Origin of the sequence: Corynebacterium sp. HMSC066C02, from assembly GCF_001814945.1 — a bacterium.
Taxonomy (GTDB): Bacteria; Actinomycetota; Actinomycetes; order Mycobacteriales; family Mycobacteriaceae; genus Corynebacterium; species Corynebacterium aurimucosum.
Genome location: NZ_KV818463.1, coordinates 1 through 57671 on the forward strand (window position 1 = coordinate 1; position 57671 = coordinate 57671).

At 60.7% G+C, this 57671-nt stretch carries 49 protein-coding genes, 1 tRNA gene and 2 pseudogenes (1 of these 52 running past the window's edge); 19 read left to right on the plus strand and 33 right to left on the minus strand.

The genetic code is table 11. From position 1 onward, the window contains the following. Together HMPREF2996_RS12890 and HMPREF2996_RS08085 are read right to left on the minus strand one after the other, a co-directional pair. Window positions 1-5153: YPDG domain-containing protein (locus tag HMPREF2996_RS12890; RefSeq protein WP_070730894.1), on the minus strand; the 5153-nt coding region annotated here is incomplete at its 3' end. Window positions 5154-5534: 381 nt separating this feature from the next. Further along, window positions 5535-6311, minus strand: a complete 777-nt coding sequence (locus HMPREF2996_RS08085; RefSeq protein ID WP_070730896.1) for a hypothetical protein — start codon at window positions 6309-6311, stop codon at window positions 5535-5537. A 161-nt stretch (window positions 6312-6472) separates the two neighbouring features. Between HMPREF2996_RS08085 and HMPREF2996_RS08090 the strand changes: the two genes are divergently transcribed. Further along, the gene (locus tag HMPREF2996_RS08090) at window positions 6473-7612 is read left to right on the plus strand and encodes an Mrp/NBP35 family ATP-binding protein (protein ID WP_210398911.1); all 1140 of its coding nucleotides are present in this window, start codon (window positions 6473-6475) and stop codon (window positions 7610-7612) included. A 7-nt stretch (window positions 7613-7619) separates the two neighbouring features. Here HMPREF2996_RS08090 and HMPREF2996_RS08095 read toward each other — a convergent pair whose 3' ends face one another. From HMPREF2996_RS08095 to sigE, 3 genes are all read right to left on the minus strand, one after another. Further along, window positions 7620-8198 (minus strand): twin-arginine translocase TatA/TatE family subunit, encoded by a 579-nt coding sequence (locus HMPREF2996_RS08095; RefSeq protein WP_070730898.1) that lies wholly within the window; start codon window positions 8196-8198, stop codon window positions 7620-7622. Window positions 8199-8265: 67 nt separating this feature from the next. Next, entirely contained in the window at window positions 8266-8715 is a 450-nt protein-coding gene (locus tag HMPREF2996_RS12480) for an anti-sigma factor family protein (protein WP_070718750.1), read from the minus strand. A gap of 94 nt (window positions 8716-8809) precedes the next feature. Continuing rightward, entirely contained in the window at window positions 8810-9475 is a 666-nt protein-coding gene (sigE, locus tag HMPREF2996_RS08105) for an RNA polymerase sigma factor SigE (protein WP_070443151.1), read from the minus strand. A 162-nt stretch (window positions 9476-9637) separates the two neighbouring features. On the opposite strand from sigE, the gene HMPREF2996_RS08110 reads away from it, so the two are divergent. Further along, entirely contained in the window at window positions 9638-10285 is a 648-nt protein-coding gene (locus HMPREF2996_RS08110) for an O-methyltransferase (protein ID WP_070443206.1), read from the plus strand. A 395-nt stretch (window positions 10286-10680) separates the two neighbouring features. On the opposite strand, the gene glgC is transcribed toward HMPREF2996_RS08110, so the two are convergent. Further along, on the minus strand, window positions 10681-11898 hold the full coding sequence (glgC, locus tag HMPREF2996_RS08115) for a glucose-1-phosphate adenylyltransferase (protein WP_070443154.1): 1218 nt from the start codon (window positions 11896-11898) through the stop codon (window positions 10681-10683). Between the two features lie 165 nt (window positions 11899-12063). Here glgC and glgA point away from each other — a divergent pair, with 165 nt between their 5' ends. Further along, window positions 12064-13218 (plus strand): glycogen synthase, encoded by a 1155-nt coding sequence (gene glgA / locus HMPREF2996_RS08120; protein ID WP_070730902.1) that lies wholly within the window; start codon window positions 12064-12066, stop codon window positions 13216-13218. Between the two features lie 11 nt (window positions 13219-13229). Beyond that, complete coding sequence (locus tag HMPREF2996_RS08125) at window positions 13230-14687, plus strand: GH32 C-terminal domain-containing protein (protein ID WP_070730904.1); 1458 nt, start codon at window positions 13230-13232, stop codon at window positions 14685-14687. A gap of 185 nt (window positions 14688-14872) precedes the next feature. Here HMPREF2996_RS08125 and HMPREF2996_RS08130 read toward each other — a convergent pair whose 3' ends face one another. From HMPREF2996_RS08130 to dapE, 7 genes are all read right to left on the minus strand, one after another. Then, window positions 14873-15760 carry a methyltransferase domain-containing protein gene (locus HMPREF2996_RS08130; protein ID WP_070645263.1) on the minus strand — a complete coding sequence of 296 codons (888 nt, stop codon included), beginning with the start codon at window positions 15758-15760 and terminating at the stop codon, window positions 14873-14875. A gap of 9 nt (window positions 15761-15769) precedes the next feature. Next, window positions 15770-15937, minus strand: coding sequence for a DUF3117 domain-containing protein (locus tag HMPREF2996_RS08135; protein ID WP_010187237.1), 168 nt, complete (start codon window positions 15935-15937; stop codon window positions 15770-15772). A gap of 131 nt (window positions 15938-16068) precedes the next feature. Continuing rightward, window positions 16069-16365 (minus strand): DivIVA domain-containing protein, encoded by a 297-nt coding sequence (locus HMPREF2996_RS08140; protein ID WP_070443162.1) that lies wholly within the window; start codon window positions 16363-16365, stop codon window positions 16069-16071. A 3-nt stretch (window positions 16366-16368) separates the two neighbouring features. Further along, a complete protein-coding gene (locus tag HMPREF2996_RS08145; protein WP_070443164.1) occupies window positions 16369-17106 on the minus strand; it encodes a glucosyl-3-phosphoglycerate synthase in 738 nt (245 codons plus the stop codon). Window positions 17107-17109: 3 nt separating this feature from the next. Beyond that, entirely contained in the window at window positions 17110-17922 is an 813-nt protein-coding gene (gene folP / locus HMPREF2996_RS08150; RefSeq protein ID WP_168166683.1) for a dihydropteroate synthase, read from the minus strand. Window positions 17923-17948: 26 nt separating this feature from the next. Then, the gene (locus tag HMPREF2996_RS08155; RefSeq protein WP_070645270.1) at window positions 17949-18719 is read right to left on the minus strand and encodes an LOG family protein; all 771 of its coding nucleotides are present in this window, start codon (window positions 18717-18719) and stop codon (window positions 17949-17951) included. Between the two features lie 7 nt (window positions 18720-18726). Beyond that, window positions 18727-19815 carry a succinyl-diaminopimelate desuccinylase gene (dapE, locus tag HMPREF2996_RS08160; RefSeq protein ID WP_070730907.1) on the minus strand — a complete coding sequence of 363 codons (1089 nt, stop codon included), beginning with the start codon at window positions 19813-19815 and terminating at the stop codon, window positions 18727-18729. A gap of 91 nt (window positions 19816-19906) precedes the next feature. On the opposite strand from dapE, the gene HMPREF2996_RS08165 reads away from it, so the two are divergent. The 6 genes from HMPREF2996_RS08165 to HMPREF2996_RS08195 all read left to right on the plus strand — a co-directional run bounded on the left by HMPREF2996_RS08165 (window position 19907) and on the right by HMPREF2996_RS08195 (window position 25889). Beyond that, window positions 19907-21265, plus strand: coding sequence for an amino acid permease (locus tag HMPREF2996_RS08165; protein WP_070645274.1), 1359 nt, complete (start codon window positions 19907-19909; stop codon window positions 21263-21265). A gap of 18 nt (window positions 21266-21283) precedes the next feature. Next, entirely contained in the window at window positions 21284-22255 is a 972-nt protein-coding gene (dapD, locus tag HMPREF2996_RS08170) for a 2,3,4,5-tetrahydropyridine-2,6-dicarboxylate N-succinyltransferase (protein WP_070443173.1), read from the plus strand. Between the two features lie 123 nt (window positions 22256-22378). Continuing rightward, on the plus strand, window positions 22379-23809 hold the full coding sequence (locus HMPREF2996_RS08175; RefSeq protein WP_070730908.1) for an amino acid permease: 1431 nt from the start codon (window positions 22379-22381) through the stop codon (window positions 23807-23809). Window positions 23810-24289: 480 nt separating this feature from the next. Then, window positions 24290-25135: a type IV toxin-antitoxin system AbiEi family antitoxin domain-containing protein gene (locus tag HMPREF2996_RS08185; RefSeq protein ID WP_070730912.1), complete on the plus strand. Its 846-nt coding sequence runs from the start codon at window positions 24290-24292 to the stop codon at window positions 25133-25135. 69 nt (window positions 25136-25204) lie between these two features. Continuing rightward, the gene (locus HMPREF2996_RS12895) at window positions 25205-25414 is read left to right on the plus strand and encodes a helix-turn-helix transcriptional regulator (RefSeq protein WP_070730913.1); all 210 of its coding nucleotides are present in this window, start codon (window positions 25205-25207) and stop codon (window positions 25412-25414) included. Further along, window positions 25407-25889 (plus strand): hypothetical protein, encoded by a 483-nt coding sequence (locus tag HMPREF2996_RS08195; protein ID WP_070730915.1) that lies wholly within the window; start codon window positions 25407-25409, stop codon window positions 25887-25889. Before HMPREF2996_RS12895 ends, HMPREF2996_RS08195 begins: the two co-directional genes overlap by 8 nt. A 499-nt stretch (window positions 25890-26388) precedes the next feature. Here HMPREF2996_RS08195 and HMPREF2996_RS08200 read toward each other — a convergent pair whose 3' ends face one another. The 8 genes from HMPREF2996_RS08200 to typA all read right to left on the minus strand — a co-directional run bounded on the left by HMPREF2996_RS08200 (window position 26389) and on the right by typA (window position 34171). After that, complete coding sequence (locus HMPREF2996_RS08200) at window positions 26389-26952, minus strand: GtrA family protein (RefSeq protein ID WP_070730918.1); 564 nt, start codon at window positions 26950-26952, stop codon at window positions 26389-26391. 107 nt (window positions 26953-27059) lie between these two features. After that, window positions 27060-27866: a pseudouridine synthase gene (locus HMPREF2996_RS08205; protein WP_070730920.1), complete on the minus strand. Its 807-nt coding sequence runs from the start codon at window positions 27864-27866 to the stop codon at window positions 27060-27062. Then, entirely contained in the window at window positions 27867-28952 is a 1086-nt protein-coding gene (gene dapC, locus HMPREF2996_RS08210) for a succinyldiaminopimelate transaminase (protein ID WP_070730922.1), read from the minus strand. 3 nt (window positions 28953-28955) lie between these two features. After that, a complete protein-coding gene (gene fdxA, locus HMPREF2996_RS08215) occupies window positions 28956-29279 on the minus strand; it encodes a ferredoxin (RefSeq protein ID WP_070730924.1) in 324 nt (107 codons plus the stop codon). A 50-nt stretch (window positions 29280-29329) separates the two neighbouring features. After that, window positions 29330-29722, minus strand: coding sequence for a hypothetical protein (locus tag HMPREF2996_RS08220; RefSeq protein WP_070645286.1), 393 nt, complete (start codon window positions 29720-29722; stop codon window positions 29330-29332). Further along, the gene (locus HMPREF2996_RS08225; protein ID WP_070731146.1) at window positions 29719-30582 is read right to left on the minus strand and encodes a PIG-L family deacetylase; all 864 of its coding nucleotides are present in this window, start codon (window positions 30580-30582) and stop codon (window positions 29719-29721) included. Before HMPREF2996_RS08225 ends, HMPREF2996_RS08220 begins: the two co-directional genes overlap by 4 nt. Then, entirely contained in the window at window positions 30578-32179 is a 1602-nt protein-coding gene (locus HMPREF2996_RS08230) for an ABC transporter family substrate-binding protein (RefSeq protein ID WP_070443196.1), read from the minus strand. Before HMPREF2996_RS08230 ends, HMPREF2996_RS08225 begins: the two co-directional genes overlap by 5 nt. A gap of 81 nt (window positions 32180-32260) precedes the next feature. Next, on the minus strand, window positions 32261-34171 hold the full coding sequence (typA, locus tag HMPREF2996_RS08235; RefSeq protein WP_070711771.1) for a translational GTPase TypA: 1911 nt from the start codon (window positions 34169-34171) through the stop codon (window positions 32261-32263). Between the two features lie 269 nt (window positions 34172-34440). Between typA and HMPREF2996_RS08240 the strand changes: the two genes are divergently transcribed. The 3 genes from HMPREF2996_RS08240 to HMPREF2996_RS08250 are packed head-to-tail and all read left to right on the plus strand — an operon-like array spanning window position 34441 to window position 36660. Continuing rightward, window positions 34441-35160 (plus strand): Rv1157c family protein, encoded by a 720-nt coding sequence (locus HMPREF2996_RS08240; protein ID WP_070711768.1) that lies wholly within the window; start codon window positions 34441-34443, stop codon window positions 35158-35160. Beyond that, window positions 35160-35696, plus strand: a complete 537-nt coding sequence (locus tag HMPREF2996_RS08245; RefSeq protein ID WP_070645292.1) for a ribonuclease FAU-1 family protein — start codon at window positions 35160-35162, stop codon at window positions 35694-35696. Before HMPREF2996_RS08240 ends, HMPREF2996_RS08245 begins: the two co-directional genes overlap by 1 nt. Before the next feature lie 43 nt (window positions 35697-35739). Continuing rightward, a complete protein-coding gene (locus HMPREF2996_RS08250; protein ID WP_070730926.1) occupies window positions 35740-36660 on the plus strand; it encodes a DUF808 domain-containing protein in 921 nt (306 codons plus the stop codon). Between the two features lie 3 nt (window positions 36661-36663). On the opposite strand, the pseudogene zupT reads toward HMPREF2996_RS08250, so the two are convergent. Continuing rightward, window positions 36664-37460 (minus strand): annotated as a pseudogene (gene zupT / locus HMPREF2996_RS08255) (zinc transporter ZupT). Window positions 37461-37539: 79 nt separating this feature from the next. Between zupT and HMPREF2996_RS08260 the strand changes: the two are divergent. After that, window positions 37540-38406 (plus strand): hypothetical protein, encoded by an 867-nt coding sequence (locus tag HMPREF2996_RS08260; RefSeq protein WP_246815664.1) that lies wholly within the window; start codon window positions 37540-37542, stop codon window positions 38404-38406. Between the two features lie 71 nt (window positions 38407-38477). Here HMPREF2996_RS08260 and selB read toward each other — a convergent pair whose 3' ends face one another. From selB to HMPREF2996_RS08275, 3 genes are all read right to left on the minus strand, one after another. Next, window positions 38478-40268 carry a selenocysteine-specific translation elongation factor gene (gene selB, locus HMPREF2996_RS08265; protein WP_070446976.1) on the minus strand — a complete coding sequence of 597 codons (1791 nt, stop codon included), beginning with the start codon at window positions 40266-40268 and terminating at the stop codon, window positions 38478-38480. Continuing rightward, the gene (gene selA, locus HMPREF2996_RS08270; protein WP_210384592.1) at window positions 40269-41552 is read right to left on the minus strand and encodes an L-seryl-tRNA(Sec) selenium transferase; all 1284 of its coding nucleotides are present in this window, start codon (window positions 41550-41552) and stop codon (window positions 40269-40271) included. 24 nt (window positions 41553-41576) lie between these two features. Then, a tRNA-Sec gene (locus HMPREF2996_RS08275) sits at window positions 41577-41671 on the minus strand. Window positions 41672-41706: 35 nt separating this feature from the next. Here HMPREF2996_RS08275 and selD point away from each other — a divergent pair. Beyond that, the gene (gene selD, locus HMPREF2996_RS08280) at window positions 41707-42687 is read left to right on the plus strand and encodes a selenide, water dikinase SelD (RefSeq protein ID WP_070446981.1); all 981 of its coding nucleotides are present in this window, start codon (window positions 41707-41709) and stop codon (window positions 42685-42687) included. Here selD and HMPREF2996_RS08285 read toward each other — a convergent pair. From HMPREF2996_RS08285 to HMPREF2996_RS08310, 5 genes are all read right to left on the minus strand, one after another. Continuing rightward, window positions 42684-43586, minus strand: coding sequence for a GDSL-type esterase/lipase family protein (locus HMPREF2996_RS08285; RefSeq protein ID WP_070446983.1), 903 nt, complete (start codon window positions 43584-43586; stop codon window positions 42684-42686). The two genes, selD and HMPREF2996_RS08285, sit on opposite strands and share 4 nt — an antisense overlap. Window positions 43587-43714: 128 nt before the next feature. Then, window positions 43715-44800 carry an NrfD/PsrC family molybdoenzyme membrane anchor subunit gene (gene nrfD, locus HMPREF2996_RS08290; protein WP_070446985.1) on the minus strand — a complete coding sequence of 362 codons (1086 nt, stop codon included), beginning with the start codon at window positions 44798-44800 and terminating at the stop codon, window positions 43715-43717. Next, window positions 44797-45840, minus strand: a complete 1044-nt coding sequence (locus tag HMPREF2996_RS08295; RefSeq protein WP_070446987.1) for a 4Fe-4S dicluster domain-containing protein — start codon at window positions 45838-45840, stop codon at window positions 44797-44799. Before HMPREF2996_RS08295 ends, nrfD begins: the two co-directional genes overlap by 4 nt. A gap of 9 nt (window positions 45841-45849) precedes the next feature. Further along, window positions 45850-49122, minus strand: coding sequence for a formate dehydrogenase-N subunit alpha (gene fdnG / locus HMPREF2996_RS08300; protein ID WP_246823014.1), 3273 nt, complete (start codon window positions 49120-49122; stop codon window positions 45850-45852). Window positions 49123-49245: 123 nt separating this feature from the next. Then, window positions 49246-50112, minus strand: a complete 867-nt coding sequence (locus tag HMPREF2996_RS08310) for a PRC and DUF2382 domain-containing protein (protein WP_070446992.1) — start codon at window positions 50110-50112, stop codon at window positions 49246-49248. A gap of 471 nt (window positions 50113-50583) precedes the next feature. On the opposite strand from HMPREF2996_RS08310, the gene HMPREF2996_RS08315 reads away from it, so the two are divergent. From HMPREF2996_RS08315 to HMPREF2996_RS12990, 4 genes and pseudogenes are all read left to right on the plus strand, one after another. After that, window positions 50584-51654, plus strand: coding sequence for a lipoate--protein ligase family protein (locus HMPREF2996_RS08315; protein ID WP_070446993.1), 1071 nt, complete (start codon window positions 50584-50586; stop codon window positions 51652-51654). Window positions 51655-51771: 117 nt separating this feature from the next. After that, window positions 51772-53124 carry a dicarboxylate/amino acid:cation symporter gene (locus HMPREF2996_RS08320; RefSeq protein WP_070446994.1) on the plus strand — a complete coding sequence of 451 codons (1353 nt, stop codon included), beginning with the start codon at window positions 51772-51774 and terminating at the stop codon, window positions 53122-53124. Window positions 53125-53171: 47 nt separating this feature from the next. Further along, window positions 53172-54458 carry an MFS transporter gene (locus HMPREF2996_RS08325; protein ID WP_070446995.1) on the plus strand — a complete coding sequence of 429 codons (1287 nt, stop codon included), beginning with the start codon at window positions 53172-53174 and terminating at the stop codon, window positions 54456-54458. 202 nt (window positions 54459-54660) lie between these two features. Then, window positions 54661-55041 (plus strand): annotated as a pseudogene (locus HMPREF2996_RS12990) (transposase); the annotation flags it as partial. Between the two features lie 202 nt (window positions 55042-55243). Here HMPREF2996_RS12990 and HMPREF2996_RS08335 read toward each other — a convergent pair. From HMPREF2996_RS08335 to HMPREF2996_RS08345, 3 genes are all read right to left on the minus strand, one after another. After that, window positions 55244-56092, minus strand: a complete 849-nt coding sequence (locus HMPREF2996_RS08335; protein WP_246823015.1) for a type IIL restriction-modification enzyme MmeI — start codon at window positions 56090-56092, stop codon at window positions 55244-55246. A 416-nt stretch (window positions 56093-56508) separates the two neighbouring features. Then, window positions 56509-57465: a cytochrome c biogenesis CcdA family protein gene (locus HMPREF2996_RS08340; protein WP_070730931.1), complete on the minus strand. Its 957-nt coding sequence runs from the start codon at window positions 57463-57465 to the stop codon at window positions 56509-56511. Then, on the minus strand, window positions 57462-57671 hold the end of the coding sequence (locus HMPREF2996_RS08345; protein ID WP_070509594.1) for a TlpA family protein disulfide reductase. The gene runs 273 nt beyond the window's last position; 210 of the gene's 483 nt are visible here — the last part of the coding sequence; its start codon lies off the right edge, out of view — the gene reads right to left on this strand; it ends in the stop codon at window positions 57462-57464. The genes HMPREF2996_RS08340 and HMPREF2996_RS08345 overlap by 4 nt, the downstream gene beginning before the upstream one ends.

Here is a 57671-nt window from a genome sequence, read left to right on the forward strand (position 1 = left end):
GGTTCCTGGCTCGGGTCGTCACCGGGCTCTTCGCTCGGCTCCTGGCTCGGATCGTCCGTCGGTCCCTCGCACTTGCACTTGGTACCGACGCGCAGCTTGCGCGGCTGCGGGTCTTTGATGACTTCCTCAGAAGTCTCCGGATCGCCCTCCGGCACGCCGTCCTTGAGCTTCCAGGTCTTGGTTACTTCCTTCTCACCGAACTGGCCAGCCTGGTCTTCAACGACCTTGCCAACCTCCATGTCCGGGTCGTACTCAATGATGGTGTCGTAAGGAGTGTTCTCCTTGTACTTATCCGTCAGCTCAGTCTCGTGGTGGTCCGCAGGACCAACCTCGATGATGTGCGTGGTCGGATCACTGATCTTCTCAGTGGACTCGTCCTTTGTCGCCTCACCGTTCTCGGCATTCACCTTAACGGTGTGCTTAACCTCGCCTTGCTTGCCCTGCTGGACAACCTTGGTCTCGCCCGGCTTCAGCGCAGGGTTAACTCGCACCTCAACCTCGAACGGAGTGTGCTCATTCCATTCGATGACCGTGGATGCAGGCTTGCCCTTAGTGCCGACCTTGACGATCTTCTTGACTGGATCGGCAACACGCTCGATGTTGGTCTCCGAACCCGTGACCTTTGAATTCTCAATGGTCTTGGTCGTTGTAACCTTGTCTTTACCCAGCTTGCCCTCTTGGACGGTCTCCTGGGTACCGGCTTCCATCGTGTCATCGAAGATGACCTCGGTCTCAAACGGAACATCAACCTCGTGCTCGGAGGTGTCAGAGCCTTCGGTCTTGCCACCAACGCGGATGATCTGCTTGACCGGTTCCTTGGTGCGCTCGGTGGTGATTACAGGGTCGCCAGAAGGTTGACCGTCGACAAGCTTCTGCTTAGTCGTAACGGTCTCTTCGCCTTCTTCTCCCTCCTGGTCAATAACCTGCTTGCCAGCCTCCAGGTTCGGATCGTACTTAACCTCAGTCTCGAACGGGATGCGGTTCTTGTCAGTGAAAACCAGTTCCTGATCCTTAAGGCGCGGGCCGTACTCCACGATGCGTGGCTTCGGGTCCTTGGTCACGGTATCTGACGTGGTCTTTACCGTCGGGACACCGCCCGGCTCGAGCGTGGCGTCGAACTTCGCAGTAATCGTGCGCTCGCCAGCTTCGCCCTCCTGAACGACCTTTACCTCACCCGGCTTGAGTGCCGGGTTCGGACGCATGATGGTGTCGAAACCGGTAGACATCTTCCAGGTCATTTCATCGGTAGCCTTTGCGGGTTTGGTACCAATGACGACGACCTCATTGACCGGTGCCTTGGTTTGCGACCAGTTGCCCTTAGGGTCCTGTACCTCTGTACCCGGAACACCCTCGGTTTCGACCTTGTAGGTACCCTGCGGGACGGTGTCATCGAACTTGTACTCAACATCGAACGGCACCTCGCGAGTCGGGGCATCCTGGATGTTGATCGGTGCATAGATCCGATCAGTGGAACCATCAGAATATGTCACCGTGACCGGAACCTTGATAGAGTCACCCGGCTTCGCGGTCTTCGGTGCGGTAGCAATTACATTGCCCTTGTCATCCAAGCCTACGAGCCAGTCACCGTTGGCTGTCGTAACCGTGTACGTCGGGTTACCAAACTCGTTTTTATCCTCGGTTGCCGTGTAGCCATCAGCCGGAGTGATCTTGTATGGCTGTTCCTTCGCCACGGTAATACCGTCAGGCAGCTCAATGGTGAGCGGTGAAGTCACAGTCTCGCCTGGGAACGTAGTCTCTGGTGGATAGGTCGGATCAACCTCGAAGTTCTGAGTCAAGTTCACCACAGTGGTAACTGGAGTCTCGTCGGTCGAACCATCGGGGTACGTCACCGTGACGTTGTGTACGTGCTTGTCACCCGGCTTAGAGTCAGCGGGCGGGGTTACGGAAACCTCACCGGTCTTCGGATCGATCGTGTAGGTCCATCCGTCAACGGTGTCCTCAGTTTTCGGCTTGCCGCCGTCCATGCCGAAGGAGAAGGCCGTGCCGTCCGGTGCACCGTCCCGGTTAACGGAACGCTTCACCTCGATGCCTGGCTTGGTGGATTGAACCGGGTAGGTAGGCTCGCTGATGTCCTTCTGGTTCTCCTTCACATTGAACGGTGCGAAGACGGTGTCAGTGGAACCGTCGTAGTACGTGACGGTAACAGGGATATCCACACCGTCACCAGGTCGAGCGTCCTTCGGTGCGGTGGCGGTGACGACACCGTTTTCGTCGACGCTGACCTTCCATCCATTGAAGTCTGAGGGCACCTGGAAACGCTTCGAAGGATCCTTAGCGAGGTCGCGTTCAGGAATCCTCGTTACTTCCGTAATTTCGGACTTGACTGTTCCACCAGGCGTGGTGTTTTGCAGCAAGTACTGTGCCTCATAGACCTGCCGTACTTCCGCCTTAACGACGACTGTGGCGATGGTCTTATCAGTCGAACCGTCCTTGTATGTGACACGAACAGGGATATCTGCGGAAGTTCCAGGCAGAGCAAACTTGCTGATCGGAGTGGTGATGACGCCCGTAACCGGGTCAATCTTCACATCTTCCCATTTCAGGTTGCGGGGTGGATCAATATATTCCGGGTCATTCGGATCCGTGATGATGGAAAACTTCGGTTCAGCAGCATCGTACAGGTTAGTACGATCCACCTGGCTAACCACTAATGTACCGGGTTGACCACTAACCGTCGGATACAAGGGGTCATTCGTACGCGCGTAGGCATCGATGACCGTAAACTCAGCCGGAACAGTAGCCGTGGAACCATCCGGGTAGGTTACTTCTACATTGACGGTGACAGTCGTACCATTCTCCACTGTCACATTCGGGGTTGCGGTAACCGTACCCTTCTCATCAATGTCGAATTCCCAGTCCTGCGGCAAGTTATCAGGCAATTTGTACTTAGCAAGTGTCGGATCAGGCAACATCGTATCGATATCCGAACTCACCTTCTCCCCTGCCTTAGTCACCTGCGCAGGGTAGGAAGCGAAGTCCTTGCCGGTGCCATCACCAATAACGTTGATGGTGCCGGTCACCACCTGTGGGGTAGCGCCCGTAGCGTAGTAAGCCTTCACTGGGATGGTTAGTCGCGCGCCAGGTATAGCTGTTTCCGGAATCGTCGAAGTCAGCTCACCAGTATTCTCGTCGATAGTGACTGTCCAGTCACCATACTTGTACTCCAAAGAACCGTCGGGGAAGGTATAGCGATTAGGTTTCTCGTCATCGGCGCGACCGCCCAAGCCAAGCTCTGGCAAGGTTGGCTGAAGCGTAACCGTTTCATTTACGTGGCCAGACTCCGCGGTGTAGTCCGGCACCTTGATCGCATTGACGATCTGGAAGGGAACCTCAACGGTATCGGTCGTCCCATCTGGGTAGGTAGCGATAACCCTCGGCAAAATCTTGGTGTTGTTCGCAGCAGCTTCCGGGGACGTTGCCCTGACTTTGACGGTGCCATCATCATCGACCGTTACTTTCCATCCTTCCGGAACGGACGCAGGGTCAACATCAAAAGACTTGGGCCGGACTGGGTCGTATCCCTCAAAGCTGGGCTTTAAATCAAGCTCGGAAACAAGTTCCTTACCTGCTGGGCCCTCAACCGTTCCCCTGACAGCTAATTCCGTAACCTGAGTATCGTTCGGGTCGATGACAGCGAGCAGCGGAATAATATCTTGCGAGCCATTGGAATAGGTGACGATAACACGAGGCTGAGCGAACGTGCCCGGCATCGGATTAGCAGGTGTTGTGACGGTGACATCGTAAGTGTTTGGATCTAGTTTGGCGTCCCAACCTTTATAAACGTAGCGCTTATCAAGCTTCACCTCGGCTTCGACGCCGCCATCCTCACGCCTCCTCACCAGATCAGCGATCTTGTCACCAACCTGCTTATAGGTAAGAGTTTGGGGCCCAGTGACAACTGTATTCGAAGTCTTATCAACGCCAGAGGTCACTGATTGCTGGACCGGCGAATACTCCGGATCGTGGAACTGAGTGTCGTCGAAACTCCACTGATTGTTACTCACTACGTTGGCCTTATTGTAGCGAGAAAGCGAATTAGAGCTATCAAAAGCACTGCCTTCGCCGTCATTATTCGTCTCAGCGGCAGCTTGAAGCTGCTCCACAGAACGCGGCTTTGCCAACACGCTAAACCGCATGCCCTGCTGTTGACTCAGCTTCGTACCCTTGTACTCCGGCATGGTGTAGAAAATCTCGCCGGTGGTCTGGTCAATACGCACGCTCGACGTGCCACCACCGGAAGCAGCGGTGTCGCTCGTACCGATGAAGCTACCCTGGGCGTCGTAGGCTTCCACAACCATGCGGGACAGGGAATCATCCACGCCCTCGCCTTTAATCGCTGGAACGTTAATCTTGCCGACCTTGAGCTCTTCATCCGGCCTGATCACCAGCTTTTCTTGGTTCTCCCACGATACCGAGATCGGGTTACATTCGATGTTCTCGCTCGGCCACGGATTCACGACGGCCGTAAAGGCTGCAGATTCTCCCCGGGTGGCCCTAGTCTTTGGGTCGGGATTTTCCTGCTTATAGTTGCCCTGCCAGGCGTAACGTACCGGGTTAGCGGAAGTGGCCTCAGCGAACTGCTTGACTTTCTGGTCAGTCAGTTCCGCGTTGAGATTTAGGTTTCGTTGTTGCCTAGAAGCAGTAATATCGAGGATTTCGTCGGCTTTGTGAGTGACAATCTTGTCGACAAATGTCCGGCCCGCATCCATAGCGGGAAGTTGCGCTGCATCGAGATAGGCACCCATAAGGCCTGAATTGGAAAAGCTCCAATCAGCGAACGTGCGGTCCTTCGAGTTATCAAAGGAAACACTCAAGCCCCAGGCTTTCTTGTCGGGGCTGGATGCAGACGGCTCAGAAGTATACCAGCTGAAACCAGCCTGGCTGCCCTTCGGAGTGCTTTCTGAGACAACACACGAGCCAGCCGGCAGATCCGAGGCCTTCTGGGCATCCTGCTCCACCGCTCCCGACTTGTCGCGGATACCCCCAGAGAACTCCGCGGCAGTAGCGTCAGGGACCACCGTATTAAAAGAGGTGATACTGAGGCCGCTCAGTGCGAGCGTAATAGCAGAAAGAGCTGCCACCCCTTTACGGGAGGAGCGCAGCCGGGTGGAGCGATTTTTTGGCGCATTCATTACTAAAAGTCCTTTCAAATGCAGCACTCTGCCTCGCCCTCTGAGCGCGGAATACCCAAAACCCCTGTGGATTATCAAGTTATTTCCCCACGGCTACCCCAGAGAATAGACAGGGAACAAGCAGACTATCCCTATAAAGAGTACCTCTCACTTCAGACATAAGCAAGGAAAAACTTGTCTAACCTGTAGTTTTAAAAAGCCAGTGCACGTTTCATGTGAAGGATGAACTTCACAGAATCTCCCGGTTTGCTAAGTTTTAGAGATTTTCCTCCCATTTCCGGGCGTTAGCGGTGCAGGCAGTCGGCGCCAAGCAAGGCCGTTTCAACAGCCCCCACCCCGCCACGCGCGTCCACTAGAACTGAATCTCTGAAGGTGAATTTTCTAGGATTCCTCATGGACCAAATCCGACCCACCAGAGGAATTGGAGTCACCCTCCTCGTTGAGGTTCTGCATGAGGTTGGCCTCCATCCAGGCACGCACGGCCGCCTCAAAGTCCTCGGCATCTTCCACTTCCTGCACGACTTCATCAAGATCCTGCGTGGTGAGGAACTTGGTGAAGGAGGCTATCTCCAGCTTCTCATCGCGGTTGAATAGCCCGTCTTGGTAGACCACGACGTAGTTCTGTGGAAGCTCCGGCTTTGAATTGGGGCAGCCTTCGGCACCGGCAGGCTCCACCACGGAGACCTCCGGTGGCAGCGAGGCCATGAGCGCGACGTGGGTGCGCTCCAAAAAGTCCACGTCCTTGGTGTCCTCATCCTGTGCGGCCACGTAGTCCTTGGAAATCGCGCGCGCTTCTGCCGGGTTATAAACGTTGAGGAATTCGCCGGTACAGCCAACGAAGAAATTGCCGTTGGTGCTGACCCCGCTGACATGCTCCCCTCCCTGGCGCACCAGCATGTGGTCCTGGGATACGGTGGCCGCGCGCCCCTCATCGCGCAGGGTCTGGCGGTAGATCTCCGCCAGCACGCGCTGCTCATGGGAAGTCGGATCAATCATGATGGTAATCGGCGCCGAGTTCACTGGGTTCGGTTCCGGCTTGGGTTCATACCCAGAGCAGGCGCTTAACGACGCCCCCACAACCCCCACCAAGGCCACCCCAACAATGCGGGCGAAGGTGCGGGAATGTGCAATAAGGCGGGGCATCAGAATCAGGCGCATTCTTTCTATTCGACCGGACATGTCGAGCACACATGTCGCTGTTCTTCAGGGTCCAAAGTCCGCAGCGCTGGGCCGCAGCATCTGGCTGAATTTTACACGCCCCGCTGGCCAGACGGCGGGGTGGCTCTCCCCGATAGCACGTGACTAGACTAATGCCCGTTATGACTAGCGCTATTACTGAATCTTCCGTTCGCGACGCGCTCACCCGCGTCGATGACCCAGAAATCGGCCGCCCCATCACGGAGCTCGGCATGGTGAAGTCCGTGACTGTTAACGGTTCGGACGTGGATATCGAGCTTTATCTCACCATCGCCGGCTGCCCAATGAAGGGCACCATCGAGTCCAATACCCGCGCGGCCGTCGCAGAGCTCGACGGTGTCGGCGACATCAGCATCTCCATGACGCCGATGAGCGACGAGCAGCGTAAAGAACTCAAGCAGAAGCTGCGCGGCGGCCAAGCCGAGCCGGAGATCCCCTTTGCCAAGCCGGAATCCACCACCCGAGTCTTTGCGGTGGCCTCCGGCAAGGGTGGCGTGGGCAAGTCTTCCGTTACGGTGAACCTTGCCGCGGCCTTGGTCAAGAAGGGCCTCAAGGTAGGAATCGTGGACGCCGATATTTACGGCCACTCCGTCCCCAGCCTGCTGGGTTCCACGGCGGGCCCCACAGTGCTTGACGACGAAATGCTGCTTCCCCCCATCTCCCACGGCATCAAGCACATTTCGATTGGCCAGTTTGTGGAGGGCAACGCGCCCGTCGTCTGGCGCGGGCCGATGCTCCACCGCGCCCTCCAGCAGTTCCTCGCGGACGTCTTCTGGGGCGACCTGGACGTGCTCCTGTTGGACCTGCCGCCGGGTACTGGCGACGTTGCCCTGTCGGTGGCCCAGCTCATCCCGAATGCTGAACTGCTGATTGTGACCACCCCGCAGGCTGCTGCGGCCGAGGTGGCTGAGCGCGCCGGTTCCATCTCGCAGCAAACGCGCCAGCGCGTGGCCGGCGTGATTGAGAACATGGGTGCGATGGTCATGCCGGATGGCTCCACCATGGATATCTTCGGCTCCGGCGGCGGCACAGTGGTGGCCGAGCGCCTCAGCGTGCTGCTGGGCCACGAGGTTCCTCTCCTATCCAGCATCCCGCTGGATCCGAGCCTGCGCGCGGCTGGCGATGCCGGAACCCCCATCGTCATTTCCGCGCCCGACTCCCCCGCTACCCAAGCCATCACCAAGGTGGCGGATTCCATTGCGGTGCGCTCCGATTCCCTCGTGGGTAAGAAGCTCGGCTTGGGTGTGACCCGCAAAGGCTAAATAGCCTTTAGGTGACATCCTCCCAGGAGGAGCTGCCCTCGCCGGTGGGCGCATTCCCACCGCGCGGGGGCTGTGTCGTTTTAGTCGCCTTCTCCCCCGTCGGCTGTTGTACTCCGGCGTTCAGGTCCGGGTAGACCTCCGAATAATCAAAAGTCGGCCGGCCAGGGGTCTGCTGCGGCGCTGGCTGCGCCAGACCCTGCTGCGTGTGCGCGGGTTGGTTGTTCATATCCGCATCGTGCTCATACGGGCTGGTGCTCTTCTTGATGTCCTCCGCCATCTTCTTGGGGTTGAAATCATCCCAGGCGGAGTCGTCGCCGTCGAAAAGCGCCTTGGTAATGACCCCGCGCGGTCCCATCCGCGTCCACTCCGCCGCCTGACTCAAAGGCACCCGGAGATCGTCGAACTCCGCGCCGAGCCCGCTCATCTCACCGTTGAGCTCCGCCTTGGCATTCGCAATGGCCTTGCGCGCCGCGTAGATAGCCGCACGGACATCCATGATCACGCCGGGCAGGCGCTCGGGACCGATGATCACCAGACCCAGCAGCACGATGACAAGGATCTCTACCCAACCAATTGAGGAAAACACGAAACTATCTTAACTACTTAGCTAGTGGTGACTGGGCGACGGGCGCGCGGGAGGCTTCGGTCTCTTGTTAGCCCCGCTGGTTATGCCGGATGGCGCGCACCACCATCTCCACCTTGTCCAGGAAATCCTGGCGTGGCTGGTGCGCGGGAGCTTCCGCATCCGGCCCGGGCCCTATGCCCTGATGGGCGATACCCGCGAGCTTTGTCATCAGGGAATCAGGAGCCTTGACATGGGATTCCACACTGCATTCACGAACCCACTCGGCGGCGTTGCGCTGGTGGTGAATCTCCGCCCGGCATTCCGGGCAGTGCACGAGGTGGATGCGTACGCGGTGGGCATATTTGGCCGGCATTTCGCCGTCGACAAAAGCGACGACCGCCTCGGGCCCCAAATGGCCGATAGTATCTGCCCGCTGGGCGCGGGACTTTGCCTTATCGCGGACTTTGGCTTGGGCCTCGGTGAAGAACCCGGACAGGCTCAGGGAATGCCCGTCGCTGCTATGTCCTTCTGCTTTCACCTCAACGTCACCTCACCTCAGTGCATGCTCTTCTGCAGTGGCCTAGTGCTTAGCTGCGGGAGTCTAGCCCTCTAAGATTCAAACGCGGCCCAGTCTAGCGGGTACGCAGCAGGCTGCGCGTGTCTGCGTTTGTCTGGGCTTCCTTTTCCAGCGCGGCACGCAGCTGGGAGCGGCCGCGGTGGATGCGCGAACGCACAGTACCCATCTTCACGCCGAGGGTTTCAGCGATTTCGTCGTAGCTCATGCCCACGACATCACAGAGAACCACTGCCACACGGAAGTCCGGCGCCAGGTTATCCAGGGCTGACTGCAACGCCGGATCCAGGTTGGCCACCGTATAGGCCTGCTCCGGGGTCATATCTGTACCTGGGACACGCTCATAATCCTCCGGCAGCGCCTCCATGCGGATCTTGGAGCGGTGGCGGACCATATCCAAAAAGAGATTGGTGGTAATCCGGTGCAGCCAGCCCCCAAAGGTTCCTGCTTGGTACTTATCCAAGGAGCGGAAGACGCGCATGAAGGTTTCCTGTGTGAGGTCTTCGGCATCGTGCTGGTTACCAGACAGGCGATACGCCAAGCGATAGACATCATCGGCGTGCTCAGCTACGAGCTCACTCCACGAAGGCATCTCGGCCTGGCCGGCGTCGAATGCAGCGGTTCCGGTCAACTCCTCAACTTCAGCACTGACAGCATGGCTGCCAGTGGCAGAGGAATCGGTGGAACGGTGAGCGTGCTCAAACTCGCGCTGCTGTGTGGTCATGGCGAATATCTTTCTATAGTGCGCGTCGAAACTCCAGCCACGGCCCTGTGAGCAGCCTGTGAATCCGTCACACCTCTTACATGCGCTTCTTGCGTCACAGCTGAGGAGAGTTGCGGGCGATTCTCGGCACGCAGCTGAGGCGATTTCACTATGGTTTTCTTTGTGACTACTACGGCTTATGACGCAATGCGTACCTATATCGAATCCACCAGCGAGGTCTCCGAGGTGCTCGCCGGCGCCCGCGCCCATGCGGAGGAGTACGGCCTGCCGGCCCCGGATGAAGCCACCGGCCAGCTGCTCAGCACGCTCGCGGCGGCTTCATCCGGCACCACCTCCCGCCCGCAAGCGGTAGCGATCACTCCCGCAGCATCCGTCGTGGGCCTCTACTTGCTCGCCGGCATGCCGGAGAACGGAATCCTTACCTGCATTGACCCGGAAGCCGAGCACCAGGCCAGCGCCAAGAGAACTTTCCGCGAGGCCGGCTATTCCCCTAGCCGTGGGCGCTTCTTGCCCTCGCGTCCCCTCGACATCATGGGCCGCCTAGCCAATGACACCTACCAGGTGATTTACGCCGAGGTCCCAGCGCTCGATATGCCCGCGCTGCTCAAGGCCGCTTGGCCTCTACTGCATCAGCACGGCACCTTGGTGTTGGCCAATGCGCTTCTCGACGGCACCGTCGCCGACCCCTCCCGCACCGACCGCGACACCGCCGCCGCCCGCGAGGCCGACGAATACGCTCGCTCTCTCGAGGGTGCTGCCGTCACTCGCCTGCCGTATGGGGCGGGCCTAACACTCATCACCAAGCTGTAGTCGCCTTCTGAAACTGCCCGATCTGCCAAAACCATCGCCCGTTTTTCGATCGGCACGGAGATTTTCGTCATCTAGGGCACCGTTGGTTTAGCCACTGATACGTCTCCGAGCTAAACCCCGCCCTGTGTCGTCGGTGTCCTTTTTGCGCCGACTTTTTATTCCTTCTCCGTTCCCCCCACCCTTCGCGCTCACCGTGGGGGCTTCGCTAGGCGGGCTGCGCGCTCTCGGTGAGCGCGAAGGGAGTGTACTGAAAGGTGCGGTGTTGCAGGGCGTTGTTGCGCAGGCTCCTGAAGCATTCCGAGACTCGTCGGCGCCACCAAAACCACGAAAGGCGGACGTGGAGTGGACTTCAATCCACCCACACGCCCGCTTAAGGCGCTGCGCTGTCTCGCGGCTTAGACCTTTACGTTCTTGCCCACGACAACCACGCCGCCCTCAGACACCTTGAATCGCTCCTCATCGCGCTCGCGGTCAACACCAATGATGGCCCCGTCGCTGACCACCACGTTCTTATCCAAGATGGCATGACGAACTACCGCGCCCCGGCCAATGCGCACGCCTGGCAGGATGACGGAGCCTTCCACCGTCGCGCCATCCGCCACGTGCACGTCTGAAGCCAACACGGAGTTGCGCACCGTACCACCGGAGACGATGCAGCCCGGAGCCACCATCGAAGACTGCGCAATACCGTTCTGCACGAACTTCGCCGGCGGGAAGTTGGAATCATCCGTGGAGTGAATGGGCCACGAACGGTTGTACAGGTTGAAAATCGGGTGCACCGAAATCATGTCCATGTGTGCCTCATAGAAGGAGTCGATGGTGCCAACGTCACGCCAATAGCCATGGTCACGCTCCGTGGCACCGGGCACCTCATTGGCCATGAAGTCATAAACATGCGCCTGCCCACGCTCCACAAAATAAGGAATGATGTTGCCGCCCATGTCATGTGCGGAGTCCTCATCCTTTTCGTCTTCCAGCAAAGCGTCGATAAGCGCCTGCGTGGTAAAAACGTAGTTGCCCATGGAGGCGTAGGTCATGTTCGGGTCGTCCGGGGTCGCCGGAGGATTGGCAGGCTTCTCGACGAACTCCGTAATCGTGCCCATCCCATCCGCCTGAATGCAGCCAAAGGCAGAAGCCTCAGAACGCGGGACGCGGATGCCCGCCACCGAGCAGTCCAGGCCAGTCGCGATGTGCTCTTCCACCATCTGCGCTGGGTCCATGCGGTAGACGTGGTCAGCACCGAAGACGATGACATAATCCGGCTTCTCGTCATAGATGAGGTTCAGCGACTGCAGGATCGCATCGGCCGAACCGTTGTACCAGCGCTTACCGCGGCGCTGCTGAGCGGGCACGGAAGCGATGTACTGCGGAGTCGGACCAGACAGGTTCCACGCTTGGGAGATATGGCGGTCCAGAGAGTGGGACTTGTACTGGGTCAGCACAGCAATTTTGAGGAATCCGGCGTTGACAAGGTTCGACAGCACGAAGTCGATCAGGCGATAGGAACCACCGAAAGGAACGGCGGGCTTAGCGCGGTCTTCCGTCAGCGGAAAGAGGCGCTTTCCCTCGCCGCCGGCAAGGACAATAGCAAGGACATTAGGAAGGCTTCTCACACCACCCAATTTATAGACGTTTTCTGGATCGCGCAGAAGAAGTGCGTTTGTTTCTACCCCCCATTGTCCACCTCACACCCCGCCCGCTGCTTTCCGACGAACCACCGCACCGACCTGTCCATCAAGGTTTAGCGCGAGCTGTGGATAATCCGTATTCTGGCGAGTATGAGAGCCGGAATATTTTCTAAGGAGTATCCGCCAGAGATTTATGGCGGAGCGGGCGTCCACGTTGCAGAGCTCACGCGCTTCATGCGCGAGATTATTGATGTCTCTGTGCACTGCATGGGTTCTGAACGCGATGAGAAGGACGTCTTTGTACATGGCATTGACCCTGCGTTGAAGGAGGCCAATGCCGCCGTGCAGACGCTTTCCACGGGTCTGCGTATGGCCAATGCCGCCTCCGATATCGATGTGGCTCACTCCCATACCTGGTACACCGGTCTAGGTGGCCACCTTGCCGGCCGCCTATACGGCATCCCCCACGTGGTCACCGCGCACTCGCTCGAACCGCACCGCCCATGGAAGCGCGAGCAACTCGGTGGTGGCTATGAGATCTCCTCGTGGTCCGAGAAGAACGCTATGGAATATGCCGATGCCGTCATCGCCGTGTCGGCCGGGATGAAAGATTCCATCTTGGATGCCTACCCCCGCATCGACGCCGACAAGGTCCATGTAGTCCTTAACGGCATTGATACTCAGGTCTGGCAGCCGGGTGAATCCACGGTGCTGGATGAGCTGGGCGTCGACAAGCAGCGTCCCATCGTTGCCTTCGTGGGCCGGATTACTCGGCAGAAAGGCGTCAAGCACCTGCTCAAGGCTGCCCAGAGCTTTGATGCAGACATTCAGCTTGTGTTGTGTGCTGGCGCGCCGGACACACCGGAGATTGCGGCAGAGACCGAAGCCCTCGTGGAGGAACTGCGCGCGCAACGTGACGGCGTGTACTGGGTCAAGGACATGCTCTCGCGCGAGCAGATCAAGCAGGTCTACTCCGGTGCGGACGTTTTCGTGTGCCCCTCTATTTATGAGCCGCTGGGGATTGTCAACCTTGAGGCAATGGCCTGTGGCACCGCGGTTGTGGCCTCCAATGTGGGTGGCATCCCTGAGGTCGTCGTGGACGGCGAAACCGGCGTTCTGGTCAACTATGACGTAAATGACGAAGCCACCTTTGAAGCTGATCTGGCTGCCGCTGTGAACCGTGTCGCCGCCGATAAAGAGCTGGCATTACGCTTCGGTTCCGCCGGCCGCCAGCGCGCCATCGAGGACTTCTCGTGGGCTACCATCGCGCAGCAGACCGTGGACATTTACCGCTCGTTAATGTAGGAAGGACTGCCGTGACGCATAAAAAAACGCACCATCGCCCAGAACTTCACTTCGTTCCCGATAGCGGGATCCTCGAGGCCCCCGCAGGAATCGTTCGGGACGGTCATACCTGGCACCTGTTCCACCAGTACCGTCCTGATGCCGGCCAGCCTGCGCGCTGGGGCCATTCCACCTCTGAGGAAACGGCCTTCGAGTGGCTGGAGTGCGACGACGTCCTCGCCACCGTCGGCGGCGAGCTATCGCTGCGTGCAGGATCCGTGGCGGAAGGAAAGGACGCTCTCAACCTGTACTTCACGTCGGTGACCTCGGTCGGCACTAGCGTGCGCTTGGCGCGCTACACCGACTACGCCGATGAATGCATCGTGTCAGATGACCCTTCGGCGCTCGACCCAGACGTTGTCCGCTTCGGGGAAGCCGTAGGCGCCCATACCAATTATGACCGCTTCCGCTCGCCCTCCGTGGTCCCGGACTGGGCTAAGGAAGACCGCGAAGAGGGACACGATGGCTGGCTTATGCTGGCGCTGACCGGGCATTCCGACGCACCAGTACCGGTAATCCTGGACAGCCCCAACGGCGAATCCTGGACGCTCCTCGGCCCCTTGAGCTTCGATGGTGATCCTGGCTTTAAGGAGGGCGAAGTTCCGGCCACCTCTCCCATCCCGCCGGTGGTTTCACCGCGTCTGGTACGCCTGCGCGACGAGGTGGATAGGGAAATTTACGACGTTCTCTTCGTGACCTTGGAACGCGAGGGCCGCGATGTCTCCGGATATATCGTGGGCCGCCTTGATGGCACTGTGTTCACCGTGGCGAAGGGCTTCCAGCGCGTGGACTTTGGCCATGATTTCTCCCGTCCGCGCAACACCAACACCACGACCGGAACAATTCCGCAGGATTGCCGCTACGACCGCGCAGTCATCCTCGGTCTGCTCAACGGCAACGGCCGCGGCGATGATGCCACCAAGCACCCCACGTGGGAGGCTGAGGGCTGGGCTAATAGCTTGTCCCTGCCGCGCGCGGTGACGCTGCAGGGCGGCGTGCTGTTCCAAACCCCGGCGGAGGGGCTGCCGGATGCTGTAAAGCTTTCGGATTACGCACAGTCTTGGACGGGTGTCCTCGAAGTACCTGCGGGTTCGAGCGTGACCGTGACGCTGAAGGACGGCTCTGGCGATACCGCTGCGGTCATTCGCCATACTGGTGAAGAAATCAGTCTGGACCGCTCCATGTCCAAGGCCTTCGATAACTACTTCAAGGACTCCGCTCCTGCGATAGCGCCGCTGGCTGAGGGGGATTCGGATACCCTCACCGTCATTCAGGATGGTGCCAGCGTTGAGGTCTTCGTCGACGGCGGTTTGGTGGCCATGAGCTCCCGTGTCTACTTCGATGGTGGTTGCTCCGCCATCGAGGTCAGCACCAATGGCGAAGCTGTCATTGAACAGTCCTGGAGCCGCAAGGGTACCAAGCGTTCCTAATCGCATCGACTGCGAGACGGCATATAGGAGGAGGACCGAGTTGTCTCGGTCCTCTTTTTAATGCGCCCCCTACCCTTCGCGCTCACCGGGGTTCTCAAACAACCACCGCGGGCGCTGCCGGTGAGCGCGAAGGGTGGTTTCGAAGAGAAGCAGCGAAGGAAGGCCCTAAAAAGGAGCGTCAGCAATTAGGCCGAGCGCAGGCGATCCAGGCGAGCGTGAGCCGTCACGGTCAGCGACTGCGGCAAGGAGGCCATGCGCTCTGCCAGCTCTTCCGGACTGATGTGGCGCGCCGACGGGCTCATGCCAACCTGTGCGGCGATGGAGGCCTTATCCAAGACGATGGGGAAGGAAATATCGACCGGGTCGGCCGCCTGCTCCAAGAAACCTTCCGCCTGCGCGTAAAGGCGTTCCACCTTGCCTTCTTCCACACCGAGGATGCCCAGAGGCTCCCGCAGCTCGTCCAGATGGCCCGCCTGTGGAGTCAGCACGATGACCTCCCCGCCCGGTGCGAGAACGCGCTGGAACTCCGCCGGATTGCGCGGGGCGAAGACCACCGAGATAGCGTGAATCGAATCATCCTTTAGCGGAAGGCGCTCCCATACATCCGCAACCACGGCGCCAACTCGCTCATGCGACTTGGCCAGGTGCTTAGCCGCGTGCGTAGAGATATCCAGGCCAACGCCGCGTGCGCCCTCAATCGAATCAAGGGTGTGCGCGAGGTAGTAGCCCGTACCCGCGCCGACCTCAAGGAGCGCAGGGGCGGTGTCCGCATTCAGGCCAGCCGCATGTTCAGCCGCATCCTGGGTCTCCAGAGAATCCTGCACCGCACCGGTGACTGCCTCCACGAAGGGAGCAAAGTGTCCCATGGCCAGGTAGGTTTCGCGGGCGTTGACCATCGCGGCATCATCGCCTTGGTGCTTCAAACCGGCACCAGCTGCCAGCGTGACGTAGCCCTGCTTGGCCACATCATAGGAATGGCCGGTCTCCGACACGAGGCGGGAAAAATCATCCGCACCCTGCAGGGCGCTGCCATCGGCGGGATCGGCCAGAATATCGACGATATGTGAAAGCATGCTCCTAGACTAGCTAGAAACTGCTACGAGGAGTGAACCCAGCTCCGCTGCTTCTTCTTTGCTGAGCTCAATCACAATGCGCCCACCCCCGTCAGAAGGAATGCGCATGACAATCTTGCGGGACTCCTCTACCGCTTCCATCTCTCCACCAGTGGTACGGGGCTTCATCGCTGCCATATTGAGTCTCCTTCGACTGAGTTTTGTACGTCCCTCTAGTCTAGCCCTTTTTCAGCCGACGGCGGCAGGCTCGTTCCCACAGGCTTCCCCGCAAGCTCCCTCAAGGCCTCGTCCAAGGACGAGTCAAAGGGTTAAGCCGAAGGTTCGGAAGAAGCGTCAGACGCTGTCGCCGGCGCTGCCTTTAAACGGCGCTCCACCGCAGCTAGGAGGGCATCCACCTGGTCCTGACGGTAGCCGCGCGCCACCACGTCGAAACGCAGGTCGTCGAAACGCCCCTCGTCGAGGGCACACAGATTTTCATAGTCGGTGTCCACAGCCTTGTCGGGGGCCTCCATAACAGGTCCCCGCCCCACCAGGCTTCCCCACGCCCACGTGCCAATGATCACGAGAGCGATGAGGACAACGAACAGCAGCATCCAGGACAACATGCGCTAAATCTTACCCAGCAGCGGCGGTCGTTGGGCAACGGGCCCAACCACGCCCGCGCGGGAGAGGATGGTGCGCGAAACTACATCGGCCATCGGGGATAGCTCATGGAGCGGGCGGTTGCGGTGGGCGCGAGTGCCCAGGTCCACTTCGGCGATGGCGTGGGGGCCGTGGCGCTTGGCGACGTCTATCAGTAACCCCGCTTCCACCCCATAGCCCGCGACGAAAGGCAACCCCACAGCCGCATCGCGGCGAATCGCATACTCCCCGCCCAAAGGCTGATCAATGTGCGCGAGCTCTGGGAAAAACATGCGCAGAAGCGGCTTGGCGCTCAGCTCCGTGACCCGCCCGCCACCTGTGGGCTGACCGTTCAGGCTGCGTGTATAGCGCGCCTTGACCAGCTGCACGTGGGGGTCCACAAAAGGCTCACTTAGCGCGGTCACCATGCCGGGGGCGGCGGATTCTAAATCCGCATCGATGAAGACGACGACCTCGCCCCGGGCCGCGGCCACCCCGCGCCACAAGGACTCGCCCTTGCCAGGCTGCGGCGGCTCCTCCACCACGTCGCGCCAATTGCACACCCGAGCCCCAGCCGCGGCTGCCTGTGCCGCGGTCCCATCGGTGGAGTCGGCGTCGACGACGATGACCTCTAACGGATCGTCAGCCAGGCAGGCGCGCACCACGTGGGCGACGGTGCGCTCCTCATTAAGCGCAGGGATAACTACGGAAACGCTGACAGACATGGCTTAGGCTAGCCCCCGGGTCGTCGCCAAGGGCGCCATCTGGCCCTGGATGGCGGCGGTCATCCGAATGACATCGAGTGTCGGGGCCACCTCATGGACCCGGAATGCCGCGACGCCCCGTGCCGCCGACCACGCCGTTGCCGCCAGTGTGCCCGCGACGCGCTGGTCCACGGCGCGGTCGAGGGTCTCACCCACAAAGTCCTTGTTCGACAAGGCCATGAGCACCGGCCAGCCCGTTGCCACGATCTCCTCTATGCGCCGCAACAACTCCAAACCGTGGAATGTGTTTTTGCCAAAATCGTGTGTGGGGTCGATGAACGTCAACTCCTCCGGACAGCCGAGGTCGGCGGCGCGCTCAGCTAGCCGCGTGGTCTCGGTGATGACATCGGCGACCACATCGTCGAAGTGCACACGATGCGGGCGGGTGCGTGGGGTCACGCCACCGGTGTGCGAGCACACGTAGCCCACCTTGTGGTGGCCAGCCACCTCGATGAGCTCAGGGTCCCAGCCGGCCCACGTGTCGTTGACCAGACCAGCACCGGCGGCGATAGCCGCTTCTGCTACCTCAGCGCGCCACGTATCCACGGAAATCAGCGCCTCCGGGCGGCGGCAGTGCAGCTCCGCGATGGTGGGCACGACGCGCTCGATCTCCTCGGCCGCGTCGACGTGCTCACCCGGGCCGGCCTTGACTCCGCCGATGTCGATGATGGAGGCGCCGTCGTCAAGCGCCTGCTCAGCGCGCTGGATGGCGGGGTCGAGCTCGAAGGTGGCGCCCTTGTCGTAGAAGGAGTCGGGTGTGCGGTTCACAATCGCCATGACCCGCGCGAGGTTGTGCGCTTGGGTCACTTGTTTTCTTGCTCCCGCAAGCGCTTGTCCGACATCACCTTGTGCGCGGCCAAGATGTGGGCGACGGCTTCGTCGATATCGTCGGTGATCAAGAAGAGATCAAGGTCTTCAGGGTTGATGAACCCGCCCTCGGCCAAGGTTTTCTTCATCCACTCCACCAAGCCGGACCAATATTCGGTGCCCATGAGCACGATGGGATAGTTGGTCACCTTACCGGTTTGGACCATGCACATGACTTCGAAGAACTCATCCATGGTGCCCATGCCACCCGGTAGGCAGATGAAGGCCTGGGAGTACTTGAGGAACATGGTCTTGCGCGCGAAGAAGTAGCGGAAGTTCAGGCCAAGATCGACGTAGGGGTTCAGGCCCTGCTCGTGCGGCAGCTCGATGCCTAAGCCCACAGACAGTCCGCCGGCCTCATGCGCGCCGCGGTTGGCCGCCTCCATGATGCCGGGGCCGCCGCCGGTGATAACGGCGTACTTGGCCTCTACTAGGCGGCGGCCCAAAGCCACGCCCAGCTGGTAATTCGGATCATCCTCCGGGGTGCGCGCAGAGCCGAAGACGGTCACGGCCTTGGGCAGCTTGGCCAGCGCGTCAAAGCCGTCCACGAACTCGCCCTGAATGCGCAGGACGCGCCAGGGATCGGCGTGCTGCCACTCATGATCCGCACCGGACTGCAGCAGGCGCTGGTCAAAGGTGGAGGACTGCTCTCCAGCAGTGCGCACGAGAAGAGGTCCGCGCAGAGTGCGCAGTTGCTCAGGCGTCATAGTGGTCTTATCCCTTCAGGTAATTCAAGAGTGCGGTCGAGACTTCGGTGATCTGAACGACGGGCACTTGCTCGTCCTTCTTGTGGGCAAAGCCCGGATCCCCGGCGCCGAAATTGACGGCTGGGGTCCCCATCTCGGAGAAACGGGCCACATCGGTCCAACCATACTTGGCGCGGACGTTGCCGCCGACGGCGTCGACAAGCGCGCGTGCCGCCGGCTGGCCCAAACCGGGCAAGGCCGCACCCGCGATGTCATCGACCTCCACGGTGATGTTCTCGTGCTCGCCGAGGACCTCCATCAGGTGCGCCAGCGCCTCCTCGGAGCTGCGGTCGGGGGCGAAACGGAAGTTGACGAACATCCAGGCCTCATCCGGGATGGTATTGGTGGCCACACCCGATTCGAGGTGGACGATGTTGAGGCCTTCCTTGTAGGTGCAGCCGTCAATCTCAACGTCGCGGGGCTGGTAGTTGGCCACGTTGAGCATCACCGGTGCCAAGGTGTGCGCGGCATTGGAGCCGAGCCAGGCGCGGGCTGAGTGCGCGCGGGTGCCGTGGGCGGTCACGCGCACGCGGATGGTGCCCTGGCAGCCGGCTTCGATCATGCCGCCGGAAGGCTCACCCAGCAGCGCTAGGTCTCCCTGCAGCCACTCCGGGTGATCCTTTTGCAGGTGGCCCAGACCGTTGAATTCGGTGGCGACCTCCTCGCCCTCATAGGCAATAACCGTGAGATCGTGCTTGAGCTCATCGGAATTGTACAGCTGCGCAAAAGCGTTGAGGTAGACAGCCATGCCGGACTTCATGTCAACGGTGCCGCAGCCATACATGATGCTGCCATCCTCCAACATGGTGTGGGGCACGTTATCGGCTAAGGGCACGGTATCGATGTGGCCGGCGAGGACCACGCGGCTTTTAAAGCCCCGATTCGTCCGGGCACAGACGGTGTTACCGTAGCGTTCCACCTCTACTTTGCTCTGGTCCAGACCACGCAGAGCTTCTTCGACCGCATCGGCGATCGCTTGCTCGTGGTGTGAAGGGCTGGGGATATCCACCAAGGCCTTGGTCAGCTCAATGGGATCGGAGAAGAGATTTAAAGTCACAACCCGCCATGCTAGCGCCCCCGGTTGCTTAGTGCATTGCGTAAAGTACTTCCCGTTGCAAACAATCAACAGCGTTGAAGGTGATTTCCCTATGGCTGCGGCCACTCAACTCAAAACCCGCCACCTCACCATGATGGGGCTCGGCTCCGCGGTGGGCGCGGGCCTCTTCCTGGGCGTCGGCTTGGGCATCCAGGTCTCCGGCACTTCCGTCCTTATTTCCTATGCGGTGGCTGGTGTGCTCATCGCCTTGGTGATGTGGATGCTCGGTGAGATGGCCGCCGCCCGCCCTTCGTTGGGTGCTTTCTCCACTTATGCGGGCCAGGCTTTCGGGCCGTGGGCGCGGTTCACGCTGGGCTGGATTTACTGGTTCATGCTGGTCATGGTGATGGGCGCAGAGATTACTGGTGCCGCGGCAATCGTCTCCAACTGGTTCGGGGTAGACCCCTGGATTCCAGCATTGGTGGCCGTAATCCTCTTCGCCATCGTCAACTTTGCCGCCGTGGGCGGCTTCGGCGAATTCGAGTTCTGGTTCGCCATCATCAAGGTTGCCACCATCGTGGCCTTCCTCGGCATCGGCGTGCTCATGGCACTGGGCATCCTGCCGGGCATGGACCTCTCGGTGGCGGGCCACAACTTCACGGAGAACTTCCTCCCCAACGGCGGCCCCGGCTTTGCTGCCGGCCTGCTCGCCGTGGCTTTCGCTTTCGGCGGCATCGAACTGGTCACCATTGCCGCAGCTGAGTCCGAAGACCCCGCACACAACGTGGCCACTGCCGTGCGCGCCATCATCGTGCGCATCATGGTCTTCTACATCGGCTCCATCCTGGTCATCACCATGGCCTTGCCTTTCAGCTCTATCCAGGACGCCGATGTGGCCGCGGACTCGCCCTTCACGTTGGTCCTTGCGGCCGCGAAAATCCCCTTCGCCGCGGGATTCATGGAGGCGATCATTGCCCTGGCGCTACTCTCCGCCTTCAACGCGCAGATCTACGCCACCTCCCGCTTGGTCTATGACATGGCTAAGGACCACAGCGCGCACCACGTCTTTTTGAAGACCAACGCCTCCGGCTCCCCCATTTATGCGGTGGTGCTCTCCATCGTCTTCGCCTTTGCATCGGTAGCTCTGCAGTACTGGAACCCGCCGGGACTTCTGGCCTTCCTCTTCAACGCGGTGGGCGGTTGTTTGCTGATCATCTGGTGCTTCATCGTGGCTTCCTACATCAAGCTGCACCCTCAGATGAAGGCCAATGGAGACCTCACTACGCTGCGTGTTCCGTGCTTCCCGTGGCTGCCATGGATCACCGCCCTGGCGCTGGTGGGTCTTACAATTCTCATGCTTTTCGATCCCTCCGCCCGCAACCAAGTCCTCGCCGTCCTCGTCCTGACCGTGGCCCTGGTTGTGATATTCCACCTACTCCCGGGTAACTCAAGGCGCGCGGCGGACGCGTAACTGCTAGGGTGTGAGCCTATGACTTCAGCATCCGCACGCGGCCTGGCAACCATTACCCACGACGGCACCGTCCTGGACGTCTGGTTCCCCGCAGTTCACACCGATATCTCTGTAGAAGCCAGCGGCACCGAGCGCTTGGAGGAGGTTCCGCAGCAATTCGCTGATCTGGTGGGCCCTGACGAAGAGCGCGGCGTCGCCCGCATCGCGGTGGAGACCTCCATCAAGGATCTGGACGAGGCTCCCGCCGACACCTACGACGCCTACCTGCGCCTGCACCTGCTCTCCCACCGCGCAGTCAAGCCTCACGGCCTGAACGTAGACGGGATCTTCGGCAAGCTGGCCAACGTCGTGTGGACCAACTACGGCCCCTGCGCGGTTGCCGATTTCCAGATGGTCCGCGGCCGCCTCGCTTCCCGCGGCCCGGTCGTCGTCTACTCCGTCGATAAGTTCCCGCGCATGGTGGACTACGTTGTCCCCTCCGGCGTGCGCATTGGTGACGCGGACCGCGTTCGCCTAGGCGCCCACTTGGCTGAGGGCACGACCGTGATGCACGAGGGCTTCGTCAACTTCAACGCCGGCACCCTGGGCGCCTCCATGGTCGAGGGCCGTATTTCCGCAGGCGTCGTCGTGGGCGATGGCTCCGATATCGGCGGCGGCGCCTCCATCATGGGCACCCTGTCCGGTGGCGGCAAGGAGGTCATCTCCATCGGTGAGCGCTGCCTGCTCGGCGCGAACTCCGGCGTGGGCATTTCGCTTGGCGACGACGCCGTCGTCGAAGCCGGCCTCTACGTCACCGCCGGCACCAAGATTGCCGTCTTTGGCAAGATCGCGGCGGCCCTAGGCCTGTCTGAGGGCGACACCATCAAGGGTTCCAAGCTCTCTGGTGTTTCCGGCGTGCTGCTGCGCCGCAACTCCGTGACCGGCGCCGTCGAGGCCGTCGATTGGAAGTCTGAGGCTGTGGCTCTCAACGAGGACCTGCACAAGAACTAAGCGCTGCTGCTTGAGGCCCCCGTTTCTGCGGGGGCCTTTCGTGATCCCAGATTCATTCCCTCGCCCACGTCCCTGCGCCACGGGCACCCCTCGATGCCCTACCGCCGACAGCCGCGGCCTAGAATGCTAAAGGTGACTGCTCAAAACGATTCCTCCTCTCGCTCACTCGGCAGCGGCTTGAAGGTCCGCCACCTGACCATGATGGGGCTGGGCTCCACCATTGGCGCTGGCCTTTTCTTAGGCACCGGTGTAGGCATTTCTGCCGCTGGCCCCGCGGTCCTTTTGGCCTACCTCATCGCTGGTTTCCTTGCCATCCTAGTCATGCAGATGCTCGGTGAGATGGGCACGGTCATCCCCGCATCCGGCTCCTTTTCCGAATACGCGGAGCACGGCATCGGCCGCTGGGCAGGCTTTACGCAGGGCTGGATTTACTGGCTCGCCACCGTCGCTGTCCTTGGCGCGGAAATCACCGGCGCCGCCGGATTCATCGGCGCGTGGTTTAACTGCCCGCCCTGGATCCCCGCTGCCATCTGCGTGGCACTCTTCGGAACCATCAACCTTTTGCGCGTGCGCTTGTTCGGCGAGTTCGAGTACTGGTTCGCCTTCATTAAGGTTGCCGTCATCATTGCTTTCCTCATTATCGGCGCACTATTGATTTTCGGACTGCTTCCCGGCCATACCTTCATCGGCACATCTGTCTTTCTTGCCGACGGCTTCATGCCCAACGGCCTCGGTGGTGTGGCCGCCGGCCTGCTCGCCGTAGCTTTCGCCTTCGGTGGCATCGAGGTCGTCGCCATCGCTGCGGCGGAATCCGAGGATCCCGAGAAATCCCTCGTCAACGCCGTGCGCACTACAATTACCCGCATTTCGGTGTTCTACCTGGGCTCTGTCCTCGTCATCACCTTTCTCCTGCCCTATTCCTCGCTCGGCTCCGCGCAGTCGGCCGCCGAGTCGCCGTTCACCATGGTCTTGGACCGCGCGGGAATCCCAGGCGCGGCAGCCATCATGGAAGTAGTCATCGTTCTCGCACTGCTTTCCGCTTTCAACGCGCAGATTTACGCTTCTTCGCGCATGATGCACTCGCTGGCCTCCCGCGGTGAGGCGCCCAAGCTCTTTGCCGCCACCGACCGCCGCGGCGTCCCGACTGCGGCCATCGCGTTGTCTGTCATTCTTTCCGCGGTGATGGTCATCCTGAACTATGCGGATACCGGGTGGCTGCTGTCCTTCATGCTCAATGCCGCTGGAGCCTCGCTGCTTATCGTGTGGGTGTTCATCGCGGTGAGCCAGCTGCGCTTGCGTCCGCAGCTCGAGGCCATCCACCCGCTGCCGGTGCGAATGTGGGCCTACCCGTACCTCACGTGGTTCGCGTTAGCTCTCTTCGCAGCCATCGCGGTGCTCATGTTTAGCGACGCCTCAGCCCGCATCCAACTCTTCTCCGCCGCCACCATGTTCGCGGTACTCGCAGTTGCAGGTGTCATCAACGCCAAGGTCCGCGGGATTGCCCCGACGTCTCGCCTACCCCTGCCCACGGCCGAGGAGCTCGAGGCCCGCTAGCCGGCCCACACCCTTCGCACCGCCCCTCTCCCCCTCGCGCTGCGCCTCACTACCGGCCCCTCCTTCCCTTCGCGCTCACCGGCGCACGACGTCGCGCTGCTTCCCCGCTCCCCCGTGGCCGCGAAGGGCATAGCGCGTGAATAATCCCCTAAGCACGCGCCTTCACACCGCAGCTCCACCCCTTCGCGCTCACCAACGATGGCTAGCACAACGGCCGAGGCCTCCTCGTGAGCGCGAAGGGTACGCGGCCCCGAAGCCATCATATCCAATGCCCCTCCCGATCCTTCGCGCTCACCGACATCGATCGGGCAGCCTGTCCAAGGCTGCCTGTGAGCGCGAAGAGGTTTTAAGGGAAGTAAAACTACCTAAATTGCGGACACGACAACCTTTACCGGCGAAATCAGCGTCTCGGGGCTGAGTTATCCACAGGCGGGAAATTGACCGTCGACACGTCGTTAAGCACTGCATACCTTGAGCTTCATGAAGGCATGGACGACCGCGGAGCTTCGCGCGCAAGGCTTGAGCAAGGAGGCAATCAGGCGGAAGCTTCGCGCGGGGACGCTCTTTCGCGTGCACCGTGGGATTTATAGCGACGAGTGGTCGCCGCTAGCTGTGGCGCGGGCTCTGGCGCACGGGCTCAGTCGAATACATTTCACGGGCAAGACCGCGCAGGAGATTCACTTGGGGAGGAAGCTGACCTTTCCACTGGAAGCCGAAGGTCCGCGCACGCTCAAGGGCAAGAATTTTCGGGTGACACATTCACGCCTGGCGGCTACTGCAAAGGTAAATGGCCTGCCTGTTGTTCAGGTGCTGTGGGCAGCTCGTCGTATGGCCGCTAACTGCAGACAACTGCTGGAAGAATATTATCGCGGCAAGACTGGCCCTGAGCGTTTGGACAATGACCGGCGGAGAATGCGTCGGGTCCCTCGGCGTTTGAAAGAGACGATATGCCGCACGCCCATCGGTACGGACAGCGTGCCGGAGCGCCAGCTCAGTCGAGGCCTTAGCGCAGACGGAATCTTTCCTGAGCACAACGCGCTCATTGCGGGCTACCGCTTTGACCTGAAGATTGGCAAACTCATCGTGGAGGTCGACGGCTGGGAGCACCACAAACATAGTCGTGCGTTTCAGGCAGATCGCTCGAAACAGAACGCAGCAGTAGCTCATGGGTATACGGTTTTGCGCTTTACTGCTGACGATATCCGCTACCACCTCGACGACGCCGTTCTACTCATCAAAACCATGCTTGAGCAGCTCAAAGGACGGAATCCGACGTTGCCGGCTGTGGTGACGAAACCCTATTGGACATGGCACTTGTGTATGTAACTCTTGAATTTATGACAAGAATTCTTTACACTTGGTCACGCAAGCACGACACACCGTAAAGGAGACCAGATGGCCGAGCATCACAATATGGTCCGCAAATGGCGGCGCTGGCTCGAGATGTCTCAAGCCGATCTTGCTGAAAGGGCCGGCGTTTCCCGCCAAACTATCGCCAATATCGAACGCGGCAACTACTCCCCCTCTGTGCACCTAGCACTCGACATTTGCCGCGAACTAGGAAAAACCGTCGAAGAAATCTTTGGAGATGAACAACATGATTAACGCCCTAGCCAACTACACCCTCAACGAGATCGAGCGCGCCTCCCACGATGAATTCGAGCGCGAGACTTTCTACAAGGCCTACGCCATCTCTGCGACGCCTGCACAGTTCCTCGAGCTCGTCACCGCAGCCATCCTCGCTTGGGTTCTACCTGGGAAGATGAGCATGCTGTGCTTCCTCGTCATCGTGCCTTCTGTCTTAGGAAATACCATCGGAACTACGTGGCTGCGCAAACGCGTTGCCGCTCCGCTTGTCGGCCGTAATTGGTCCGCGATGGCGATTTACTTCATACCGATAATCGCGATGATCGCGGGTACCACATTCAACGCCTATGCACCAGCTGACGGCCACATTCCCTCCGCTTATCTAGCCGGCGCCGCAGTTGGCGCTATCACCGTCCTCATCCTCGCACCCTTCATCCGCCGCTATCAACACCGTCGAGACCAAGCCCGCCTCGACGCCGAGCTCGACGATTAGACCGCACTGCGCGGCCTATCCCCTTCCCGCCCTTCGCGCTCACCGCGGACGGCGGGTTCTCGTTTTTACAGGCGCTGGTGAGCGCAAAGGGAGAATCAGGCGACTACCGCACTAACCCGCAGCTATGATCCTCCCACCTGCCGAAACATTAGTACCTGCTGCGCCGCTGGCACCGGTTCCGCTGCCATCTCCCTTCACGCTCACCGTGTGCGGGAACTAGCGATTCTTTTAGACGCTGGTGAGCGCGAAGGGCGGGCCTCCAGCTTCCATCCCTAAGCGCTCACCAGCGCGATGGCACGCCTCCACGCCAGGTTCCCGGTGAGCGCGAAGGGAGCATTGCTTGCCGACGCCCCCCTTCCCGCTCACCGCAGCATGTAAAAGTCCCCGGCGGCCAACGCTGGTGAGCGCGAAGGGCAGGCGCGGGGCAGGTGCACTGCGGAAGGGCAAGCGGGTTGGCGGAAGGGCAGGCAGGGCGGAAGGGCGGGGCGAAGGGCCGATATTAAGCCGGCTCGGTCTCGTGGACCACGACCGGTGCCTTGGGCTTCGAGCGGAAGGTCCACAGCTTATTGAAGATGAAGTTAATCGGCATCGCCACCACGATGGAAATGGCATTGGCCCAGTAGTACATCGTGCGGAAGCCCGTCGAGTCATCGAAAATATGCGGCGGCAACTGCAGCGGCGAGGTCGGATTCATCAGCAGGTACTGCACCGCGAGCGTGACCAGGTAGGCGCCGATACCCGTGATGAGGAACGGGAAAAAGCCACGTAGCCAGGACACCTTGTTGACGGACTTGAACGTCCACATGCGGTTGAGCTGGTAATTCCAGGTATTCGCCACGAGGAAGGCAATCGTGGAAAAGAGCATGAACCAACGCACGTGGAACTGTGTGCCGAAGAGATTGAACATCGCGTCATGCGGCGTAGCGCCAAACCAGGCCAAACCGCATTTCGCAGCCACGATAGAGGTCGCGATGTTGACCAACGCGCCCGAGCCGCCGACCAGACCAAACTTGATGAACTGGCCAAGATTCGAGGCAAAGCGAGCAAAGCTCAGATCCGCCATGGACACGCCCTTCGTACAAAATGCTCAATTATGATGAATAAAACTTCGTACAAGTTTAGTCCGTCGCTCAGCGCAAACTAAAATGCGCGCCGCAATAGCGCCCAATCTCACAGCTTAAACTCACGCTTCTCGCCCGAAAGCGGGTCCTTAAAGCTCATCGCAATGTGGGAAAGCTGCAGCGGCGTTGAAAAGTCATAGAGGGACAACCCGCGATCCACCGGATAGGTATCATCCCCCACGATCGGATGGCCCAGGTGATTGAGCACCACGCGAATCTGGTGGGTGTGCCCGGTCAGCGGCCAGACATCGACCACCGTTCCCCGAACGCGCACCCGAGTCACTGTAGGCGTGCCGGAAGGATCCACGCGGACCTGGCGCTCGCCCCGCACCCGCCGCATGCCCAGCCGCACCGTGCCGTCGAAGGAGAAGGGCGCGGCCACCCGAGCACGGTAGTGCTTCACCACCGCCCGCTCCTGAAAAAGCTGCTGGTACGCAGCGCGCGTGCGCGAATTACGCGAACACAGCACCAACCCCGATGTCAATCGGTCCAGCCGGTGCAGCGGCACAATAGAGTCCTCCCCATAGTCCACGCGCAGGCGGGTCTGGAGGGTCTCGCGCACGATGCGCCCATTCGACGTCGTAGGCAAAAAGTGCGGCTTGTCGACGACTATCAGGTCCCCATCCTCATACACCACGCGATAGTCAAAGGGAATAGGTTCTTCGGCAGGCGCCGGAGGGTGATACCACGCCAGCGTTGGACCGGGAAGCACAGTGCCAGGTTCTAAGCGGGCACCAGGCGAAAACGCGGAATCGCCCGCCTCACCTGCCCAATAGGTAGGAGTGGCGGGCACGATGCCGGTGAGCATCACCTTGCGCGGGCTAATCCCCTCCCGCGCCGGCGGGCGAAAGACCACTTACTCAGCCAAGCGCGCGACGGCTGCGGCAATCCGCTCATCGGTGCCGTTCAGGCCGATGCGTACGTACTGCTCGCCCGCTGGGCCGTAGAAATCACCCGGCGCCACGAGGATGCCGCGCTCGGCCAGCCAGTCAACGGTCTCGCGGCAGTTCTCACCACGGGTTGCCCACAGGTAGAGCCCAGCCTCGGAGTGCTCGATTCTAAAGCCCGCGCCGGTCAGTGCGCGCATGAGTTCTACACGGCGCGCGGCGTAGCGCTGGCGCTGGAGGGCTTCGGAGGGGTCTTCGTCAAGCGCGGCAACCATGGCCGCCTGAATGGGGCCCGGCACGATGAGCCCTGCGTGCTTGCGCAGCTCCAATAGCTCCGCGATGAGCTTGGCATCGCCCGCGAAGAAGCCCGCGCGGTAGGACGCCATGTTCGCGCTCTTGGACAGCGAATGCATGGCGATAAGCCCCGTATTGTCCCCATCGGTCACGCGCGGATCCAGGATGGACACCGGCGGGTTCTCATCATCCCAGCCCAAGCCCATGTAGCACTCATCTGAGGCCACGATGGCATTGTTCTCGCGCGCCCAAGCGACGATCTCACGCAGCTTCTCGACGCCCAACACCTTGCCCGTCGGGTTCGACGGCGAGTTGATGAACACCAGCGAGGCGTCTTCGAAGTCATCGTCCGCACGCAGGGGCTTAGCACCGGCCAAGAGCGCACCGACTTCATAGGTGGGATAGGCCACCGTCGGGAAAGCTACGGTCTCGCCACGCATGCCCAGCAAAGTGGGCAGCCAGGCGATGGCCTCCTTGGTGCCGATGACCGGCAGCACCGCGTCCACATTCATGTTGTAGCGGCGCTGCAGCGCCTTCGCGATGGCCTCCCGCAGCTCCGGGGTGCCCTGGGTCTGTGGGTAACCGGGAGCCTCGGCCGCTGCGGACAGTGCTAACTGCACGCCAGGGGCGACCGGATCAACGGGGTTGCCAATTGATAGGTCAACGATCCCGTCTGGGTGCGCCTGGGCCTTCTCCTTGGCGCCGGCGAGCGAGTTCCACGGAAAATCCGGGAGTGTGTGTCCAAGCGGCGTGCGGCTCATGTTCTACTCCTGGTTCTGGGGCGGGAGCGCAGAGATCATCGGCACGTCAAAGTCCTGCGGGCCGAGTGCAGCTGCACCGCCCGGGGAGCCGAGGTCATCGAAGAAGGCGGCGTTGGCGTCGTTGTAATCCAGCCACTCATCCGGGACATCATCCTCGTAGAAGATGGCCTCCACCGGGCAAGCCGGCTCGCAGGCGCCGCAATCCACGCACTCATCCGGGTGGATGTAGAGCATGCGCTTGCCCTCGTAGATGCAGTCAACAGGGCATTCCTCAACGCAGCCGCGGTCCATTATGTCGACGCAAGGCTGCGCGATGGTGTAAGTCATAAGGTGTTTAAACTCCTGTGCGTCACGGGTTTTCTACGACTAACAGTATGCTACTCCGAGGCGAAAAATGGCCAAACGCTACCCGCGATTCCCGCGGCGAACAGCAGCAGGCTGAGAATATTATTGGGCAGCAGGCTACCGTCACCGATGGCGGCTCCCAGCATGAACGCGAGAAATCCTCCCACCCACGCCAGCCCGGGCACACCGGCGATGTAGGGATTCTCACTCCACAGGCGGGCTGTGCGAGTCAACACTCCGTTGAACCAGAATGCAATGAGGATGGTGATGGGAAAGGCCATCCCGGACTCGCCGGGCCACGGCAGACGAGCAGTGAGATAAACCACCTCGAGAGTCAGCGAGCAGAGTGCGCCTAAGACGAGCCACACTAGGCCCCCTACCTGCTCGCCGCGGGAGAAATCAGTGCGAATGGCGCGCTCGGTCATTTCTCCCCCAGCAATGAATCCTGTGGTTCACCCTGTCCCAATTGGTAGAACTCTTGACGCAGCAGAGGCATGGTGAGCAAGTTTGACAAGGCATAGGCTGCGGGAACCTCCGCGGGATCCTTGAGCCCTGCCTGGGCGGCGTGCGGGTTGACGGTGGTGAGGGAGCCGTCGGCAAGCCAGATCTGCGTGGCGTGGGCCAGCATCGCCGCACGCTTGGCGCTGAGAGCCGCGTCAGTGAGCTCGTAAGTGATATCGCAGCCAGCGTTGGTGAAGTTGTCCAGGTACTCCTTGTCCGGCAGGCTCCAGCTCTCGGGAGGTGTGACAGCCTCGAGGCCGCGATAGTGCGCGGTGCGCTCGAAGACGGCCCACCAGATCCGCTGCTCCGGCTCGGCAGCCGCATGCACGGCCTTGTGTACGGCGATATGGTCGGGGTGCCCGTAGCCGCCGTCCGGACCATAAGTCAACACCGCGTGTGGTCGCAGCGCAGCAAGGTGGCTACGCAATAAATCTGCGGCCTCGTCCACACGGTTCACCAGGGCCCGCGGATTCTCGTGAGCGGGCGAGCCTTCCATCCCGGAATCACGGAAGTGCCCAAATCCGCCCAGCTGAATGCCCTCGACCCCTAACGCGTCGAGCGCGTGCTTGAGCTCCCAAGCACGGAAACCTCCCAGCTGATCGGTTTCTGCCAGGCCTTGGTAAGGCTCGCCGATGATCTCGCCTTCCTCACCCAGCGTTGCGGTAATCACGGTGACCTGCGCGCCGCGCGCGGACAAGTCCGCCAGCGTGCCGCCGGTAAAGAGCACCTCATCATCCGGGTGAGCGTGAACAGCCACGACGCGGTAGCCCGCGAGATCCTTAATCATCGTCTTTCCTCCACTGCGGTGCGCTAATCAGACCGGAATCCCAGTCCTTAATGCTTTGTCCGGGGCCAACAATACCCTTGCCCAAAGCGTGGACTCGCACCTCATTGAGCAGCGGGATGAAGAGCACTTCTTCCTTGTTGAGGTGCTCTACCCGCTCTTCGGCGGCCTCGGAATCCAGTTCGCCTGAAAGAATGTCAAGGGCTGACTCTGCGGAATTTTCTGGGCAGAATCCCGACAGCGTTGCCGCTGGGCGCGTCGGCGTTGCGCACACGAAGTAATTGGCCAAGGTTATCGCATCCCTGCCGTTCTCATCCCACGCCACCACGGCATCAACCTTGCCCGCCGGAAGCAGATCCGAGGTAATTGTAGTCAGGCGTTCGGTGACGACCTCCGCGTCAATAGCCTTGGCTTGCAGCACGTCCACAATGGTGGTGGCTGCCGCCAAGGCCGTGGGATTTTGAGGATCCACACCGATGCGCACGGGCTTGCGTCCCGCCCGCTCCCGCAGTGGGGCGAGCTCCGCGTTACTGTCAAAGGGGTTGTTCCCAGGCTCCAGCTCTGAGGCACGGCCGGTGGCCAAGCGAGCAATCTGGTCGGTATCGAGAAGCGAAGCCAATGCGCGGCGCTGGGGCTGCTCGTTGAGAGCGCCCTCCGCAGTGGACATTTCCAAGCGGAGCTGGCGTTGCCGTGTCACCACACCGGTATTGACATTGCTGAGCAGGCTCAGGCTCTCCAGGGTGGTCTGTTGCGGGGTGAAATCAGCAAAACCGATCTGCCGCGAGCGCAACATATTCACCGCTTGCGCGGTATCGCGAACCGCACGCAGCTGGATGACGTCGATGTTCGCGGGATTTTCTCCCCAGAAACGGTCATTGCGATTAAGCGTGATGATTCCTCGCCCGCGGTCCATGCTTTCCACGAGGTAACGCCCAGCAGAGGCGGGGATCCCGTCGGCCAGCACTGAGGCGAAATCCCTGTCTTCTAGAAGGTGGGAGGGCAAAAGATGGGCAAAAAGTTTGTGCCAGTCTTCGACGCGGTGGTCGAAGTCCACGGTCACCACCCGCCCATTGCCGGAGGTCCGCACAGCCGAGATCGCCCGATAGCCAGAAACATTCTTAGCCCCCGGGGTGCGAGTTATCTGGGACCACAAATAGTTAAAGTCGGAACCACTGATCGGCGTGCCATCAGACCATTGGGATGGCGCGGCGATGGTATAGCGCACACGCATCGCAACGCCTTCGGGGGCTTCGATCTCCTCGGCAGATTCCAGGACATCCGTGTCCATCTCGGTGCCGTGGAACGCAGAGGGCAGCACTAGCTCCGCAATCTGGTTGACCAGCTCAGAATTATTTGCCACGAGGTGCGGGTTGAGGCCGCCGCGCAGCGGGTCAACCCCGATGGCCACGGTGCTGCGCTTCGGCAGAAGGTCCTCTTCGGGCGCTGCCTCAGGTGGCGGGGCGGTGGTGCTGGAATTCGTTGGAGTGGCGCTGCGATCATCCTCGTCCACCACCGGCGGCGGGCCAGGGTTAGCCTGGCAGGCCGTCAGCAGGGCGGCTGCGAGGATAACGCCGAGCCGAGGCAGGAAACGGTCCACTCCACACAACCTCAAATTCCGGAAAGTACTTCTTTACCACCCTGGGGCGGCGCTTGACGACGCCCCACGCATCCCCAGTGGTTACTTGTTGAGCTGCTTAGCGCGGGCGGCCGCACGCTTGCGTTCGGTGGAGGACAGCTCGACCTTGCGCACGCGCAGGACGTTCGGGCCGACCTCGACGCACTCGTCGGTGCCACAGAACTCCAGCGCCTCTTCCAGGGACAGGGTCCGAGCCTTGGCGAGGGTGACGGTGGCATCCGCGGTAGCGGAGCGCATGTTGGTCAGCTTCTTTTCCTTGGTGATGTTGATATCCATATCCTCATCACGGTTATTGGCGCCGACAACCATGCCTTCGTAGGCCTCCATGCCCGGCTCCACGAAGAAGTCACCACGGTCCGCCAACTGCTGCAGAGCGTAGGCGGTGATCTGGCCGGAACGGTCGGCCACCAGCGAGCCCGTCGGGCGTGCCTTGATATCGCCAGCCCAAACATCGAGACCATCGGAGATGGAGTTGGCGATACCAGAGCCGCGAGTCTCCGTCATGAACTGAGTGCGGAAGCCGATAAGGCCGCGGGCGGGGACGCGGAAAACCATGCGGACCCAGTCGCCCTCGCGGACATCCATGGACTGCATTTGGCCCTTGCGGGTGGCCAGCAACTGGGTAATAGCGCCCTGGTGCTCGGAGGGGGAATCGATGGTGAGCATCTCGTACGGCTCCATCGTCTTTCCGTCGATGACCTGGGTGACCACCTGCGGCTTGCCGACGGTCAACTCGAAACCCTCACGGCGCATGTTCTCGATGAGCACGGACAAGGCCATCTCGCCGCGGCCCTGAACCTCCCAAGCATCCGGGCGCTCTGTCGGCAGCACCTTGAGGGAGACGTTACCGATGAGCTCCTGGTCCAAGCGAGCCTTGACCATGCGGGCAGTGAGCTTATCGCCGCCGCCCTGGCCTGCCATCGGGGAGGTGTTGACGCCGATGGTCATGGAAATAGCCGGCTCGTCGACCTTGATGCGCGGCAGCGGCTCCGGGTTCTCCACGTCCGCGATGGTGTCACCGATCATGATGTCGGAGATACCGGAGATAGCCACGATGTCACCCGCGATGGCCTCGGTATCCGGCTGGCGCTGGAAGCCAACGGTGCGCAGGAGCTCTGCCACCTTGACGGTCTTGGTGTGCATCTCCCCTTCCTCGTCGTAGTGCATCCAGGCCACCTGCTGGCCCTTCTTGATGGTGCCAGAGTAGATGCGCAGCAGGGCGATACGGCCGAGGAAGTCATCGGAGTCCAGATTGGTCACGTGCGCCTGCAGCGGGGCGTCGACCTTGGCGGAGGGCTCAGGGAGGACGTCATAGATGACGTCGAAAAGCGCCTGCAGATCATCAGCGTTCGGGACGTTGCCGTTGCCCGGGTTTTCGGTTGAGGCCTTGCCCTCGCGGCCGGAGGTGTAGAGGACCGGGAGATCCAGCAGCTCCTCAGCGGCCGCAGCAGCTTCCTCATCCTCGAGGCCGGCGGCGATTTCTAGCAGGAGATCTTGCGCTTCGGTGACGACCTCATCGATGCGGGCATCCGGGCGGTCGGTCTTGTTGACGCAAATGATGACCGGCAGCTTCGCCTCCAGAGCCTTGGTGAGCACGAAGCGGGTCTGCGGGAGGGGGCCTTCGGAGGCGTCGACAAGCAGCACAACACCGTCGACCATCGAGATACCGCGCTCCACCTCGCCGCCGAAGTCGGCGTGGCCCGGGGTGTCGATGACGTTGATGATGAGATCCCCGCCGTCCTTGCCCAGGCCCTTGCGGTGGATGGCGGTGTTCTTCGCCAGAATGGTGATGCCGCGCTCGCGCTCCTGATCATTGGAGTCCATGACGCGATCCGAGTGTTCGCCATGGTCGCCGAAAGCGCCGGACTGCTCCAGCATGCCGTTGACGAGGGTGGTTTTACCGTGGTCAACGTGCGCGACGATGGCTACGTTACGGAACTCAGTATTACTCACGTGTGGGGTGCTCCTTAAAGCATGATGCGTTAGCGATGTGAACGGCCCTTAAATATACTCTCTAGCTCTTTGATGTGCAGCATCGCGCGTGATCCCGCAGAGCGCTACGAGATGTAACGAATTGATATCAACAGCCGACATACCGCACAGTAGACCTCTATTGAGAGTTGACTACATCAAAAAAGTGAATATTGTGGCTGCAGATACTATTGTGACGCATGTGATTTAGTTTCTGCCGTCACGCCCCCACCCACACACAAGGATTTTCCATGGCCTTTTCCGAACAGCACTCTTCCCGCTCCGCCCGTCGTGGCGTCGCCGGACTCACTGCTGCCGTGATGATGGGCCTACTCAGCATCACGCCCGCAAACGCCGGCGCCCCCGACCTCTCCTCGCTCGTGAATATCCCACAGAGCAGCAACCCGTTGGACAGCCTCGGCCGTCCCACCCCGGAGACGCAGGAGCGCGTTCGTGCTTTCGCGGCACAGCCATGGATCCCGCAGGAAGCCCGCAGCGCCATCCTCACCGCCCTTAATTTCACCGCCGGTGAAGGCGGCGAAGGCGGCGTTGCCATGCCGGAGGGAAATAACCCCGGCTTCCGCCAGTTCTACTGGCCCACGGTCTCCGCGCAGTGCATCGGCGGGCAGGGCGATTCGGTGGGTTCCGCCATCGCTGTGCCTGGCCCGACCGATATGCCGGCCCCAGGTGCAGGTGAAGGCGAAACCGTCTTCCTCTTCACCGCGCTGGGCACCCCGACCGCCGCGGAAGAGCAGGGCGCCATGCGCGTTCAGTGGTTCAACCTGGACACCTTCCAGTTTGGCACCACTCCCCTGTTCAACAATGGCATCAACACCGATGGGCCAACCACGGTCTCGGGCCGTGCCACGACTGGCAAGGGTACCGTCGTGGCGGTCCTCTCCGGCGCAGTCAACACTGCTGAATCCTCGTGTTCCTTCCCACCTACCGCGGCTTACCTCGAGGTGAACTAATGAGCACAGACCTGCACCCAGTCAAGCAAGAAACCTTTAATACCACCGACAACATCAACGTCGACCCGAAAGGTTTCGAGCGCGAGGTAGACACCTACCGGGTCACCGACTTTGGCCTCTACATGGCCCGCGGCGCTAATCACCCGCGCTTCGGCTACCTCGAGTCTTGGCTGCTGCCGGACCTTGGCTTGCGCGCCAACATCTTCCACTTCCGCGAGGGCGTCGATGTGCACCAGGACTTCTACATCGACGTTGCCGATATCGATATTGACGGGGACGTGTGGACCACCCGCGATCTCTACGTCGACTTGGTCTCCACCTCTGGCGAGCCAGTCGATGTACTCGATATTGACGAGCTAGCCGCCGCCACCTCCAACGGCCTCATCAGTGCCGAGGAGGCCGAGCGCGCCATGGAGCGGACCCTGACCGCCGTCGAAGGCATCACGCGCTACGGCGATGACGCCATGAATTGGTTGCGCACGCTGGGAATGGACCTTACTTGGGCAGAAAATGTGGAGCTCGTTCCCGCCGAGTAACCTAGGGTGAGTACTTCTCCCCCACCTTAAAAGGATGTGAGCCATGGCCGGTGGTCTCTTTGCCCTGCTTGACGACGTCGCCCTGATCGCCCGCTCCGCTGCCTCCAGCGTCGACGACGTGGCAGCATTGGCCGGAAAGACTTCGGTGAAAGCCGCCGGGGTCGTTGTCGACGACGCCGCTGTCACGCCCCAATATGTCCAGGGCGTCAAGCCGCAGCGTGAGCTGCCCATGATTTGGCGCATCACCAAGGGCTCGCTCATCAACAAGCTCGTCATCATCCTGCCGATTGCGCTCATTCTGTCGTGGATCGCGCCGTGGGCGCTCACCCCTATCCTCATGTGCGGTGGTGCTTACCTGTGCTTCGAGGGCGCAGAGAAGATCTTCCATGCTGTCCTTCACCGCGGTGATAAGGACGAACAGACCGTGGAAGAAAAGGGCCCCGATGCCGAGGACTCCCTGGTGAAATCCGCTATCACCACCGACCTCATCCTCTCCGCCGAGATCATGGTGATCTCCCTCAACGAGGTCATTGATCAGCCCTTCTGGCTGCGCCTCGGCGCCTTGGTCACCGTTGGTGTCCTCCTCACGTTGGGCGTCTATGGCGCCGTCGGGCTGCTAGTCAAGATGGATGACATCGGCGTCGCCCTGCTCAAGCGTCACGATGGTGACTCCGCCCTGGGCACCGCCTTGGTGAAGGGCATGCCGATTGTGCTCAAGATCATCGGCATCATCGGCACCGCCGCCATGCTGTGGGTCGGCGGCCACATTGTGGTCAAGGGTCTGAGCGAATTCGGCGCCGAACAGCCTTGTGGCTTTATCCACCACGTGACCGAGAGCATCAACAACGGTGCCCTCGCCTGGTTGGCGGACACCGGCTTGTCGATGTTGTGCGGCTTTATTCTGGGCGCCGTTATCGTCACCATCATCATGGCGGTCAAGGCCACCGCCGAGCGCGTGAAATAGACCTTAGATAAACAGCGCGAGGGAGACGGCCATGACCGCCATCCCGGCGATCAGTCCGTAGATGGCACAGTGGTGTTCTCCGGTCTCCTCCGCCGTGGGCAAAAGCTCATCCAAGGAGATGAACACCATGATGCCGGCGATGACGGCAAAGCTGATGCCGAAAGTCATCGGCCCGATAAATGGCATCAGCAGCGCGAAGCCAATGAGAGCGCCGAGGGGCTCTGCCAAGCCAGATAGCGTGGCCCACCAGAAGGCTTTCTTGCGTGAGCCCGTCGCGCTGCGCAGGGGCACTGCGACCGCAATACCTTCGGGGATATTGTGGTGGCGATCGCCACGGCGACGGGGATAGCGATCTCCGGGGCTTCGAGGCCTGAGAGAAACGTGGCAAAGCCTTCCGGGAAGTTGTGGATGGCCAGCGCGAAGGCGGTAAAGATGCCGGTCTTCATCAGCCGTTTGCGCCGCGCGTCCTCCTCGGTGGTGGCCGGCTCGTGCGGGTTAATCTCCTCGGGCACAAGGCGGTCAATGATGGCAATGATCGCAATACCCGCGAAGAATGCCGCCATCATCGTCCAGGTGGCGCGAGCTTCGTCCCCGAGGGTGCTTTCTAGCTTCTTCAGGGCCTCCGGCAGGATTTCCATGAAGGAGACGTAGAGCATTACGCCCGCAGACAGCCCCAAAGCAGTGGCCATGAACTTCGGGCCTGGCTCCCGCTTTCCGACGGCCAGGGCGCCTCCGATGGACGTCGACAAGCCCGACAGCAGCACAAGGCTGAAAGCGAAGGCAATGGTAGCTAAGTCCATAGTGGGAAACTATAGCGTGTCTAACCCGGCCTCTGCGTAAGCTTGGAAGGAGTCCATCGCTTCCCATCTGACTCACGAGGTGACTGTCGCAACCATGGTGCTGTATCCGCTGGCTCCGTCCTATTTTGGTGTCGAGCACGTCGCGATTCTTGAGCACGTCAACTTTTCTACCGCGTTGAGCATTCCGGGGTTGGCGCAGCAGCCTGCGCTCGTCGACGTTTCCTTGCTCCCCGACCCCACTACGGGTGGCTGGCGCGTCCGCTCGGATTTCGGTTTTCTCGGTGCGCTCGATGACGAAGAGTCCGCTGAGTATCCAGCGCTGAACCGGCTGCGCACAGCGGCGATGAATGCAGCAACACATGCGACCGTCGAGATCGTGGACGGTGAGGTGGAGGTGGCCGTTGCTCTGGGGCTCGACCCGTGGATGATTCCCGCGAACAATCAGCCAGCGGGTACTGCCCTGCTCAGCGGTGGGCACGGCGCTCTCGTTCGTGTCGCGGAGGGAGAGCTCACTACACATCAGCTGCGCGAGATGGGAACCGAACAGCTCTTCGTGACGCTTGCGCTTCTCGACGACACCGTCCTCGCCACCCACGACAACCTCGTCCTCGGCCCGTGCGCGGAGCTCTCCGATACCCCGGCGCTGGCCACCGCATTCGCGGCCGCCTCCCAATCAGGTGCTTCCCTGGTCGCTCGGGCTTATGCTGCTGCGGGCCGCATCGCAGTGGACCTTCCCCTCGCCCCCGAAGACCCTGCTGCCCCGGCTCAGTCTGCCGAGCTCTTCGCACCTGTGGTCCCGCCGCTGCCGGTCGACCCAAACAATCCCGCCATCCCGCCGGCACTCGACCCTGATGCCGACTGGGAGTTCACCACGCCTGCGGATCCCCTTGCCTCACCACTGCCCACCGGCTCGCGTACCTTCACGTCCCCTAAAGACACCTTTTAACTGGCACCTTATGCGCTTGCACTAATTCATTGACCTGGGATTTCTCTGAAACCCGCCCGCAAATGGTGCCTTTACTTTGGTGCTCTTTCCCTTGGCCCACACACGAAGCGCTTACCTTCGACCAGGCGGGTCGCGCCGGTGGCATCGAGGTGCTCCAACAGTGGGATGGCAACCCGGCGCGTCGTGGCCAGGGCCTGACGTGCCGCCGAGAGGGTGAAGGGCTGTTCCAATTGTGCCACCACATCGAAAGCCGCACGCGGAGCTGAAGGCAGAAGCACAACGCCCTTGGCCAGGCGGAGCAGGCGCCCGGCGCGCTCGGCGGCGGCGAGCTCCTTGGGGCCCAGTCCCCATTCCTTGAGGTCAGCAGCCTCCGGGGCAGCGAAGGGCTCAGCGCGCAGGCGTTGCTCGAGCTCAGCTACTGCCTTCTCTGCAGGGCCAAGGTCGACGGTCTTGCCGGGAACGCGCAGCACACCATCTACTGATTCGAGCTTGGCTGCCGCTACCGCCAACCCCAGCAGGGCCGGCTCCGACAGGTTCAGGGTGTCCATGGCCGCTGCCTTCGTCAGCCCCGGGGACAGCGGGTTCGCCGCAGCATGTGCTTCCACTGCCTCAACGAGGGCATTCTTCCACGCGGTTACCTGGCGGGCGGCAATCCACCACTCGCGGAAAACAATGACCCCTGCCGGCTTTTCCTCCACCGAAAAGCCATCGCGCAGGAGGTCGTCGCGCGAAGCGTAGCCGCAGCGCTTGAGCCACTCGGACGGGTTGGTCGGCTCTAAGGCTTCTAGCTCAGCTGCGCGCTTCTTCGCAGCACCGCGCCTACTCAGCGCGGCCGGGTGCATGTCCACGACTTCGAAGCCTGCCGCTACATGTCGCCCGCCGGGGCTGCGCACCACGAACCTATCAAGCAGCGTGAGAGATAGCGGGCTTTCCAGTGTCAACCTCGCGAACTCACCTCCTAATGGCCGCAGACGGGCACCAACGCCCGCGGTGCCGATATGCACCACGAGGTTCTGGGGAAGCTCAGCCATCTCAGTACCAAAGGTGCGGCGAATATCCACGGTTTCGAGCGCCCGCCAGCCCCCAGGGCTCAGCAGTGCATCCCCGCGATGAACCTGGTCGGCGGCCACCCCGCGAAGGTTGAGGGCCACGCGCGTGACTGGACCGGCGCTATCCACCGACTTGTTTTCACTGTGCACTCCGCGCACCGTCACGCGTTGCCCATGAAGCTCCAACTCATCCCCCACCGAGACAGTCCCCGCCGCCAGCGTTCCTGTCACCACGGTGCCCGCACCCTTCACGCTAAAGCCGCGATCGACCCACAACCGCACGCGCGCCTGGGGATCAGGCGCGGGCATAGCGGCGAGTACCTGGTCCAACTCAGTGCGTAATGTCCCCACGCCCTCGCCGGTCTTTGCGGAGACGTCGACGATGGGGGCGTCGGCAAGCGCTGTTCCAGCCAGTTCTGCCTTGACCTGCGCGGCTACCTCAGCGCGGCGGGCGGCATCTGCCCTGTCCGCGCGGCTCAGCGCCACCACTCCGTGCTCGATTCCCACGGCGCGCAGGGCATCCCGGTGGTCAGTAGACTGCGCTTGCCAGCCTTCATCGGCCGCCACCACAAAGAGCACCACCGGCGCGGGCCCCACCCCGGCCAGCATGTTGCCCAGGAACTTCTCATGCCCCGGCACATCGACAAAAGCCACATCGGCGCCGGAGTCAAGCTTCGTCCACACGAAGCCCAAGTCAATGGTCAGGCCGCGCCGCTTCTCTTCCTCCCAGCGGTCCGGCTCCATCCCCGTCAATGCCTTGACCAGGCTCGACTTGCCGTGGTCGACATGGCCGGCGGTAGCCACAACGTACACCTACATCACCGCCTGAATCGCAGCAATAAGCTCCGCGTCCTGCGACTCCGGCACGCAGCGCACATCCACCAGGCAGCGGCCCTGGTTCACGCGCGCCACCACAGGAGGCTCGCCCAACCGCAGCGGACGGGCCAGCTCTTCTGGCAACGCCACAGCCCAGCCCGGCAGCGGTACCTCGGGCGCCCCGCCGCCACCAACACGCCCGGCATGCTCGACAACCACGCCGCCTACCGCCGCAGCGACCTTCTCGGTGCGCTCGCGATGGCGCTGAGCGTCGATGTGCAGCGCATTCTGCACGGCATTGGAAGGAGCGGCAAGGGAGGCCTCAAGGGCGTTGAGCCGCAGCTTATCGATGCGCACCGCCCTCGCCAGCGGATGTTTCTTACACGCGGCGATCGCTTCCTTCTTTCCCACAAGCACCCCGGCTTGCGGTCCGCCGAGAAGCTTATCCCCCGAAAAGAGCACCACGTCTGCGCCATCTCGAAGAGCCACGCTGGCCGAGGGTTCCTCAGGCAGCACCGCATCGGGAGCGAGCAACCCGGATCCGATATCCACGATGAGTGGCACATCCGTAAGCGCACGCAACTCAGCAACCGGCACAGAAGACGTGAAGCCACTGATCACAAAGTTGGAGGGATGCACCTTGAGTATCGCCCCGGTGTTCTCCCCCAAGGCCCGCTCATAGTCCGCCAGGTGAGTTCGGTTCGTCGCGCCCACCTCACGCAAGCGGGTGGCTGTGGACTCGATGAGCTCCGGCAGACGGAAGCCCGCACCAATCTCAATAAGTTCGCCACGGGAAATGATGACCTCCTCGCCAGGGGCCAAGGCGGCGGTCGCCAGCAGCAGCGCGGATGCTCCATTGTTAACCACCAGCGCATCCTCCGCGCCGGGACAGGCGGCCAGGACAGCCTCGACCGCGCCGCGTCCCCTATCCCGCGAGCGCTGACCGCTGTCTAAGTCCATCTCAACGTCCGTATAGCCGGCTGCTGCCACCAGTGCATCCACCGCGGCTGGTGGCAATGGCGCCCTACCCAAGTTCGTGTGGATGATCACACCGGTGGCATTGATGACGCGGCGCAAGGAATAGGGCTGTGCGCTTTCGAGTCTGTCGGCCAGCTCCTGCTGAAAACGGGTGGGGTCGAGGGATCCGGAGCGGGCGTCGGCAAGCACGGCGTCGATGATCGCGCGCACCTTATGGGGTGCACTGCGCTCCTGCGCAGTGCGCACTGCCGGGTACTGGAGGATCTCATCCATCTTCGGGATGAAGCGGCGGGGGTCAGTCATCAAAGTTCCTCCTAGCTGCGCTCATGGCGGAGACGGACAGGAATCGAACCTGCCAGACCGAGATACTCGGCCTCACCGGTTTTGAAGACCGGGGCGCCCACCAGGACACGTACGCCTCCGTCTGCTCACCTTACACGGGGCTAAAGTAGTACTTATGACTGACATTAAACTTACGTCCTTTGCCGCCGGTGGCGGTTGTGCTTGCAAGATTCCCCCGGGTGAGCTCGAATCTGCTGTGGCGGGCCTGGTAGGCACCGCGGACCCCAACGTGCTGGTGGGGCTTGACGACGGCGACGATGCCGCCGCCGTACGCATCCAGGACGGCCTGGCGGTCATCTCCACCGCGGACTTCTTCACCCCGATGCTCAACGACCCCTATGACTGGGGCCGGGTAGCGGCCGCCAATGCGCTTTCCGACGTCTACGCCATGGGCGGCACGCCCATCACCGCCATCAACCTCGTGGGCTGGCCGCGCGAAAAGCTCAGCCTCGATATATTGCGCGAGGTCCTGCGCGGTGGCATGGATGTGGCCAGCCAAGCAGGGATCTCGATTACTGGCGGGCACTCCATCACCGCCCCGGAGCCCACCTATGGTTTGGCTGCCACGGGCACCGTCCACCCCGACAAGATTATGCGCAATGACGCCGCCGAGGCTGGTCTTCCCATCACGCTGACCAAGCCGATTGGTGTGGGCATCCTCAACAATAAGCACAAGGCCACCGGTGAGGTTTCTCAGGCCGCGGTAGATTCCATGACCACGCTCAACCGCGATGCAGCTGCGGCAGCGGTGGAGGCAGGAGTGCGTGCAGCAACCGACGTCACCGGGTTTGGTCTTTTGGGCCACCTCTACAAGATGTGCCGTGCCTCCGGTATCGGCGCCGAGCTCGACTTCTCCGCTGTTCCTGCGGTGAACGGCGCCAAGGAAGCCCTGGCGGAGGGCTTCATCCCGGGCGGCTCGCGCCGCAATCTAGATTGGGTCCGCCCCCACCTCGATTCGGACTTGAGCGAAGAGGACCTGGTCTTCCTCGCCGATGCCCAAACCTCCGGTGGCCTCCTCCTCATCGGCGAGGTACCCGGCTACCCAGTTATCGGGCGGACCGTGCCGGGTGAGGCGCGGATTTCTATCTCTGCTTAGGAACGCGCGCTCAGAATGCGCGCGACGCCATCGACTCCGGCATGCGTGAGGTGATTGGACAAATTGTGTGTCACGGACTTCTCGCTGATGCCGGATACCCAGCGAATAGAGTCCGGAGCACACATGTTGTGGTCGATGGAAGCGCGGCGGAGGTCAACGTAATTGGCACCAGCAGCGGAGGCCGCAGTGCGCATCGCGGAGTTAATGGTGTCCTCTCCCAAACGAACCAAGCCCAGCACATCCATGTTGAAACCCACCTCGCTGCTGGTACCAGAGCGCACGGGGCACATCGCGCCATTAGCGGCAGAGATAGCTGGGTACCCCACAAACGTGATGGTGGCATGCGGCGCAGCCTGACGGATGCGATTCGTGTTATTCACCATGGCCTGCCGGTAGGAATCATTATTAAATTGCGAGACAGCAATGTCCTGCAGATTATTGGCGCCGAATTGCACAAAGACATTCTTGGTATCGGCAGTGAGGTGTTTATTGGCAATGGCACCAACGACCTGCTGATCAAAGTCCTTCCGGAAGGAGCCCCCGCTAGCCTTGGCGGCCGAACAGGCATAGTTCGCCACCGAGCGCCCCGTGATCTTGCCGTACTCCGCGGCCACTGTCTTCTTTCCTTGCGGGCAGCCTTGTGGTGATGGAGCGCCTGCTTCCGAGCCGCTGCCCTCGATGCTGCTGAGGCCCGCACGCACAAGATCGGACCGCACGCCAGCCACCTGCTTGTAGCCGGGGTTAGCAAAGAAAGAATCACCGAAGAACACGGCGTCGGCGCCGCGGTGCGGGTCTGCGGAGGCCGTAGCGGTAGAGAAGGTCACGGCACTGCAGGCCAAAGCGGTTGCGGAAAGAGCAACGGAAAAACGCTTGATGCGCTGGGAGAAGGAGAGAGACATGATTCCTTAACAGAACGATTAGGGAGAACGAGAGAATGTTTACCTCGTTCTACTCAATCACATTGGTCTATCTCTTTGCTAACCCTTTGCCATTCTTGCAATTCTTTCCCGTCACAAAATGAGGGTTCTTATCCGCCCGTCACGACGGAAGTGCCGTAGTCACCCCGCGCTTCAGCACGCCGCTTCTGTGGAGCAATCGTGGTGGCTGGGTCCTTCACCGCTTCCAGTCCCGCGTTGAGCACACCAAAGCGGGTGCACGCAGATCCCGCCATGAGCGCAAGGCCGGACAATACCGACACGGTGCGTGACTTGGTCGCCGCAGCTACGGCCGTTCCCACACCACCGGAGGCGATGAGCCATTCAGAAGCCTTCATGAGCTTTCCCGGCAATCCCTCATGCAGCGGCCGCCTGGGTTCCGGTTCCATGTGATTTTCCATGATCCGCGTCGCGACTAGGTCACTCACTGCGGCCGTGATGCCCAGGGCGCGTGCAGGCCCAGCGTTCTTCACCGGGGTAAAGGCCATGGCGGCACCCGCCGCCGCGGCCGACGCCGAGGAAACAAAGACATAGGGCAAGTGCTTCTTCGCATCGTTCCATGTCGGGTTAGAGGTATTAGCCAACAGCACCGCTGTATAGCCAGCGAGTGGTCCGCCGAGAACTCCCGCAACGGCCCCCGCTGGGCCGGCTGCCTTATCAAGGGATCGGCGAAGCGGTTTCGGCAGCACACCGCCGACCAGCTCATCAGCCTCGACGACTGCAGGCAGCGACGCAGCAGAAGCAAAGCTGCCCAAAATCCACGAGCCGATGGACATCGGAGAGGTCACCTTGAAAACGCGGAACATGTTGAGCAGACGCTCTGGGCGCCCAAGGTCGAGGATCAGAAAGACAGAGCCCACCGAGGCCGCAGAGAACGCCGTCAATCGGGTAGAACGTTTGAGAGGCGCGTTACCCGTAGCCTGCGCGCCAGCGGCGAGTAATGCCGAGCCTCCCGAAAGTCCACCGAGGAACAGATAGCCACCAATTGGCCACTCCCACGGCGGGGCCTTGACTACGGGCTTGCCGTAATACGAGGAGAACTCGAAGTCCTCCGCCATGCGCGCTTCTTTGGACCCATCCTGTGCGCCGGCGCCGACTCGTCCACGCCGGCGCTTCTTGCCACCGCCGCGACGACGCCTAGGCTCCTGCGGCGGGCGGTACTCATCAAATTCGCTCACTTGCGGCCTCCCAACATGAATGCCCCGGCCACGGCTAACGCCATGCCGCCAATTGCCTTCGCGGCAGTCTTATACATCTGCGGCAGATCCGCCGTGGGCACGCGCGGATCCGGCGGCAAACCATAGACCTCTGGTGAATCGAGGAGCAGGAATATGGACCCGGTCCCTCCAACTCCATCCTGGGAATTGGCGCCGTAGAGACGAGCCTCGGTCAGCCCTTGCTCGTGGAGGACACGGACTCGCTCCTGCGCAGCAGCGAGCATCTCCTCGTAAGGTCCAAACTGGATAGAATCCGTCGGGCAGGTCTTAGCGCAAGCAGGCTGTTCACCAATCTTGAGCCGGTCATAACACATGGTGCACTTCTGAGCTACACCCAAATTTTTGATCGGCATGGCCTGTCCCGGCGTATGGTCTGGACCTTGCGGCTTAAGCTGCTTCAGCTTTGCCAGCACGTTCACACCCGCGTGGTCAGGCACCTCGTAATCCACAGTGGCGGTCTTGTCCGCCTTCAGCGTCACGCCGCCGTCATCGCGGCGCTCAATGACGCCGAAAGGACACCCAGCAACGCAGGTCCCGCAGCCATTGCACACATCATCTTGCACCACAACGGTGCCGAATTCGGAACGAAAGAGCGCGCCCGTCGGGCACACGTCCAAGCATCCAGCATTGGTGCAGTGCTTGCACACATCGGAGGACATGAGCCAGCGAAAATCATCGGTATCTGGGGTGACGCTTGGCGCGGAGACTGTGGGCAGCCCCAGTGAGACGAGCTTGCGCCCATCCTCGCGCGCCTGCTCAATACGCTCATTGCTTTGCTCAATGAAGGTCACGTGCCGCCAGGTATTGGCACCCAGCGAGCCTGTGTTGTCATAGGAATTGCCGGTGACCGCATAGCCTTCCACCGGGTTGCGGTTCCATTCTTTACAGGCCACCTCGCAAGCCTTGCAGCCGATGCATACCGAGGTATCGGTAAAGAACGCCATGCGCTGATAGGACTCATAGCCGTGTTTATCAGCCTTTTCGGTGAAAAGATTAGCCATTAGTCCTCCTTAGCCTTCTTTTCCTTCATAGTCCGCCACATTGCCTGCGGTGGCGTCATCGCCGGTGTTCTCCTCAGAAGCATCGCTCTTCGTGCTAAAAGCATCTGAGACGTCCAGGATCCGGTTGCCCGAGTCAACAGTAAGGTGCGCCCGCTCTTGGTACTCGCGCAAGAGTTGCACTCGTGCCTCGCCCCGCGGGCGCCGGCCCGGCTGAATATCGCAGGCGCCCACCTTTGAGTTCTGGATAAACACGTTCGGCTCCAAGGTCAGGCCCAACAGATCGTTGGCACCATCGCCGGCCACCTCGGTGGTCTCTGATTCTCCGTAGTGGAAGGGCAGGCCAATCTGGTGGAAGTCCTCACCATTGATGGTGAGCATCTCCATGCGGTCCGTCACCAAAACCTGCGCCTCTATGACACCACGCGGCGACACAATAGTGGCCCACTCGCCGTTGACAAGTCCACGCTTGGCGGCCAGTTCCTTGTCCACCTCGCAGAACAAGCCCGGCTGCAGCTCCGCCAAGTAAGGCAAGCGGCGCGACATCGCACCGGAGGTGTACATCTCCGTCAGACGGTAGGTAGAGAAGACAAACGGGAAGACCTCAGCACCGCGCTCCCCTGGCTCGGGGCGGGAAAGGTTATCCGCGCGCTTGATAGTCAACCGCGTCGGCGATTGCTGCTGCTTGTACAGCGCATTCTGCACCGGCGATTCCTGCGGCTCGTAGTGAGTCGGCAGCGGGCCGTCGGACAGTCCCTTCGGGGCAAACAGCCAACCTAGGCCGTCGGCCTGCATGATGAAGGGATCATCGCCGTCGAGGGCGTCGGGGCCGACGGCGTCGACAGGCGCAACATAGTCCGGGCGCTTCGTCACCGGGAAGTCCGGGACGTCGTCACCAACCCACTTGCCCTGGTCCTCATCCCACCAGATGTACTTCTTGCGCTCCGACCATGGAGTGCCATCCGGCTTGGCGGAGGCGCGATTGTACAGGATGCGTCGGTTAGCCGGCCATACCCAACCCCACTCGAGTGCTACTTCGTTCTGCTCAGAGCCCGGGACCTTCTTCGCGGCGTGGTTGATGCCGTCCTTATACACGCCGGTGTAGATCCAGCAGCCGCCGGAGGTAGAACCGTCGGCGCGCATCTCGGTGAAACTCGGCAACAATTGGCCCTTCTTTGGCCCATCGAGGTAGTAGCCGTTGATCTCACGCAAAATCTCATCCGAGCTGGGATCGCCGTGTTCATCCTCGGTGTAATCCCACGTCACGGACTTAATCGGCAGGTCGCGCGGGTCGGTCGAATCCGCCAAGCGCTCCCTAATCTTCTTGCCCAAGTGGTAGAAGAACCACGCCTCGCTGCGGGCCTGGCCCGGCGGCGGAGTCGCCTGGAAGCGCCATTGCACCATGCGTTGGGTCTGGGTAAATGTTCCGGACTTCTCCACGTGCGTTGCCGCAGGCATGAGGAATACCTCGGTAGCGATCTCCTCGGTCTTGAGCTCGCCGTTCTTGACTTCCGGCGAATCCTTCCAGAAACTTGCCGTTTCAATCTCTTGGAAATCGCGGACAACCAACCACTTCAGCGAGGCCAGTCCGCGGCGCTGCATACCACCGTTGGACTGCGCCACCGCTGGGTTCTGACCGAAGACAAAGTAGCCCTCCACTTCCTTGCGCAGCATGGCCAGCAATGTCTCATAGGTCGAGTGCGCGCCGGACAGGCGCGGCATAAGGTCAAAGCCCCAATTATTCTCCTTGGTAGCGGCGTCGCCCCAATAGGACTTCATGAGCGAGACCGCGTAGTTCTCACCCAACTGCCAGAAGCCCTTCTGGTCTTCCTGCCGGAAGGAATCCAGGTAATCCGCCCAGGTCTCCTGATCCACGTGCGGCATGGGCAGGTAGCCCGGAAGCGAGTTGAAGAGAGTCGGAATATCAGTCGAGCCTTGAATCGAGGCATGCCCGCGCAAGGCCATGATGCCCGAGCCAGGGCGGCCCACATTGCCCATGAGCAGCTGCAGAATCGCCGCGGTTCGGATGAACTGTGCGCCCAGGGTGTGCTGGGTAAAGCCCAGCGCGTAGGCGAAGCACGTGGTGCGCTCCGGGGTGGAGTTCTGCGCAATCGAGTCTGCCAAGTAGTAGAAGTCCTCCGGCGCAATGCCACAGGTCTCCTCCACCATCTCCGGGGTGTAGCGCGAGTAGTGGCGTTTGAGGATCTGGAAGACCGTGTTTGGATCCTCCAGCGTCATGTCCTTCTCCACGTTCCACGAGGAGCCCTCAGGCTTTTGCACGTACTGCCACGAGTCCGTGACGTACTTGCCCTTCTTCGCGTCGTACCCGGAGAACAGGCCTTCCAGGTCCTCGGTGTCTTGGAAATCCGGCGAGATGATCGACGCCGCGTTGGTGTAATTCACCACGTAATCGTGGAAATACAGGTCATTATCCAGAACGTACTTGATAATGGCGCCGAGCAGCACCACGTCCGTGCCACCGCGAATGCCGATGTGGCGGTTCGCAAAGGCAGACGTTCGCGTGTAGCGCGGATCCACGTGGATAATGCGCGCACCACGCTTCTTGGCTTCGACGACCCACTGGAAACCCACGGGGTGGCATTCGGCCATATTAGAACCCTCGATGACGATGCAATCCGCATTCGCCATATCCTGCAGCGGTTGGGTCGCGCCGCCGCGGCCAAACGATGTTCCTAGACTAGGAACAGTGGCGGAGTGTCATATGCGCGCCTGGTTCTCTACCTGAATAGCACCAGTCGCGGTAAACAGTTTCTTAATGAGGTAGTTCTCCTCATTATCTAGCGTCGCGCCACCCAGACCGGCGATGCCCATGGTGCGGTTGAGACGACGCCCGTGCTTATCGACGTCCTCCCAATGCCTCGCGCGTGCCTCCACAAAACGGTCCGCGATCATATCCATCGCGGTTTCTTCGTCGAGCTCCTGCCATTCAGTGGCATAGGGCGCTCGGTACTTGATCGTGGTGATGCGGGTCGAGGAGTTAATGAGTTGCTCAGAAGCAGAGCCCTTGGGGCAGAGGCGGCCGCGGGAGATCGGGGAATCCGGATCGCCCTCGATTTGGATGACCTTGTCATCCTTCACGTAGACGCGCTGGGAGCAGCCGACTGCGCAGTAGGGGCAGACCGACTGCACGACGCGATCCGCCTCGACGGTGCGTCCCTGCAGGTCCTCACTCTTAGCCGACTGCGTAGACACGTCGCGGCCGAAGGCATCCTTGTTGCGGATTTGGCGTACGACGGGCCAGTTCAGTGGGCTAAAACGTGACATGTCTTAAACCTACTGGTTTGCCTCCATGTTTTCCACCCTTCTTAAGACCATAAGACAAGGATCGGGCCTAAAACGCGAAAAGCTGGAGCTTTGCAGCTCCAGCCTCTTAGCCCTTAACCGAGATTACTTGCGGGTCTCGGTGATGCCATCGGTATCGATCTGCTCCTTGCGCAGATCCTCGGTGTGGGTCTCGGTGTCCTTGATGGTTTCCTTGGAGAGGTTAACCTTCTCCACCGGGACGGTCTTCTTCTCTACGTTCACACGCTCTTCATGCAGGGTGACGGAGGCTTCTTCTGCTCCGTTATCGCCAATGGTGCCGGTGTAGTTGGCAGCGTCAGCCTCAGAAATCGGGGTGCGCTCGACGCGAACCTCTTCGCGCTCGACCGGAACCTCAACAGTCTCAGTATCGGTCACGACGTACTTGCGCAGGCGAGCCTCACCAGTGGCCACGCGCTCCTTGTTGACGTCTAGGCGCTCCTCGGAGCGGATAACTTCACCTTCGTTGTTGGAGACGCCGTTACCGGTAGCAGTAGAGCGGTCAGTGTCAATACGGTCGGTAGCAGCGGTCCCATCCTTAGCGTGCGCACCTGCTCCAGCGCCGGCAACGCCAGCGCCAGCCACACCAGCACCGGCAGCACCAGCGCGCTCATCACGCTCGTCACGGTAGGTGGTGACATCCTGTGCGTTCTCGAGGTCGTAGTGCTTGAAGATGTCCGCCTGCGCCTCAGGAGTCAGCGGCTTATCGGAGTCAAAGTCCGGTGCGTTCTCGATGCGGTCCTTGGAGAAGGCCAGCTTGAGCTCTTCACCGGTGAAATCGTGACCACGGAGCGGAACCAAGCTGGAGCTCATGCCGAACAGGCCGTGGTTGACCTCAACGAAGGTCGGCTGACCGGACTGCTCGTCGACGAAGACCTCCTTGACAGAGCCCAGCTTGTCGCCGGTCTTGTCGTATGCGGTTGCGTTAAACAGATCCTTGATATTCTTACCCATTGTTTCTCTAAACCTTTCTATATTTGGTCTATATGGAACTGGCAAACCACAGCCATCGATATCACCCCCACATGCCATAAGAAGTGGGGGGGCGATTTGCTATTTCGTTTGCGCTGTCACCCACCATACGGACAAATAAACAATGCGCCACCGCTACAGTCCATCCCATTGCCAAAATCGCGCTTTGCCGCAGGTCACATTAGCTATAACGATTAGATTACGAGATTATTTACGCACCTCACAAGCTTATCAGAACGACGAAGCTCTCTCCCTCCCCATACCCAGACCGAAACACAAGGACATCAACCTGCCCCCACAACGTAGCACCCAACAACAATCCTCTATACAATTCTTTACGTTGCCCACAGGGGCAACCAATAAACGTTAGCTACCCCCACCCCGTTCGGCGCATTCCTTAATTGGTCTACATTCCCAATCATCACAACTCCACCATTGAGTACCCTGAACATCATGAACCAGACGAAACACTTCGAACTCAAAGTCCCGGGCGGCAAACTACTCGTCGTAGATCTTGATATTGACACCCACAGCACCGTTACCGCAGCCAAGGTCTCCGGCGATTTCTTTCTTGAGCCTGAGGAGGCCTACGAGGCACTAGCCCCAGCACTGGTTGGCATCACTACCGCCACAAGTACCGAGGACGTCCAATCCCGGCTCGATGCCGCGCTTGCGCGAATCGACTCACCCGTGGCTCTCCATGGTTTTGACACCCACCACCTTGCCGTCACAGTTAGACGTGCACTGTCCGGCGGTACCGATTTCACCGACCACAACTGGGAGATCCTGCGCCCAGGAGTTCTCCCAACCCCAGTCAACGTCGCCCTCGATGAGGTCCTCCTCAACGAAGTCGCGGAAGGAAAACGCGGCCCTACGCTCCGCTTCTGGGAGTGGGAAGACCGCGCCGTGGTCTTCGGCTCCTACCAGTCTTATTCCAATGAGTTGGACCAGGAGGGCGTCGACAAGCACGGCATTGTTCCAGTGCGCCGAATCTCCGGTGGTGGCGCAATGTTCATGGAGGGCGGCAACTGCGTAACCTATTCCCTGTACGCCCCAGACTCGCTCGTAGCCGGTTATTCCTACGAGGCTAGCTACGAGTATCTGGACCAATGGGTTCTCGCGACGCTCGGAAAGCTTGGTGTCAATGCCTGGTACGTGCCGATTAATGACATCACGTCGGACGGCGGAAAGATTGGCGGTGCCGCCCAAAAGCGCCGCAAGGGCGCGGTGCTCCACCACACCACGATGAGCTATGACATCGATGCAGACAAGATGATGGAGGTCTTGCGCATCGGCAAGGTCAAGGTCTCTTCCAAGGGCCTAGCCAGCGCAAAGAAGCGCGTGGACCCGCTGCGCCGCCAAACCGGCGTGCCGCGCGAGGAAATCATCGAGACTATGGCTACCGAGTTTGCCACCCGCTATGGCGCCGTCGACGCCGAGCTTTCCGACGACACACTCGCCGCCGCCCGCCACCTCGTCGACACCAAGTTCCTCAACGACGAGTGGACCAAGCGCATCCCATAATTTGCGGGGGAATTTCTGGGCAGCGTACGGTGTTACATGTTCTAATGAACCGATCGGTATGACTTTACCGAACCAAATGGTCCATTTCTATACAACACTGTCTAGAAGGAAAATCTCGTGTCCGACACTTCCTCCCGCGCATCCTCGCGCACGCTGCCCTCGTGGGCCACCGGCTTTGGCGCCCAGGTCATCGCCGGCCTCATTATCGGCCTTATTCTCGGATTCATCGCTTCCGGCATGGAGTCCTCGTGGCTCTCCGATACCTTGTCCGGCGTCGGCGGCGCGTACGTCCAATTACTCAAGGTGATGGTCCCGCCGCTCATCTTCGCGGCCGTCGTCACCTCGGTTGCCAACCTGCGCAAGGTGGCTAACGCCGCCTCGCTGGCAATCTCCACCCTCGTATGGTTCGCCATTACGGCTTTCTTCTCCGTCTTAGCTGGCATTCTCGTCGCCCTCGTGATGAAGCCAGGCGTAGGTACGACTGTCGATGCCTCCACCGCCGCCGATCCCTCCAACGTTGGTTCCTGGACCGCCTTCCTCCAGCAACTGGTCCCCGCCAACTTCTTTGGACTCAAGGCTTCCCTGAGTGATGGCGAAGTCTCCCTCAGCTTCGGCGCCCTTCAGCTACTTGTTATTTCCTTGGCCTTGGGTATCGCTGCGGTCAAGGCTGGCAAAGCAGCCGATCCCTTCCTGCGCTTTACCGAATCCTTCCTCAAGGTCATCCAGGTGGTTCTCTGGTGGATCATCCGTCTCGCCCCGATTGGCACCGCCGCCCTCATCGGTAAAGCCGTGTCTACCTACGGCTGGGATGCGCTGAGCTCCTTAGGCAAGTTCGTCCTCGCGATGTATGTCGGACTCGCCCTTGTCATTGTTGTGGTCTACCCTGCCGTCCTTGCTTTCAACCGCATTCCAATCATCGGCTTCTACAAGCGCGTATGGCCAGTATTCTCCCTCGGCTTCGTCACCCGTTCCTCCATGGGAGTCATGCCGGTTACCCAGCGCTTTACGGAGAGGGCCATGGGTGTGCCTCGCGAATACGCCTCCTTCGCCATCCCGCTCGGCGCTACCACGAAGATGGACGGCTGCGCCTCCGTTTACCCGGCTATCGCCGCCATCTTCATCGCTCAGTTCTACGGAATTGACCTTTCTCCGACCCAATACCTTCTCATCATCTTCGTTTCCGTCATTGGCTCCGCAGCTACTGCCGGCACGACAGGCGCCACCGTCATGTTGACACTGACGCTCTCCACGCTGGGCCTCCCGCTGGCAGGCGTCGGCCTCTTGCTCGCCATCGAGCCCATCATTGATATGGGCCGCACCGCCGTCAATGTCACCGGTCAGGCACTGTGTGCCACGATCGTCGCCAAGCGCGCCGGCATCCAAGACCAAGCAACCTGGGATGCTGCCGAGGGTGGCGTCAATGACATCATGAACGCTGATGAGAACGAACGGGACAGCGTGAACGTTTAGGAACATAAGTGACGTGGAACACACATAGTTTCTGTACGGTGGAAGCTATGTCCACGTCAACCCAAGCACCACCAGACCCCGATTCCACACAACACCGCAGCGCCATCAAGGCCTCCTTCATAGGAACCTTCATCGAATGGTTCGACTATGCGGCCTACATTTATATGTCGGCCATTATCTCCCGAGTCTTCTTTCCGGAGATGGAAGGGCGCCGCGCGCTCATCATGACATTCGCACTCTTTGCGCTTTCCTTCCTCGTCCGCCCGCTCGGCGGAATTGTGTGGGGACACTTTGGTGACAAACACGGACGAATTCAAACCCTGACGGTATCGATCACGATGATGTCGCTGGCGACAGCCGTGATCGGCTTCCTCCCCAGCTACGAAGCAATCGGATTCGCCGCCACCCTGCTACTTCTGCTTTCGCGCATGGTCCAAGGTTTCTCCGCGGCTGGCGAATATGCCGGGGCAGCCACGCACCTCGCAGAAATCGCTCCGACGCATAAGCGGGGTATCTACGCCGCAATCGTGCCTTCCGCCACAGCATCCGGCCTGCTACTGGGCTCCCTCATCGCAGCACTACTCACCGGCGTGCTTGACGACGATGCCCTCATCTCCTGGGGTTGGCGCGTCCCCTTCCTCATCGCACTACCCCTGGGCCTTTACGGCCTGTGGATTCGCCGCAACGCCGATGAGTCTTCCCGCTTTGAGAATCAAGATGACACGGAGGAATCCCCTCTTCGCGAGGTCATCAAATACCCCAAGGCCCTGGCAATCGCCTTCTCGGGCGCAGTTCTCAACGCCATCGGTTTCTATGTCATCCTGACTTACCTGCCGACCTATCTCTCCCAGGAGCTGGGCATGGCGGAAACACCTGCCTTCATTGCGTCATCGGTCGCTTCCGCTTTCTATGTCGGCTTCGCACTTCTCACCGGCCTGCTATCAGACCGCCTGGGTCGCCGCACGACCATGCTGTGTGCTGCACTTTTCATGGGACTCTTCATTGTTCCTTCCTTCATGCTCCTGGACGGCGCTGGGATCCTCCTGGTCATCATCATCCAGGTGTGCCTCGGCGGCGTACTTGCGCTTAACGACGGCGTCCTCCCCTCCTTCCTCTCCGAACAGTTCCCCACCCATGTTCGCCTTTCCGGCTTTGCTCTCACCTTCAACACGGCAAACGCTGTCTTCGGCGGCACAGCGCCCATGATCGCCACTTGGCTCATTGACAAAACCGACAACCAACTCGCCCCGGCGTATTACCTTGTTGCCGCCGCAATCATCACCGGCGGAGGCGTTCTCTTCGCCTCCAAGCGGAATCGCCTAAAAGAGATCTAGCCCACCGCCTCACTCTCCCCCTCCTGGTAGTAACTTCCATCAACGACCCACACTTGAGCTTCAGCGGCAGCGTCAATCGCCCGACCGCTGGCGATCCGAATTGTCGTTTCAGACGACGAGCAGGGCCAGGGGACCTGACCCCTGTTAGGTAGACACCTGATATCCAGCCCTGTTGGGTTGGGAAGAAAGGTAATCTACCACCATGCCTAGGTACTCCGAACAGTTCAAACGTGATGCTGTGGCCCTCTACGAAAACAATGAGGACCTTTCACTTCACGCGGCTTCAGCAGAGCTTGGAGTCAATCGTTCCTCACTTTATTCCTGGCTTAAGCAGTACGGCACCGGCAAGCGTGCCCGCACGAAGACCATGCGCGACAAGGCCCAGGAGACGACTGATTCTGAGCGGATCCGCCAGTGAGACAAAAGAAGTCTCTAAGCTGCGCGAAGAACGCGACATCCTGCGTAAGGCCGCGAAATATTTTGCCGAAGAGACACGCTGGTAATCCGCTTCCAGTTTGTCTATGACCATCGAACCGAGTACTCGGTCAAGCGGATGTGCCACGTGTTAAAGCTCAATCGCTCGGGCCTGGCCTCTACCCTTGAGGCCATGGGCTTTTAGGCAACCTCCTCAACCACTACACCCCACTTCTACCCCGAGAAATATAGACACCATCAGCACAAACACTAACCACGGTGCTCCATACGGGTGGACATATGCCTTGCCATATGCCTTGCCATATGCCTTGCCATATGTCCCGCCATATGGCAAGGCATATCAAGTGTTCCTAGGACTGGTGCGAGATGAGCTTTTCATAGTTGGCGAACAGCAGCTCCTGGCGCTGACGAACAGTAGTGAGCTTACGAGGCGCACCAAACGCCTTGTCCACCTCCCGGTCGAGCCCGTCGTGAGCCTTAATGAGTTCGGATGCCATAGCAAGTGGAGTGTAGTGCTCAGCCAGTGAGCGCTCTGGGCGTAGTGCGCGAGCGTCGAGTACCTTCTTGCCCGCCTTAATAATCCGCTGCCGTGTTTTCTCGTCCAACTCTGGCACGGGGAAAGTATTCCACGTCAAGGTGTTAGCGAAATTAAGGTCAGATTTGAGTCTTCCGCCGACCGTTTTTCCCCAAGTAATAAACATAGACGAAGAAATAAGCCCGAACAGAAGACCGTCTGGATCTACCGCTGTGAAGAGCTTGTTTCCGGCAATCACTTCTGGCCCTAGATGAGCAGCGGTATAAAACCTACGGGTTTCGGAAACAACTGCTGGAATCCCTACGTAAGGGACTCGGGGCCGATTGAAATTTTGTCGCATCAAGTGAGGAGTTTCGCGCAGTTTGTACGCGTCACCCGACGGTGAAGCCTGTTCGCGAAAGGCCTTGCACTTCTGTACACGCTCTTTTAGCACTGGGGACTTGGAGATATCCCCAGGGATGAAATCATCATCCTCCATCCATAAACACCAGCGGTCAAGGCCGCGCACCAGTTCCTTGCCCATGCGGAACGGGCGAAGATATTTTGCCGCAATTGGGTCGGCTACCACTTCGCCGTAGTCTTTTTTCTCTACGATTAAGTTCCCGCCGTCTGTAGGCTGGTTTCCTCGTGCAGCTGGACTGACCACTGTACTAAGCGGTTTCATTCGCTTAGTGACAAGTACATTTGGCCCATCTATCAAGTAAGCATTAATCCCTTGTCCCACTGATTGCTCAACGGGTTCTCCTTTAACGTCTGGGTAATCCCACAAGCGAGACTTAGCCTCTGTGCTCCACTAAGCCAGGAGGCCTAGCTATTTCACAAGACCGAAAGTGCCACCAACGTCACGGTCGAGTACAACTAGTGGGTGTCACTGTGGCTTTCCGAAGTCCACCACACTGACGTTCCCATCATTGCGGGGGCGGTACAGAGGGCTCCTGACGGATTGCCCGAAGTCCTCTGCACGAATTGACTTCCGGCCTGATGCCGCTGTACCAACCTGTCCTGATAGGCGGGCGCCTCGTTTGCCAGAAGATGGGCAAGGTTCCCTCTCCCCCTTGCTTTTTGGGAGTCCTCGGCCAGCTACGGGATCGTGCCTGGCCGGTCCTCGGTCGAGTTGTTGTCCGGAGTTGGTGTGCAGCAGTCGGGTTCCCCGCTTTGCCCGGGGCCCTCGCCTGTAGGCGGCGTTCCTTGTCTGATGCGCAGTCTCCTGCGCCGGTTGAGGACGGCCAATGCCGATGCGAGCACCACGGCTGCGGCGAGGGCTGCGATCAGGGTGCTGTTGTCGCTGATCCAGGCGCTGGCGGCGGCTGACCATACGGCGAGGCTGTTGGCCTGTGCGGTTCCGCCGGTGGCGGCGGGATACCAATACCAGCTGAGGTAGGCGCCGGTTATGGTGAGGATGAAGGCGGCGATGCGGTTGCTGTGCTTGGCCAGGCCGGTGATTCTTCGCCCGAGGGCGGCCCCGGCGATGGCCGTGCCTGCCGAAACGAGCATCAGGACAGTGGCCGAGCCTGCGGCGTAGGCGGCGAAGACCGCGAGCAGCCCGGCGTAGCTGGCGACGGCCTGGGCTTGGGCGATCACGGCCAGGAGCACCCCGAGGGTGCAGCCGAGGGATGCTGCGGCGTATCCGATCCCGAAGGCCACCATGCGCCCGGTTTTGTGACCTGCCCCTGCGGCTTCTTGTGTGCGGGGTTTCTTGGCCCAGGCCGGCAGACGGAGCCGTGGTGTGAGTCCGGTGAGCATGGCCAGGCCCAGCAGGAGAAGGATCACCCCGGTGGCCATTCCCAGCCAGGGCGCTGCGCTGATCAGGGTCCTGGCGCCCGCGCTGACGATCAGCCCGAAGGCTGCCAGGGTCCCGGCGAAGCCGAGGCTGAGCGCGAGCCCGGCCCGGAGCCCGTGGGCCAGACGCAGCGCGAGCGGGCGCGTCCGGGCGTCCCCGATGGTCTGGGCTATCCAGGCGGGCAGGAGGGCGAAACCGCAGGGATTGACCGGGGCAATCATTCCAGCGGCGAAGGCCAGGGCAAGCAGGGCTGTCATTGGGCACCGGCCTTGGTGAGTTCTTCTTGGATCTTTTCCGCAGACGGGTCGGTGGCCCGGAAGGTAACGTCGCCCTTCGCGTCGACCACCACCAGGGTGCTTATGGAGGTGACCTTGTACTGGGTGGTCAGTGTGGCCTCGGTGTCGATGACGGCAGGGAGCTCAGGGGCCTTGATGTAATCGCGGAATCCGTTGATGGTCTCCTT

What these genes read in the sequence shown, in the direction of transcription:
- HMPREF2996_RS08195 (WP_070730915.1), top strand. Translation starts at nt 25,407, where the DNA reads ATGATTAACGCCCTAGCCAACTACACCCTCAACGAGATCGAGCGCGCC.
- HMPREF2996_RS08085 (WP_070730896.1), bottom strand. Translation starts at nt 6,311, where the DNA reads ATGCGCCTGATTCTGATGCCCCGCCTTATTGCACATTCCCGCACCTTC.
- HMPREF2996_RS08220 (WP_070645286.1), bottom strand. Translation starts at nt 29,722, where the DNA reads ATGACCGAGCGCGCCATTCGCACTGATTTCTCCCGCGGCGAGCAGGTA.
- HMPREF2996_RS08240 (WP_070711768.1), top strand. Translation starts at nt 34,441, where the DNA reads ATGGCCTTTTCCGAACAGCACTCTTCCCGCTCCGCCCGTCGTGGCGTC.
- HMPREF2996_RS08145 (WP_070443164.1), bottom strand. Translation starts at nt 17,106, where the DNA reads ATGTCTGTCAGCGTTTCCGTAGTTATCCCTGCGCTTAATGAGGAGCGC.
- selA (WP_210384592.1), bottom strand. Translation starts at nt 41,552, where the DNA reads ATGACTGACCCCCGCCGCTTCATCCCGAAGATGGATGAGATCCTCCAG.
- HMPREF2996_RS08310 (WP_070446992.1), bottom strand. Translation starts at nt 50,112, where the DNA reads ATGGGTAAGAATATCAAGGATCTGTTTAACGCAACCGCATACGACAAG.
- HMPREF2996_RS08295 (WP_070446987.1), bottom strand. Translation starts at nt 45,840, where the DNA reads ATGGCTAATCTTTTCACCGAAAAGGCTGATAAACACGGCTATGAGTCC.
- dapD (WP_070443173.1), top strand. Translation starts at nt 21,284, where the DNA reads ATGACTTCAGCATCCGCACGCGGCCTGGCAACCATTACCCACGACGGC.
- HMPREF2996_RS08245 (WP_070645292.1), top strand. Translation starts at nt 35,160, where the DNA reads ATGAGCACAGACCTGCACCCAGTCAAGCAAGAAACCTTTAATACCACC.
- HMPREF2996_RS12895 (WP_070730913.1), top strand. Translation starts at nt 25,205, where the DNA reads ATGGCCGAGCATCACAATATGGTCCGCAAATGGCGGCGCTGGCTCGAG.
- HMPREF2996_RS08200 (WP_070730918.1), bottom strand. Translation starts at nt 26,952, where the DNA reads ATGGCGGATCTGAGCTTTGCTCGCTTTGCCTCGAATCTTGGCCAGTTC.
- HMPREF2996_RS08155 (WP_070645270.1), bottom strand. Translation starts at nt 18,719, where the DNA reads ATGACGCCTGAGCAACTGCGCACTCTGCGCGGACCTCTTCTCGTGCGC.
- HMPREF2996_RS08335 (WP_246823015.1), bottom strand. Translation starts at nt 56,092, where the DNA reads ATGAAACCGCTTAGTACAGTGGTCAGTCCAGCTGCACGAGGAAACCAG.
- selD (WP_070446981.1), top strand. Translation starts at nt 41,707, where the DNA reads ATGACTGACATTAAACTTACGTCCTTTGCCGCCGGTGGCGGTTGTGCT.
- fdxA (WP_070730924.1), bottom strand. Translation starts at nt 29,279, where the DNA reads ATGACTTACACCATCGCGCAGCCTTGCGTCGACATAATGGACCGCGGC.
- HMPREF2996_RS08165 (WP_070645274.1), top strand. Translation starts at nt 19,907, where the DNA reads ATGGCTGCGGCCACTCAACTCAAAACCCGCCACCTCACCATGATGGGG.
- glgA (WP_070730902.1), top strand. Translation starts at nt 12,064, where the DNA reads ATGAGAGCCGGAATATTTTCTAAGGAGTATCCGCCAGAGATTTATGGC.
- HMPREF2996_RS08340 (WP_070730931.1), bottom strand. Translation starts at nt 57,465, where the DNA reads ATGACAGCCCTGCTTGCCCTGGCCTTCGCCGCTGGAATGATTGCCCCG.
- HMPREF2996_RS08090 (WP_210398911.1), top strand. Translation starts at nt 6,473, where the DNA reads ATGACTAGCGCTATTACTGAATCTTCCGTTCGCGACGCGCTCACCCGC.
- dapC (WP_070730922.1), bottom strand. Translation starts at nt 28,952, where the DNA reads ATGAGCCGCACGCCGCTTGGACACACACTCCCGGATTTTCCGTGGAAC.
- HMPREF2996_RS08135 (WP_010187237.1), bottom strand. Translation starts at nt 15,937, where the DNA reads ATGGCAGCGATGAAGCCCCGTACCACTGGTGGAGAGATGGAAGCGGTA.
- HMPREF2996_RS08285 (WP_070446983.1), bottom strand. Translation starts at nt 43,586, where the DNA reads ATGTCTCTCTCCTTCTCCCAGCGCATCAAGCGTTTTTCCGTTGCTCTT.
- sigE (WP_070443151.1), bottom strand. Translation starts at nt 9,475, where the DNA reads ATGACCACACAGCAGCGCGAGTTTGAGCACGCTCACCGTTCCACCGAT.
- HMPREF2996_RS08185 (WP_070730912.1), top strand. Translation starts at nt 24,290, where the DNA reads ATGAAGGCATGGACGACCGCGGAGCTTCGCGCGCAAGGCTTGAGCAAG.
- HMPREF2996_RS08250 (WP_070730926.1), top strand. Translation starts at nt 35,740, where the DNA reads ATGGCCGGTGGTCTCTTTGCCCTGCTTGACGACGTCGCCCTGATCGCC.
- folP (WP_168166683.1), bottom strand. Translation starts at nt 17,922, where the DNA reads ATGGCGATTGTGAACCGCACACCCGACTCCTTCTACGACAAGGGCGCC.
- HMPREF2996_RS08175 (WP_070730908.1), top strand. Translation starts at nt 22,379, where the DNA reads ATGCTAAAGGTGACTGCTCAAAACGATTCCTCCTCTCGCTCACTCGGC.
- HMPREF2996_RS08130 (WP_070645263.1), bottom strand. Translation starts at nt 15,760, where the DNA reads ATGCTTTCACATATCGTCGATATTCTGGCCGATCCCGCCGATGGCAGC.
- HMPREF2996_RS08315 (WP_070446993.1), top strand. Translation starts at nt 50,584, where the DNA reads ATGAACCAGACGAAACACTTCGAACTCAAAGTCCCGGGCGGCAAACTA.
- HMPREF2996_RS08325 (WP_070446995.1), top strand. Translation starts at nt 53,172, where the DNA reads ATGTCCACGTCAACCCAAGCACCACCAGACCCCGATTCCACACAACAC.
- HMPREF2996_RS08140 (WP_070443162.1), bottom strand. Translation starts at nt 16,365, where the DNA reads ATGTTGTCCTGGATGCTGCTGTTCGTTGTCCTCATCGCTCTCGTGATC.